General features: G+C 65.0%; 37 protein-coding genes and 2 pseudogenes. 13 read left to right on the top strand and 26 right to left on the bottom strand.

Features of this window, described 5'->3' with window-relative positions:
* Positions 1-163 (top strand): annotated as a pseudogene (gene glyA / locus AC2FNY_RS20010) (serine hydroxymethyltransferase); the annotation flags it as partial.
* Positions 164-227: 64 nt separating this feature from the next.
* On the opposite strand, the gene glnT reads toward glyA, so the two are convergent.
* The 6 genes from glnT to AC2FNY_RS19980 form a co-directional block, all read right to left on the bottom strand.
* Positions 228-1,556, bottom strand: a complete 1,329-nt coding sequence (glnT, locus tag AC2FNY_RS20005; RefSeq protein WP_234140844.1) for a type III glutamate--ammonia ligase — start codon at positions 1,554-1,556, stop codon at positions 228-230.
* Between the two features lie 73 nt (positions 1,557-1,629).
* Positions 1,630-2,982: an FMN-binding glutamate synthase family protein gene (locus AC2FNY_RS20000; RefSeq protein ID WP_234140843.1), complete on the bottom strand. Its 1,353-nt coding sequence runs from the start codon at positions 2,980-2,982 to the stop codon at positions 1,630-1,632.
* A 7-nt stretch (positions 2,983-2,989) separates the two neighbouring features.
* A complete protein-coding gene (locus AC2FNY_RS19995; RefSeq protein WP_234140842.1) occupies positions 2,990-3,667 on the bottom strand; it encodes a GXGXG domain-containing protein in 678 nt (225 codons plus the stop codon).
* Positions 3,667-4,596, bottom strand: a complete 930-nt coding sequence (locus AC2FNY_RS19990) for a class II glutamine amidotransferase (protein WP_234140841.1) — start codon at positions 4,594-4,596, stop codon at positions 3,667-3,669. The genes AC2FNY_RS19995 and AC2FNY_RS19990 overlap by 1 nt, the downstream gene beginning before the upstream one ends.
* 146 nt (positions 4,597-4,742) lie before the next feature.
* Positions 4,743-4,961, bottom strand: coding sequence for a hypothetical protein (locus AC2FNY_RS19985; protein WP_234140838.1), 219 nt, complete (start codon positions 4,959-4,961; stop codon positions 4,743-4,745).
* 12 nt (positions 4,962-4,973) lie between these two features.
* A complete protein-coding gene (locus AC2FNY_RS19980; protein ID WP_496803542.1) occupies positions 4,974-6,347 on the bottom strand; it encodes an ammonium transporter in 1,374 nt (457 codons plus the stop codon).
* A 244-nt stretch (positions 6,348-6,591) separates the two neighbouring features.
* Between AC2FNY_RS19980 and AC2FNY_RS19975 the strand changes: the two genes are divergently transcribed.
* Genes AC2FNY_RS19975 through dmmC form a run of 4 tightly spaced genes read left to right on the top strand, consistent with a single transcriptional unit; the run spans position 6,592 to position 10,485 of the window.
* Positions 6,592-7,737 (top strand): aminomethyl transferase family protein, encoded by a 1,146-nt coding sequence (locus AC2FNY_RS19975; protein WP_496803541.1) that lies wholly within the window; start codon positions 6,592-6,594, stop codon positions 7,735-7,737.
* 44 nt (positions 7,738-7,781) lie between these two features.
* Positions 7,782-8,423: a dimethylamine monooxygenase subunit DmmA gene (gene dmmA / locus AC2FNY_RS19970; protein ID WP_496803540.1), complete on the top strand. Its 642-nt coding sequence runs from the start codon at positions 7,782-7,784 to the stop codon at positions 8,421-8,423.
* Positions 8,420-9,406 carry a PDR/VanB family oxidoreductase gene (locus tag AC2FNY_RS19965; RefSeq protein WP_234170843.1) on the top strand — a complete coding sequence of 329 codons (987 nt, stop codon included), beginning with the start codon at positions 8,420-8,422 and terminating at the stop codon, positions 9,404-9,406. Before dmmA ends, AC2FNY_RS19965 begins: the two co-directional genes overlap by 4 nt.
* A gap of 11 nt (positions 9,407-9,417) precedes the next feature.
* Complete coding sequence (gene dmmC / locus AC2FNY_RS19960) at positions 9,418-10,485, top strand: dimethylamine monooxygenase subunit DmmC (RefSeq protein ID WP_234163978.1); 1,068 nt, start codon at positions 9,418-9,420, stop codon at positions 10,483-10,485.
* Between the two features lie 48 nt (positions 10,486-10,533).
* Here the strand turns inward: dmmC and AC2FNY_RS19955 are convergent, their stop codons facing one another.
* Positions 10,534-11,163 (bottom strand): helix-turn-helix domain-containing protein, encoded by a 630-nt coding sequence (locus tag AC2FNY_RS19955; RefSeq protein WP_193385774.1) that lies wholly within the window; start codon positions 11,161-11,163, stop codon positions 10,534-10,536.
* Between the two features lie 161 nt (positions 11,164-11,324).
* Here AC2FNY_RS19955 and AC2FNY_RS19950 point away from each other — a divergent pair, with 161 nt between their 5' ends.
* Positions 11,325-12,314, top strand: coding sequence for a helix-turn-helix domain-containing protein (locus tag AC2FNY_RS19950; RefSeq protein ID WP_234166768.1), 990 nt, complete (start codon positions 11,325-11,327; stop codon positions 12,312-12,314).
* Here AC2FNY_RS19950 and AC2FNY_RS19945 read toward each other — a convergent pair whose 3' ends face one another.
* The 7 genes from AC2FNY_RS19945 to AC2FNY_RS19915 all read right to left on the bottom strand — a co-directional run bounded on the left by AC2FNY_RS19945 (position 12,315) and on the right by AC2FNY_RS19915 (position 19,919).
* The gene (locus AC2FNY_RS19945; RefSeq protein ID WP_496803539.1) at positions 12,315-12,875 is read right to left on the bottom strand and encodes a sarcosine oxidase subunit gamma; all 561 of its coding nucleotides are present in this window, start codon (positions 12,873-12,875) and stop codon (positions 12,315-12,317) included.
* Complete coding sequence (locus AC2FNY_RS19940) at positions 12,868-15,819, bottom strand: sarcosine oxidase subunit alpha family protein (protein WP_496803538.1); 2,952 nt, start codon at positions 15,817-15,819, stop codon at positions 12,868-12,870. The genes AC2FNY_RS19945 and AC2FNY_RS19940 overlap by 8 nt, the downstream gene beginning before the upstream one ends.
* Positions 15,816-16,103 carry a sarcosine oxidase subunit delta gene (locus AC2FNY_RS19935; protein WP_496803537.1) on the bottom strand — a complete coding sequence of 96 codons (288 nt, stop codon included), beginning with the start codon at positions 16,101-16,103 and terminating at the stop codon, positions 15,816-15,818. Before AC2FNY_RS19935 ends, AC2FNY_RS19940 begins: the two co-directional genes overlap by 4 nt.
* Before the next feature lie 13 nt (positions 16,104-16,116).
* Positions 16,117-17,367: a sarcosine oxidase subunit beta family protein gene (locus AC2FNY_RS19930; RefSeq protein WP_496803536.1), complete on the bottom strand. Its 1,251-nt coding sequence runs from the start codon at positions 17,365-17,367 to the stop codon at positions 16,117-16,119.
* Positions 17,368-17,486: 119 nt separating this feature from the next.
* Positions 17,487-17,870, bottom strand: coding sequence for a carboxymuconolactone decarboxylase family protein (locus AC2FNY_RS19925; RefSeq protein ID WP_496803535.1), 384 nt, complete (start codon positions 17,868-17,870; stop codon positions 17,487-17,489).
* 64 nt (positions 17,871-17,934) lie between these two features.
* Positions 17,935-19,035 carry an aromatic ring-hydroxylating oxygenase subunit alpha gene (locus tag AC2FNY_RS19920; RefSeq protein WP_238906224.1) on the bottom strand — a complete coding sequence of 367 codons (1,101 nt, stop codon included), beginning with the start codon at positions 19,033-19,035 and terminating at the stop codon, positions 17,935-17,937.
* Positions 19,032-19,919, bottom strand: a complete 888-nt coding sequence (locus AC2FNY_RS19915) for a MurR/RpiR family transcriptional regulator (protein WP_234163971.1) — start codon at positions 19,917-19,919, stop codon at positions 19,032-19,034. Before AC2FNY_RS19915 ends, AC2FNY_RS19920 begins: the two co-directional genes overlap by 4 nt.
* 69 nt (positions 19,920-19,988) lie before the next feature.
* Here AC2FNY_RS19915 and AC2FNY_RS19910 point away from each other — a divergent pair, with 69 nt between their 5' ends.
* From AC2FNY_RS19910 to AC2FNY_RS19890, 5 genes are all read left to right on the top strand, one after another.
* The gene (locus AC2FNY_RS19910) at positions 19,989-22,442 is read left to right on the top strand and encodes an FAD-dependent oxidoreductase (RefSeq protein WP_496803534.1); all 2,454 of its coding nucleotides are present in this window, start codon (positions 19,989-19,991) and stop codon (positions 22,440-22,442) included.
* Positions 22,443-22,623: 181 nt separating this feature from the next.
* A complete protein-coding gene (locus AC2FNY_RS19905; protein WP_234178130.1) occupies positions 22,624-23,730 on the top strand; it encodes an enolase C-terminal domain-like protein in 1,107 nt (368 codons plus the stop codon).
* Positions 23,731-23,734: 4 nt separating this feature from the next.
* Positions 23,735-24,340, top strand: coding sequence for a dimethylsulfonioproprionate lyase DddQ (dddQ, locus tag AC2FNY_RS19900; protein ID WP_234140815.1), 606 nt, complete (start codon positions 23,735-23,737; stop codon positions 24,338-24,340).
* Positions 24,337-25,620, top strand: a complete 1,284-nt coding sequence (locus AC2FNY_RS19895) for an aspartate aminotransferase family protein (RefSeq protein ID WP_496803533.1) — start codon at positions 24,337-24,339, stop codon at positions 25,618-25,620. The genes dddQ and AC2FNY_RS19895 overlap by 4 nt, the downstream gene beginning before the upstream one ends.
* Positions 25,621-25,682: 62 nt before the next feature.
* On the top strand, positions 25,683-26,855 hold the full coding sequence (locus AC2FNY_RS19890; protein WP_496803532.1) for an adenylate/guanylate cyclase domain-containing protein: 1,173 nt from the start codon (positions 25,683-25,685) through the stop codon (positions 26,853-26,855).
* A 51-nt stretch (positions 26,856-26,906) separates the two neighbouring features.
* On the opposite strand, the gene AC2FNY_RS19885 is transcribed toward AC2FNY_RS19890, so the two are convergent.
* From AC2FNY_RS19885 to AC2FNY_RS19860, 6 genes are read right to left on the bottom strand one after another with little or no spacing between them, the layout of a single operon-like run.
* The gene (locus tag AC2FNY_RS19885) at positions 26,907-27,740 is read right to left on the bottom strand and encodes an HTD2 family dehydratase (RefSeq protein ID WP_496803531.1); all 834 of its coding nucleotides are present in this window, start codon (positions 27,738-27,740) and stop codon (positions 26,907-26,909) included.
* Positions 27,741-27,765: 25 nt separating this feature from the next.
* Positions 27,766-29,103 (bottom strand): MmgE/PrpD family protein, encoded by a 1,338-nt coding sequence (locus AC2FNY_RS19880; protein ID WP_496803530.1) that lies wholly within the window; start codon positions 29,101-29,103, stop codon positions 27,766-27,768.
* Positions 29,100-29,945, bottom strand: coding sequence for a fumarylacetoacetate hydrolase family protein (locus AC2FNY_RS19875; RefSeq protein ID WP_496803529.1), 846 nt, complete (start codon positions 29,943-29,945; stop codon positions 29,100-29,102). Before AC2FNY_RS19875 ends, AC2FNY_RS19880 begins: the two co-directional genes overlap by 4 nt.
* Positions 29,942-30,877 (bottom strand): ketopantoate reductase family protein, encoded by a 936-nt coding sequence (locus AC2FNY_RS19870; RefSeq protein WP_496803528.1) that lies wholly within the window; start codon positions 30,875-30,877, stop codon positions 29,942-29,944. Before AC2FNY_RS19870 ends, AC2FNY_RS19875 begins: the two co-directional genes overlap by 4 nt.
* Positions 30,874-32,382 carry a trimethylamine methyltransferase family protein gene (locus tag AC2FNY_RS19865; protein WP_496803527.1) on the bottom strand — a complete coding sequence of 503 codons (1,509 nt, stop codon included), beginning with the start codon at positions 32,380-32,382 and terminating at the stop codon, positions 30,874-30,876. Before AC2FNY_RS19865 ends, AC2FNY_RS19870 begins: the two co-directional genes overlap by 4 nt.
* The gene (locus AC2FNY_RS19860) at positions 32,379-33,431 is read right to left on the bottom strand and encodes an Ldh family oxidoreductase (RefSeq protein WP_496803526.1); all 1,053 of its coding nucleotides are present in this window, start codon (positions 33,429-33,431) and stop codon (positions 32,379-32,381) included. The genes AC2FNY_RS19865 and AC2FNY_RS19860 overlap by 4 nt, the downstream gene beginning before the upstream one ends.
* A 125-nt stretch (positions 33,432-33,556) precedes the next feature.
* Between AC2FNY_RS19860 and AC2FNY_RS19855 the strand changes: the two genes are divergently transcribed.
* A complete protein-coding gene (locus AC2FNY_RS19855; RefSeq protein ID WP_234166751.1) occupies positions 33,557-34,483 on the top strand; it encodes a LysR substrate-binding domain-containing protein in 927 nt (308 codons plus the stop codon).
* Here AC2FNY_RS19855 and AC2FNY_RS19850 read toward each other — a convergent pair.
* The 5 genes from AC2FNY_RS19850 to AC2FNY_RS19830 are packed head-to-tail and all read right to left on the bottom strand — an operon-like array spanning position 34,446 to position 40,011.
* Positions 34,446-36,128: an amidohydrolase gene (locus AC2FNY_RS19850; protein ID WP_496803525.1), complete on the bottom strand. Its 1,683-nt coding sequence runs from the start codon at positions 36,126-36,128 to the stop codon at positions 34,446-34,448. The two genes, AC2FNY_RS19855 and AC2FNY_RS19850, sit on opposite strands and share 38 nt — an antisense overlap.
* Before the next feature lie 57 nt (positions 36,129-36,185).
* On the bottom strand, positions 36,186-37,205 hold the full coding sequence (locus AC2FNY_RS19845; RefSeq protein ID WP_496803524.1) for an ABC transporter substrate-binding protein: 1,020 nt from the start codon (positions 37,203-37,205) through the stop codon (positions 36,186-36,188).
* Between the two features lie 21 nt (positions 37,206-37,226).
* Complete coding sequence (locus AC2FNY_RS19840; RefSeq protein WP_234140800.1) at positions 37,227-38,030, bottom strand: ABC transporter permease; 804 nt, start codon at positions 38,028-38,030, stop codon at positions 37,227-37,229.
* Positions 38,023-38,934, bottom strand: a complete 912-nt coding sequence (locus AC2FNY_RS19835) for an ABC transporter permease (protein WP_234145472.1) — start codon at positions 38,932-38,934, stop codon at positions 38,023-38,025. The genes AC2FNY_RS19840 and AC2FNY_RS19835 overlap by 8 nt, the downstream gene beginning before the upstream one ends.
* 3 nt (positions 38,935-38,937) lie before the next feature.
* Complete coding sequence (locus AC2FNY_RS19830; RefSeq protein ID WP_496803523.1) at positions 38,938-40,011, bottom strand: ABC transporter ATP-binding protein; 1,074 nt, start codon at positions 40,009-40,011, stop codon at positions 38,938-38,940.
* A 144-nt stretch (positions 40,012-40,155) separates the two neighbouring features.
* Here AC2FNY_RS19830 and AC2FNY_RS19825 point away from each other — a divergent pair, with 144 nt between their 5' ends.
* Positions 40,156-40,950 (top strand): helix-turn-helix domain-containing protein, encoded by a 795-nt coding sequence (locus tag AC2FNY_RS19825; RefSeq protein WP_234163938.1) that lies wholly within the window; start codon positions 40,156-40,158, stop codon positions 40,948-40,950.
* 34 nt (positions 40,951-40,984) lie between these two features.
* Here the strand turns inward: AC2FNY_RS19825 and AC2FNY_RS19820 are convergent.
* Positions 40,985-41,218 (bottom strand): annotated as a pseudogene (locus AC2FNY_RS19820) (S-(hydroxymethyl)glutathione dehydrogenase); the annotation flags it as partial.

Raw genomic sequence — 41,218 nt, 5'->3', positions numbered from 1 at the left:
CGGCTTCGGCGAGGCCGAATTCCGCCAGATCGCCGATTGGATCATCGAGGTGGTCGATGGCCTGGCCGCCAACGGCGAAGACGCCAACGGCGCCGTCGAGGACAAGGTCAAGGCCCAGGTCGCAGCCCTCTGCGCCAGATTCCCGATCTATCCAAACCTTTGACCCCGAACAGAAAAGGGCCGCTGCGAAAGCGCGGCGGCCCCACCCAAGGCACCCTTGATATCGCTCAGATATCGAGGGTGTTTTCCTTTTCCCAGCGGCTGAAATGGGTCACGAAGGAATTCCATTCCTGCATCTTCATCTTGATGTAAGAGGACGAGAACTCATCTCCCATGCTCTGCTTCAACTCCTTGTCGCGGTCAAATTCTCGGATCGCGTCCAGCATGTTGAGCGGCAGTTTCGGCGCGCCGCGCACCTTGTGGCCCTCGGCATACATGTCGATGTCCCAGCGCTTGCCCGGATCGGCCTTTGACCGGATGCCGCTGAGGCCGGCGGCGATGATCACGGCCTGCAACAGATAGGGGTTCACCGCGCCGTCGGGCAGGCGCAGTTCGAACCGGCCGGGGCCGGGGACGCGCACCATATGGGTGCGGTTGTTGCCGGTCCAAGTGACCGTGTTGGGCGCCCAGGTCGCGCCCGACATGGTGCGCGGCGCGTTGATCCGCTTGTAGCTGTTCACCGTCGGGTTGGTGATCGCCGCCAATGCGCTGGCATGTTTCATGATGCCGCCCAGGAAATGCTTGCCGCGCTCGGACAGGCCCACTTCGCCGGTCGGGCCGTCACCGTCACCGGCAAAGACATTGACCTTTGACGCCGCCCCCGGCGCATCCCAGACCGAGATATGCGCGTGGCAGCCATTGCCGGTCAGCCCCTCGATCGGCTTGGGCATGAAGGTGGCGCGGAACCCGTGTTTCTCGGCCACCGACTTGGTCATGAACTTGAAGAAACTGTGCTTGTCGGCTGTCGACAGGGCGTCGTCGAATTCCCAGTTCATCTCGAACTGGCCGTTGGCGTCCTCGTGGTCGTTCTGATAGGGACCCCAGCCCAGTTCCAGCATATAGTCGCAGATCTCGCGCACCACGTCATAGCGGCGCATCACCGCCTGCTGGTCGTAACAGGGTTTGGCGGCGGTATCGAACGGGTCGCTGATCTGGTCGCCCTCGGGGGTCAGCAGAAAGAACTCGGCCTCGATACCGGTCTTGACATGCATGCCCTCGTCCGCGGCCTCGGCAATCAGGCGGCGCAGCACGTTGCGCGGGGCCTGGGCGACGTCGGCGCCCTCCATCACGCAATTGCTGGCGACCCAGGCGACCTCGGGTTTCCAGGGCAGCTGGATCACCGAGGACGGATCGGGCACCGCCAGCATGTCGGGATGCGCCGGCGTCATGTCCAGCCAGGTGGCAAAGCCCGCAAATCCCGCGCCGTCCTCTTGCATGTCGGCGATGGCCTGGGCGGGTACCAGCTTGGCCCGCTGACCGCCGAACAGGTCGGTGAAGGAGATCATGAAATACTTGACGCCTTTGTCCTTGGCGAATTTGGCCAGATCAATGGTCATTCTTGTCGTCCCTGTTGTCGTCTGTTTTTGAATTGGAAAGGGCGCGGGATGGTCCCGCGCCCCGGTTTCACACTCAGAACCCTGCGCCGGTCTTGCCGGGCCACCATTCGGTGCCGGCAAGGGGGACGCGGGCCATGGCGGCCGCCTCCATGGTCAGCGCGCACAGATCCTCGGGTTCGAGATTGTGCAGGTTGTTATGGCCGCAGGCCCGCGCGATGGTCTGCGCCTCGAGCGTCATGACGTTGAGATAGTTGCGCAGACGCCGCCCGGCATCCACCGGGTCGAGCCGGGCCTGAAGCACCGGATCCTGGGTGGTGATCCCGGCGGGGTCCAGCCCCTCGTGCCAGTCGTCATAGGCACCGGTGGTGGTGCCCAGCTTCTGATACTCGGCCTCCCATTTCGGGTCGTTGTCCCCCAGCGCGATCAGGGCGGCGGTGCCGATGGCGACCGCGTCGGCCCCCAGCGCCATCGCCTTGGCCACATCGGCGCCGGTGCGGATGCCGCCCGAGACGATCAGCTGCACCTCGCGATGCACGCCCAGATCCTGAAGCGCCTGCACGGCGGGGCGGATACAGGCCAGCGTCGGCAGGCCCACATGTTCGATGAACACGTCCTGGGTGGCGGCGGTGCCGCCCTGCATGCCGTCCAGTACCACCACATCGGCCCCGGCCTTCACCGCCAGCGCGGTGTCGTAATAGGGGCGGGTGCCGCCGACCTTGACATAGATCGGCTTTTCCCAGGCGGTGATTTCGCGCAGCTCCAGGATCTTGATCTCCAGATCGTCGGGGCCGGTCCAGTCGGGGTGGCGGCAGGCCGAGCGCTGGTCGATCCCCTTGGGCAGGTTGCGCATCTCGGCGACGCGGTCGCTGATCTTCTGGCCCAGCAGCATGCCGCCGCCGCCGGGCTTGGCGCCCTGGCCGACCACGACCTCGATGGCGTCGGCCTTGCGCAGGTCGTCGGGGTTCATGCCATAGCGCGAGGGCAGGTACTGATAGACCAGCTTGGTGGAATGGCCGCGCTCCTCGGGGGTCATGCCGCCGTCACCGGTTGTGGTCGAGGTTCCGGCTTCGGACGCGCCACGCCCCAGCGCCTCCTTGGCGGGACCGGACAGCGCGCCAAAGGACATGCCCGCGATGGTGATCGGGATATCCAGCTCGATCGGCTTTTTCGCAAAGCGCGTGCCCAGCGTCACCTTGGTGTCGCAGCGCTCGCGATAGCCTTCGAGCGGGTAGCGGCTGATCGAGGCGCCGAGGAACAGCAGATCGTCGAAATGCGGCACCCGGCGTTTCGCCCCGCCGCCGCGGATATCATAGATGCCGGTGGCTGCCGCGCGGCGGATCTCGGCGTTGATCGGGTTGGAAAAGGTTGCCGACTGGATCGGCACTGTCCGCGGGGGAGCGTTTTCCTTGTTGTCTTTCACGGTCATGACTCCCTCAATACGCGTTGTCGACTTTGAAATTATAGAGCTGGCGCGCAGAGCCGTAGCGCTTGAACTCTTCGGGTTTGGCATCGCAGCCGCCACGCTCCAGCAGGTCGCGCAGCAACTCGATATGTTCGGGGCGCATCTCTTTTTCGATACAGTCGGCGCCCAGCGACTTGACCGAGCCGCGCACGAACAGACGTGCCTCGTAGATAGAGTCGCCCAGCGCGTCGCCCGCATCGCCGCAGACGACCAGGTTGCCCGACTGCGCCATGAAGGCGGACATGTGCCCGACATTGCCATGCACCACGATGTCGATGCCCTTCATCGAGATGCCGCAGCGCGAACTGGCATTGCCCTTGATCACCAGCGTGCCGCCATGACCGGTGGCCCCGGCATACTGGCTGGCATCGCCGTCGATCACCACGGTGCCCGACATCATGTTCTCGGCCACGCCGGGTCCGGCCGAGCCATGCACATGCACGGTGGCCTGTTTGTTCATGCCCGCGCAGTAATACCCGGTCGAACCCATCACCTTGACCTCGATGGGCGCGTCCAGCCCCACGGCGATGGCATGGCTGCCGCGCGGGTTCACGATGGTCCAGTCGGTCTGGTTGGTCTCGTCCGACTGGGCTTGCAATGTTGCGTTCAGGCCGCGCAGGCCGTCGGCTGCCAGGTCGTAGGTCTGCATTACGCGGCCTTTCCGGTTGGGGTTGCGGTGTCGCCATGGGTCCAGAAATAGACGGTGGCGGGTTCGGGTTCCCACACGCGGGCCTGTTCGATGCCGGGCAGGTTGACCAGCGCGCGGTATTCCGAGCCGAAGGCCACATATTGATCGGTCTCGGCCATCACCGCCGGTTTGCAGGCGATCGGGTCGCGGACCACGCCGAACCCGTCGCGGGTGCCCACGACGAAGTTGAAGAAGCCGTCCAGATCCTCCAGCGACTTTTCCAGCGCCTCGCCCAGGGTGGCGCCGGTCTGCATCTTCCAGGTCAGATAGGCGGCGGCGACTTCGGTGTCGTTCAGGGTCTCGATATGGATACCCTCGCGGCGCAGCTTGCGGCGCAGCGAATTGTGGTTGGAGAGCGAGCCGTTATGTACCAGGCACTGATCCGAGCCGGTGTTGAACGGGTGCGCGCCCAGCGTGGTGACCGCCGATTCCGTGGCCATGCGGGTATGGCCGATGCCATGGGTGCCGGTCATCGAGGCGATGTCGAATCGTGCGGCCACATCGCGGGGCAGGCCGACCTCTTTGTAAATCTCCAGCGAGTCGCCAAAGGACATGACACGCACGTCGGGTGCCACATCCTTGAGCTGGCGGCGCAGCGCCTCGGCGGTGCCATGGGGCACATGCAACACCGCGTGCGTGTCGCGGCGGCTGAGCGAGACCGGGCCACCGACCAGCGGCTGCACCTTCTCGGCCAGATCGGCAAAGTCCCGGTCGGGGTTTTCCGATTGCACCGTCACCTTCGAGGTGGTGGGCGAGGGATCGCCGTAAATCGCGATTCCGGCGCTGTCAGGGCCCCGGTCGGTCATGGTGATCAACATGTCAGTGAGCAGGGCGCCCAGCTGAGGTTCTAGCGATTTGTCCTTCAGGAACAGTCCAACAATTCCGCACATTTCGGCGACGCTCCACGATTGTGATTCTGCCTGTCTTTCCCAGGCTCTTTCAGCAGGCTAGCACCGGAATTTCGAAGCTGCAACTGCTGTGAAACAAATTTCACTGATAGGCAAGGCGCGCGTGAGCACGCCTTGCCTGGATCGCTCTAGTAGCGTTCGACGCTTTTCTGGATGCGCTCATGGTCCAGCGCCCGTTTCTTGGCGTTTTCCAGATGCGCGTTCTCTCGCACGAACTGGATGCGGTGCCAGCCGATCCAGAACAGCACCCCGATCACGGTCATCGCGACCTCCCAGCCCTGAAAGGGATAGATGGCGCCCACATTGGCCAGATCGACGGCCCAGCTTTCATATCCGATTGTCGACATATCCTGTTCTCCTTATTCCGCAGGCGACACTTTGGAGGCCAGATAGGCCTTGTCGGCTTCGATGATGGCTTCCTTGGCGTCCTCGTAGGCGTGGTGTTCGGCGTAATCGAGGCCCTCCAGTTCCACTTCCTCGGGGATACGCAGCACGCCGGCGGCGGCCTGCATCTTGGCCACCACAAAGGCGGGCAGGAAACCGAGGCCAAAGAACATGATCAGTGCGCCGATGAACTGGCCGACCGGGTTGATGGTGGCATAGCCCTCATAAGGCGAGGACGGCGCCCCCCACAGGACAAAGCCCGCGATGACAAGGCCGATGAACCCTGCATAGCCGTGTACGGCCACCGCGCCCACTGCGTCGTCCAGCTTGAACCGGCGCTCGACCCAGTAATGCAGGCGATAGACGATCACCACGCCGATGGCGGCGATGATCATGGCCTGGATCGGGTGGTAGAGGTCATTGCCGGCAGAGGCGGTGATCACCCCGGCCAGACCGCCCGAGAAGGTCCAGAATGCATCGCCCTTGGACACCACATAGGCCGCCATCAGACCGCCCGAGAGCGACATCAGGAAGTTGAAGGTGATGGCCGACAGCGAAGTCGGTGCCAGATAGATGTTGGTCGCCGTCCAGGTGGTGCCGGTGATCTGGCCGCCAATCGCCTCGGGCGAGATCGCGGGCACGTTGCACGCGGCATAGAAGCCCCAGAAGCCGGTATAGATCAGGAAGATCCCGATGGTCAGCATCCAGGGGTTATGCGGCGGGATGTCCCGCGGCGTGCCATCTTGGGCGAATTTGCCGATCCGCGGCCCCAGGACCATGATCACCCCCAGCGCATAGCCACCGGCAATGGCGTGAATCACGCCCGAGGCATAGGCGTCATGATAGCCCAGATACTGGACCATCCAGCCGCCATAGTGCCAGCCCCAGGCCGCGTCGATGATCCACCAGACCGAACCGATCAGCACCGCATGCACCCAAAGTGCCGAGGACCGGATGCGCTCGATCACCGCGCCCGAGACGATCGAGGCTGCCGTCCACGAGAACAGCAGGAAGGCCGCCCAGAACACGCCGGTGATTCGGTCCGCTGCGTTCGGCCCCATGGTCTCGGCCCAGGGCAGGTTGGCTGCGCCCGCCTCGGTGTCCAGCCCGCCGAAGAAGGGGAACATCGGGAAGGCCCAATAGATCCACCATCCGAAGAAGAAGAAGGTGACGGTGACCAGCGGGATCACCATCACGTTTTTCATTAACGTGTGCATATGGTTGCGTCGGCGGCTGGCGCCGACCTCGTACATGCAGAACCCGACGTGAATCAGGAACATGAACACGACCGTTACCCAGTAGTAGAACTCGGTAAATACCGTCGTCAGTGCGTTAAGATTTCCATCCATTTCTGTCTCCCCGGTTGGATAACTCTGACTGCTGCGAAAGTTTTTTTCCTAAAAGGGAAGCTCTTGATTAAGCTTTGTGTCAACAAATTTAACTGACGATAAAATTTTATGCAGGTGCAGAAAGTGCACTTGCTCAGAGATCGGGCAAATATTCCCGGTAGGAAATTTTTTTTACGTTTGTGTTGATTTTTGTCCGGACATGGGTCTGAATGATGCAAACCGAACAGATCAGGGAGTCACAGGGATGGCGATCATCTACAGAACCTCTGCGCTTGCGCAGCGGCATGCCGAAATCGGCGGCGAGTTGGAGGATTGGAACGGTATGGGAACCGCATGGTTCTATGACCATACCGACGAACGGGCCAAGGCCGATTACGAGGCGGTCCGCACCAAGGCCGGTCTGATGGACGTGTCGGGCCTGAAAAAGATCCACCTGAGCGGCCCGCATGCTGCCGCCGTGATCGACCGCGCCACCACCCGCAACGTGGACAAGCTGATGCCGGGCCGGGCGGTCTATGCCTGCATGCTGGACGATCGCGGCCTGTTCATCGACGATTGCGTGATCTACCGGCTGTCGGTGAACAACTGGATGCTGGTGCATGGCACCGGCACCGGCCATGAAAGCCTGGCGATGGCCGCCTATGGCAAGAATGTCTCGATGATCTTCGACGACGACCTGCACGACATGTCGCTCCAGGGTCCGGTCGCGGTGGATTTCCTGGCCAAACACGTGCCCGGCATCCGCGATCTGGCCTATTTCGGCATCATCCAGACCAAGCTCTTTGGCAAACCCGTGATGATCTCGCGCACCGGCTATACCGGTGAGCGGGGGTACGAGATCTTTTGCGAAGGCCGCCACGCCATTGAGCTCTGGGATGCGATACTCGAGGATGGCAAGGACATGGGCATCCGCCCGGTGCAGTTCTCGACCCTCGATTTGCTGCGCACCGAAAGCTATCTTCTGTTCTATCCCGGCGACAATTCCGAGACCTATCCCTTTGCCGACGAGAATTGCGGCGACTCGCTGTGGGAGCTGGGGCTGGAATTCACCGTCTCGCCCGGCAAGATCGGGTTCCGGGGCGCCGAGAACCATTATGCCCGCAAGGGCAGGGAGCGGTTCAAGATCTATGGCGTCAAGCTCGAGGGCACCACGCCCGCCGACATGGGGGCACCGCTGCTCAAGGATGGCGAGGTCGTGGGCGTCGTCACCTTTGGCATGAATTCGGACCTGAACGGCCATAACGTGGGCATCGCCCGGATGCCGGTTGACTGTGCGGTGCCGGGGACAAAGATGACGGTGCGCAACGAGGATGGCACCGAAATCGCCTGCGTGGCCGAAGAGATGCCCTTCTACGACAAGGACAAATCCATCCGCGCCGCCAAGGGCTGAGGATCACCGGGCAGGCGCCCCCGGAGGCGGGGCGCCTGTTCTTCTTGCGATCGGACCAAGAAGGAGTCAGCGACGGGATGTCCAAATTTCAGTTTCCACCAAGTATCGCCAGCCGCCCGGTCTATGGCACGCTGGAGCCGCGGCCCGGCAAGGCGCATTTGATGATCGCCGATGCCGAGGGCGCCGAGGCGCTGCTGGATCTGGCGGCAAGCGATGCCGCGCTGTTTGCCAATGCGCATATCATCTATATCCCCAAGAACACCGGCGAGGCCTATGTCGAGCGGCTGCGCGCCCTGGGTCCGGCGCAGTTCTATGTGGGGCCCAGCTATGCCGCCTCGGTCCAGCGGATCCGCCGGGTGCTGTCGGATGCCCATATGGGGCTTCAGGTCTATCTGGCCGGAACCGAGGGGCTGATGGGGCAGGCCCAGAACGAGGCGATGCAGGCGGGCATTCCCCATGGCGCGATCCAGACCGAGCATCGCGGCTCGGTCGCGCGGAGGATGCAATGCGTGCATTGCAAGGGCATCACCGAGGATGTGACCACCGACCCCTTCGTCTGTTCCCATTGCGGGCTGAACCTGTTCGTGCGCGATCACTATTCGCGCCGTCTGGCCGCCTTTCAGGGGGTGTGCATCGACGCCGAGGACCCCGGCAATGTCCCCGAACCCGTGGAGCTTTACAAATGAGTGCAGCCCCCCAGAAAGCCAAGGCAGGCGCCGAAAAGATCGAGGTCACCGTCAGCGCGGTCGTGCCGCTCAATCCGCTGGTCACCCGGTTCGAATTCACCCGCCGCGACGGCCAGCCGTTTCCGCCCTTTTCCGCCGGTGCCCATACCGTGGTCGAGATGCGCGATGGCGCGCGGACCCGGCTCAATCCCTATTCGCTGATGTCCGATCCGGGCGATAGCAGCATCTATGCGATCTCGGTGCGGCGCGATGATCAGGGCAGGGGTGGTTCGCTCTTCCTGCATAATCAGGTCAAGGTCGGCGACCCGATGACCATCACCTATCCGGTGAACCTGTTCCCGCTGGATCTGCGCGGGCGCAAGCATGTGTTCCTGGCCGGTGGCATCGGCATCACGCCGTTCCTGGCGATGATCGCGCATCTGGAACGGATGGGCGGCGCCTGGGAGCTGCATTACTCGTGCCGCTCCAGGGAGCTGGGCACCTATGTGGACGAACTGACCTACAAGCATCCCAACAAGGTGCATGTCTATTTCGACGATCAGGATCAGGCCATCGGGCTTGAGGACCTGCTGGATGGTCAGCCGCTGGGCACCCATGTCTATGTCTGCGGTCCCAAGGGCATGATCGACTGGGTCCACGCCACCGCCGCCGCGCATGGCTGGCCCGACGAGAACGTGCATTCCGAGGAATTCCTGGCCCCGCAGCCCGGCAAACCCTTTGAGGTGCGCCTGTGCAAGTCCGACATCACCATTCAGGTGGGCGAACATGAAAGCCTGCTTGAGGCGATGGAACGCTGCGGCGTCGACGCGCCCTTTCTGTGCCGGGGCGGCGCCTGTGGCCAGTGCGAAACCGATGTGGTCTCATCCGATGGCGACTTCGTGCATCGCGACCACTGGCTGGACGATGACGAACACGCCAGCGGGAAAAAGATCATGCCCTGCGTCAGCCGGTTCGTGGGCAAAAGCCTCGTGCTGGACCGGTAGAGGAGACCGCGATGACGATCCAATTCAACACCGAAACCTTTCGCGACGATTACTCGTTCCGCAATTCGGACTGGGCGATCAAGCGCTTTCCCTTCCCGTTCCACGAAGACAGCTACATGTATTCGGTGAACATGGAGCAGCACCGGGGCGGCCCGGCGGGCTCGGTCTATGAAAAGCGGTTCGACGTGGACGAGCACTACGTCTCGGAAATGGCCGACCGCGCCATCGTGCTGGCCGAGGATCCGCTGCGCTGCCAGTCGCTGCCGCATATGACGCTGGCGGGCTGGGACACGCTGGAACTGATCATGGTCAGCAAGTCCGAGGATTACCCTGACCTGTTCGAACTGCATCGCGACGGCGACCGCTGGCGCTGGATCAACAAGCCGATGGGGATCGACCACACCTTTACCTTCCTTGATGAAACCACGCTGCCCTGCGGGCCGCTGGAATACATCACCCGGCAGGCGCAGGGCGATTACGCGGTGCTCGATCAGCGCGGCGACATGCTCTACATGGATGCGGGCATGGTGACGACACAGGCGGACTGGAGCCTGGATTTCGACATCGGCATGGATTTCTTCGAATGGCACGCGCCGGTGCCGCTGGCCCATGAGATGGGCATCTTCAAGCGGGCGCTGAAATTCCTGCTCAACATCCAGCAGGGGGCGCCTGCGCGGCGGCTGAACTGGACCATGACGGTCAATCCGCTGCTCGATACCAGCCCCGAGAACTATCACAAATGGGGGGTGCAGAAGACCACGCTGACGCCCGAGAATATCGGCGCCAAGCAGCATCTCAGGGTCGAATTGCAGACCTTTTACCGGCTGCCGCGCTCGAACGCGCTGTTGTTCCCGATCCGCTGTTACCTGATCGCGTTTCAGGATCTGGTGACGGTGCCGAAATGGGGCCGCCGCCTGCACCGGGTGGTGCGCGACCTGCCCGAGGAGCTTGCCACCTACAAGGGGTTCATCGCCAATCGTCCTTTGATGCTGGAGTATCTCAGCCGGTATGACGACGGGCTGCCGACTTCGCCGGGGATCTGGCCCGATCTGGAAACGGAGCCGCCGTTGCAGACGTAACGCGCAAAACAAGGCCGGGATGCGCAAGCGCGTCCCGGTCCGGGCGGCTCAGCCCTTTTTCTGCTGCGGATAGCAGATCACCGACAGATAGCGCGTCGGCAATTCCACCAGACGCTCTGGCCCGTGCGGCGCGTCGGCGTCAAAGAACAGCGTGTCGCCCGGCTCCAGCGGATAGATCTCGCTGCCATGCAGGTAGTCGACCTTGCCTTCGAGCATGTAGATCATCTCGATCCCGTCATGCTGAAAGGTCTTGAACGTGTCCGACTCCGTGCTGAGCGTGATCAGATAGGGTTCGACGATGACACCGCTGGAATTTGACCCGATATGGCCAAGCAGGCTGTATTGATGCCCGGCGCGGGTGCCGGCGCGCTCGATCTCCAGACCCTGGCCCGCCTTGGTATGGATCGCCTCGCGCTTTTCCTCGTAGCCCTTGAAGAACGCGGTCAGCGGCACCGACAGCGCATTGGCCAAGGTTTGCAACGTGGTGAGCGAGGGCGAGGTGTTGCCGTTTTCGATCTTGGACAGCATCCCGATCGACAGGTCGGTCAGTTTCGACAACTCGGCCACGGTAATGCCCTGCTGCTTGCGAAAGGCGCGAACCTCGCGGCCGATGGCGACCTCGAGAACCTTCTCGCGTTCCTCGCGAACGCTATGGGGATCTTGCAAAAGCTGTGTCATGCGGAGATCCTTTGCAGCATTCATGGGGGTTCCTCAAGCTCTTCCTGTATTGCCCTGCGGTCAGTTCTGCTTCAACTCTAGCCGTTATTCACCACATTGCATAATTTTTTCTCTCCAATAAAATTCCCACCGTGGAATGACAAGCCAAAGGATCGCCCGGAATGACCACACGTATCGGGTTTCTGCTGTTTCCGGGCTTTCCCATGGCCTGCCTGACCTCGATCATCGAGCCGCTGCGCGCGGCCAACGAGATCTCGATGTCGGACAGTTTCGCCTGGCGGCTGGTGTCGGAACTGCCCCACAAGGTGGTGTCGAGTGCGGGCATCACCTTTGATCCGGACGCCAGTCTGGAGACCGTGGCGGCGCTTGACTATCTGGTGCTGCTGTCTGCCCCGGTGGCCCGGTTCGAGAACCCGCGCACCGCCTCGCTGCTGCGCCGGATCGAACGGCACGGCACCGTGTTGGGCGCGATCAGCGGCGGCGTCTTTCCGCTGGTGCGCAGCGGCGTGGTGCGCGACGAGCGCCTGTCGGTGCATTGGTGTTACGAGGCGGCGTTTGCCGCCGAATTCCCCGAGATCCGCCGCAGCAACGAGGTGATCGAGATCTCGCCGCGTCTGCTGACCGCCTCAGGGGCGGCGGCGGCCTTCGACCTGGCGCTGAGCATGATCGAGGCAGCGCTGGGCGCCAACGTGGCCAACGAGGTCGCCTGCTGGTTCCAGCACCCGATCATGCGCAAGGCGGGAGTGAAACAGGCGCTGCCGATCCATCAGGCCGCCGATGCCGAGGGCGAAATGTCGCCGCTGGTGGGACGCGCCGTTGAAATCTTTGCCGAGAACCTGGCCGCGCCCGCCAGTATCGCGATGATTGCCGAGCGGCTGAACATCACCCCCCGGCATCTGGAGCGTTGTTTCAAACAGGCCACCGGACAGAACCCGACAGGCTATTTCCGCCACCTGCGGATGCAGGCGGCGCGTCAGATCGTCATGTATACCAATGACAGTATCTCGGATGTTGCAGCGGCGGTGGGCTATGCCAACGCCAAGCCGCTGGTGCGGCATTACCGCGAGGCCTTTGGCCTGACCCCGCAGCAGGACCGCAAGCGGATCAACCTCTACCGGGTCGAGGGCAACCTGCCGGTGCCCTCGGTCTGATCAGAACGCCGCGCGCATCGCCACCACCAGCGCGTGATGCAGCGAGCCCGCCGCCGAGCGTGGCCCCAGCACCGTGATATGATCGGGTGCCCGGCACAGCAGGAAACAGCCCAGATGGTCGATCGCGCTGCGCACCGCCTCGCCCCCGGCAAAGGCGCGGGTATTGGCGGGGCAGAGCCGTTCGAACACATCCGCCAGATTGTCGCCGGTCAGGTCGAACCGGCACCAGGCATCGGTCTGTTCGGTGACGCTGGCCGCGCCATTGGCGCGGGCAGCCAGCTGCGCGGCCAGATCCTCGTGCGTGCTCAGCGGCGCCTCGACCATCCATTGATCGGGCCCCATCCAGAAGGCGCCGGGCGTGCCGGGGCAGAGCCGGGCCGGGGCCGGGGGCGCAGCGCCCAGAACCTCGGTCAACAGGGTTGTCGTCTCGGCCTCGCGGCCAAGCCGCGCCGCGACCGAGGCCAGCGCCGTTTCGGTCACTTCGGTCAGGGTCACCGGGCCATGGCTCTCGACCACCGGAGCGGCAGCGCCCAGCGGCGTTATCGGGTTCAGATCATGCACGCAGACGCTCTCCTTCTGGATCGACGAAATGGGCGCTTACCACCTCGACCTCGTGGTCGAGCCCGGTCAGCGGGCTGACAAGGCGAACGATCTCGCCCTTGCGGCTGTCGCCGGATTTCAGAAAGCCGATGCCGATATGACAGCCCAGGCTGGGCGAGTAGCAGGCCGAGGTGACATAGCCCTGGTCATGGGCGGCATCGACCGGGTCGCCCCGGGTCATCAGATGCGATCCGGCGGGCACCTTGTCCTGCGGATTCACCGGGCGGAACCCGACCAGTTTCAGCGCATCCGCTTCGTTCAACCCCTCGCGTTCGGACAGGGTCGAGCCGATCGAGTCCTTCTTCTTGGACACCATCCGCCCCATCCCGAGGTTGAGCGCGGTGGTGGTGCCGTTCAGCTCGTTGCCGGCGGCATGGCCTTTCTCGATCCGCATCACCCCCAGCGCCTCGGTGCCATAGGCAACCACGTCGAATTCTTCGCCCGCCTGCATCATCCGCCGGATCAGCGCGTCGCCATAGCGGGTGGGAACCGCGATCTCATAGGCCAGCTCGCCCGAGAACGAGATGCGGAACAGCCGCGCCCGCAGCCCGCCGCAAACGGTGATCTCGGCACAGGCCATGAAGGGAAAACCCTCGTTCGAGATGTCATGCGCCGGATCGACGATCTTTTGCAGCAGCTTGCGCGCATTGGGTCCGGCCACGGCAAATTGCGCCCAGGCCTCGGTGGTCGAGATCAGCTGCACATCCATGTCCGGGAACAGGCATTGGCGCACGAATTCCATGTGGCGATAGACCGCCACCGCATTGGCGGTGGTGGTGGTCACCACGAAATGATCCTCGGCCAGACGCGCGGCGGTGCCGTCATCCATGGCGATGCCATCCTCGCGCAGCATCAGCCCATAACGGGTGCGCCCCACCGCCAGCTTGGCAAAGCCGTTGCAATAGACCTTGTTTAGGAACTCGGCCGCATCGGCGCCCTGCACGTCGATCTTGCCCAGCGTGGTCACATCGCAGATGCCGACCGACTTGCGGGTCTGGGTGACCTCGCGGTCGACGCTCTGGCGCCAATGGGTTTCGCCGGGGCGGGGGAACCATTGCGCGCGCAGCCACATGCCGACCTCGACAAAGATCGCGCCCTGTTCCTCGGCCCAGACATGGCTGGGCGTCTTGCGGGTGGGGCGGAAATCCTTGTCGCGCGAGCGGCCCGCAAAGGCGCCCATCGCCGTGGGCGTGTAGGGCGGGCGGAACATGGTGATGCCGACCTCGGGGATCGACTTGCCCGCCACCTCGGCCATGATCGCCAGACCGGCCATGTTCGAGGTCTTGCCCTGATCGGTCGCCATGCCCAGCGTGGTATAGCGTTTCAGGTGCTCGACTGAGACGAAGTTCTCCTGATGGGCCAGTTTCACATCCTTGGCGGTGACGTCGTTCTGCTGATCGACCCAGGCGCGCTTGGCGCCCCTGACGTGCCAGAAGGGGGTGACGTTGACCGGCGCGTCCTCGGCCTGGGGCAGGGCGGCGGGTTTCGCCGTGATGCCCAGATCGGACAGTGCCTGCTGCGCCGCCGCTTGCCCCGAGGCCAGCGCGCCATGGGTGCTGAACACGCCCTGCGCCGCGCCCGCCGGGATCAGGCCCACCGGCAGGGTGCCGCCCGGCACAAAGGCCGCGATTGCCTGGTCCCAGACCGGGCGCCCGCGCTGGTGGCAGGTCAGGTGCACGTTCGGGTTCCAGCCGCCCGAGACGCCCAGCCCGCCGACGCTGAGCGTTCGGGTGGTGCCGGTGGCCAGCGTCACCTCGACCGTGGTCAGGCCCAGACGGCCTTGGGTATTGGTGACAGTCGCGCCGGGGATGGTCTCGTAATCGGTGGTTTCGGGCGCGCCCGTGCGGGTGTCGATCACCACGGCGCTGACCCCCTGCGCGCTCAGATCCCGCGCGGTGCGATGGCCGTCGTCATTGTTGGTGAACACCGCCACCGCGCGCGCGGGTGTTGCCGCCCAGCGGTTGGCATAGCTGCGCAGGGCCGAGGCCAGCATGATGCCGGGGCGGTCGTTGTTCTCGAACACGATCGGGCGTTCGGTTGCCCCGGCGGCCAGAATGGCGCGGCGCGAATAGACCCGCCACAGGATCTGACGCGGTTTGCCCGACAGCGGCTGGGGCAGGTGGTCGCTGACCCGCTCGACCACGCCATAGATACCGTGGTCAAAGGCGCCGATTACCGTGCTGCGCGTCATCAGCCGCACATTGGGCATGGTCTGCAACGCGGCGGCGGTTTCGGCGGCCCAGGCCGCGCCGGATTGGTCACCCAGCGCAAAGGTTTCGGCATTGAGCCGCCCGCCGGGCAGGAAATCCTCGTCCGCGACGATCACCTGCGCCCCCGATTGCGCGGCGGTCAGTGCCGCCGCCAGCCCGGCCGGGCCAGCGCCGATCACCAGAAGGTCGCAATGCAGAAACCCCTTGTCATAGCTGTCGGGGTCGGGCGCGTGGCTGAGCGTGCCCAGCCCTGCCGCCTTGCGGATGATCGGCTCGTACACCTTCTCCCAGAAGGCGGCGGGCCACATGAAGGTCTTGTAATAGAACCCGGCGGCAAAGAAATTGGACAGTCGGTCGTTGACCGCCATCACGTCCCATTTCAGCGAGGGCCAGCGATTCTGCGAATTGGCGCTCAGCCCGTCGAACAGCTCGGCGGTGGTGGCGCGGGTATTGGGTTCCTTGCGGGCGCCCTCGCGCAGCTCGACAATGGCATTGGGCTCCTCGGAGCCCGCGCTCATCGGTCCGCGTGGGCGGTGATACTTGAACGAGCGCCCCATCAGCCGGACATCGTTGGCCAATAGGGCCGAGGCGAGCGTATCCCCGGCAAAGCCCTGATACCGGCGCCCGTCAAAAGTGAAATTCAGCGGCTTGCTGCGGTCGATCAGACCGCCGTTCAGACGATTGGGGCCGGTCATCTGGAGCGTCCCTCCTTGCGGGCCACGTCGCGGGCCAGTTCGACGGATGTGATTTCATGCGTGGTGGTGTCGCGGGTCACCACCAGCCATGAGCGGTCGCCCTGTTCGTGAAACCACAGCTCGCGGTGCAGGCCCGCCGGGTTGTCGCGCAGATAGCCATAGTCGATGAACTGCTCCAGCGCGTCGGGGGCCTGCCAGTCGGGGCGGCGGATCAGGGCGGCGTCGCCCTTGTAAATGAACTCGCTGCTGTCGCGCGGGCCCAGAATGGGGTGGTCGATCAACATGTCCGGTGCCCTCTCAATGCAGGTTGGGCTGGTTGCCCATGCCCTTTTCGTCGATCATCCGCCCGCGCGCGAACCGGTCGAAGCGATAGGCGGTGGCGGTCTTGTGCGGGTTGTCGGTGGCCAGAAGATGCGCATAGGCAAAGCCCGAGGCGGGCGTCGCCTTGAACCCGCCGTAGCACCAGCCGCCGTTGAAATAGAGCCCGCCGATATGGGTGCGGTCGATGATCGGCGAGCCGTCCATCGACATGTCCATGATGCCGCCCCAGCTGCGCAGCAGACGGGCGCGGCCCAGCATCGGAAAGATCGCCATGCCGCCCTCGCAGACATCCTCGATCACCGGCAGGTTGCCGCGCTGGGCATAGGAGTTGTAGCCGTCGATATCGCCGCCGAATACCAGCCCGCCCTTGTCGGACTGGCTGCAATAGAAATGCCCCGCGCCAAAGGTGATCACCCCGGGCAACAGCGGTTTCAGACCCTCGGAGACAAAGGCCTGCAACACGTGGCTTTCGATCGGCAGGCGCATGCCCGCCTTTTCCATCAGCCGCGAGGAGGACCCGGCGACACAGGCCGCCACCTTGCCCGCGCCGATCACCCCGCGCGAGGTTTCGACCCCGGTGCAGGTGCCGTTCTCAATGCGGAAGCCGGTGACCTCGCAATTCTGGATGATGTCGACGCCGTGCCGGTCGGCGGCGCGGGCATAGCCCCAGGCCACCGCGTCGTGGCGCACGGTGCCGCCCCGGTGCTGCGCCAGCCCGCCCTTGATCGGGAACCGGGCATTGTCGACATTCAGGAACGGATAGCGTGCCTTGATCTGTTCGGTGCTGAGCAGGTCGGCATCGGCACCGTTCAGCATCATCGCATTGCCCCTGCGGATGAAAGCGTCGCGCTGGGCGTCGGAATGGATCAGGTTGAGGATGCCGCGTTGGCTGACCATCGCGTTATAGTTCAACTCCTGCTCCAGCCCCTCCCACAGTTTCAGCGAGAACTCGTAGAACGGCTCGTTGCCGTCCAGCAGATAGTTCGAGCGGATGATGGTGGTGTTGCGGCCCACATTGCCGCCACCGATCCAGCCCTTTTCCAGGACCGCGATCCGCGCCTGGCGGAACTCCTTGGCGAGGTAATAGGCAGTGGCCAGCCCATGGCCGCCGCCGCCGATGATGACATAATCATACTGCGCCTTGGGCGCGGCATCGCGCCAGGCCGGTCCCCAGCCGCGGTGACCGGTCAGCGCCTCTTTGATGACCCGTAGTCCTGAATAGCCCATCGAATCCGACTCCCTTTGCCCCATGCTGGCTGGAAACCGGCCCCGAGTCGCGGACATCTTCGGACCACTTGGGGTTCAAATCGGACATGCCCATCAAAAGGCGCGGGCCTGTGGCGAGGTCAGTCCTCGCTGTCGAGCACCCGCCGGGCGACGCGGAAACACTCCAGCGCCTGCGGTACGCCGCAATAGATGCCGATCACGTGGATGATGGCGCGGATCTCGTCGCGGCTGACCCCGTTGGTGCGCGCGCCACGGCAATGGATTTCCCATTCATGCATCTTGCCCAGCGCGCCGATCATGGCGAGGTTCATCATCGAGCGGGTCTTGGGCTCGATCACGTCGTCCCCCCAGCCAAAGCCCCAGCACCAGGCGGTCATCGCCTCCTGAAAGGGGCGGGTGAAGTCGTCGGCGGCGGCGAGGTTCCTTTCCACGTAATCGGCGCCCAGCGTGGCCTTGCGCTGTTCCAGCCCCTTGAGGAACAGGTCTTCGTCGAATGTGTTCATCTTGTCGCTCCGTTTCTGTGTTGCGGTGGCCGAAATCCGGCGCGGATTTCGGGCCGATGTCTTTTCAAGACATCGGCTCGGCCGCAACCGCCTCGCGCATCCAGGTCTGCAGGTGCAGGATGGAATGTTCCGAGTTTACGCCGCAAGCGGGATCGACCACCAGCGGCCCCGGCACATAGCCGCGGGAACGCAAACCGCGCTGGACCGACTCCACCAGCCGGATATCCTCCTCGACCGTGGTGGCGCGGTCCTGTTTCGCCATGCGGCGCACGGTTTCGTTCTCGGCGCCGCCGACCGAGTACCAGCCGCGCCAGACCACCACCCGGCCCGCATCCACCGCGCGCCAGTGATAGGTGTTCAACAGGTTGCCGGGATAGACCTGGAACGAGAACATCGGCCAGAGAAACCAGCTCGAATAGCGGTCGTTGTTGGGGAAACCGCTGTCGATGTCGTAAGTCATCTGGCTCAGATCGTTGCATTCGGTCGTGTGGCGCAGGCAATAGCCCTGCGGCTGGATGTCATAGGTCTCGGGCCGGATCACCCCGGTGGAAAAGGTCGGGTGGTTCAGGCTGCAATGGTAGCATTCGGAATAGTTCTCGACCGAGACCTTCCAGTTGCAATCTTCGGGGATCTCGACCCATTCCAGCGGTTTCAGATCGGACCAGTTGGGGACAAAGGCCTCAAGCTCGGCCCGCACGTTCGGGAACCAGTCGTCCATCGGCTGCGCTTCGGGGTCAAGGTTGACAAAGACGAAGCCGAGAAAGACCTCGGTCCGGACCTCGGTCAGGCAGATTTGCGCGGCGTCGAAACCGGGCACCGATTTCGCGTTGGGCGCGGCGCGCAGGCGACCGGTCAGCTCATAGGTCCAGGCGTGGTAGGGGCAGACGACGACACGGGTCGAGCCGGTGCCGCTGACCAGCTGATGCGCCCGGTGCTGGCAGACGTTGTAAAAGGTGCGGATCACCCCGTCGCGGCCCCTGATGCAGAACAGGCTTTCAGTGCCAAGCTCAAAGGCGAGATAGTCGCCAGGCTGTTCCAGCTGGCTGGCATGGCAGGCAAACTGCCATGTCCGGGCGAACAGCCCGGCCTGCTCGGCAGCATAGATCGCCGGATCGGTGTAATAGCGCGCCTCAAGCGAGCGCACCGGGGTGGCGTTGATTGTCATTCCGGCTCCTGCAGATAGAGGCCTAACTGGTGGCGGCGGCGGTGAAAGCTCTCGACCCGCGTCACGATCTCGTCATCGGCCACCGCGATGACAAAACTCAGCAACGTTTCCAGAAGCGCGATGGTCGAGGCCGAGGACGGAAAGAACTGTGGTGTGTCGACCGCCACGACAAAGCCATGTTGGGCGGCGCGGATGATCGGGCTGGCCGGGCTGTCGGACAGCGCGATGACGGTCAGCCCCTGGTCGCGGGCGATGCGCACCGCCTCGACCACTTCGGAGCGGTAGGGGCGGCTGGTCATCGCGATCAGCACGTCGCGCTGATCGGCCCAGGCCAGATCGTCCACCGCTGTCGAACCGGGGCGCGGGATCGCGTGGAAATCGGTCATGCCGGTCGAGGCGAGATAGGTGAAGGCGCGGGCATTGGCGTTGTTCACGCCCACGCCCAGAGTGAACACCTGCCGACTGTCCCAGATCGCCTCGGCCGCTGTCTTCAACCGCTCGGCGTCGATGCCGGCAAAGGTCTCCTCGATATTGCGGATCGCGGCGCCCACCATGTCGGCGTATAGCCCGCCCAATTCGCCCGAGCGGCCGATATCCTGCAACCAGCGCGCCCGGTCGGGAAAGCTGGCCGTGCCGCGCCGGATCGCGTCGCGGAAGGGCGCGCGGAAATCCTCGTAGCCATCAAAGCCCACCTGGCGCGCCATGCGGACAAAGGTGTTGGGCTTTACATTGGCGGCCTCGGCAATCTCGCGCACCGTCGAGACCCCCACGTCGGCGGGATTTTCCAGCACATAGCGCGCGGCCTTTTGTGCCTCTGGCGTCAGGGCGTCCCACTCCGCAGTGAGGCGGTTCAAAACTGAAGATGATACATTTGTTTCATTCATGATTGACGATGGTACAAATGTGGCATTAGCCTGTCGAGAGAAATCGCGACTCGTGAAGTGGAAAATTTCATGCCCCAGCAGAGCCTGCCCACCCATGCGCGTGTGGTCATCGTCGGCGGCGGCGTCATGGGGGTGGGCCTGGCCTATCACCTGGCGCATGAAGGGTGGGGCGGCGATACCGTCCTGCTGGAAAAGGCCGAACTGACCAGCGGCAGCACCTGGCACGCGGCCGGGCAGATCACCCATTCGACAAGCTCTTTCGGCCTCGGCAAATGCGTCGATTACAACATCGGCCTCTATTCCGGAAAGCTCGAGGCCGAGACTGGGCAGGCGGTCACCTGGCATGGCTGCGGTTCGTTCCGGCTGGCCTATACCGAGGATGAGATGGACTGGCTGCGCCATACGCTGTCAGTGGGCACCGCGCTGGGCTTCAACATCGAGCTTGTCGGGCCGGAGCGGATCGCCGAGCTGCACCCGTTCTACAATCTCGAGGGCGTGCTGGGCGCGCTGCACACACCCGATGACGGGCATGTGGACCCGACAAACGTGACCATGGCGATGGCGGCGGGCGCGCGGGCCAAGGGCGTGCGCATCTTCCGCCACACCCGCGCCACCAACATCACGCAAGCCGCGAATGGCGAATGGGTGGTCGAGACCGAAAAAGGCACGATCACCTGCGAACATGTGGTCAACGCGGGCGGCACCTATGCCCGGCAGATGGGCGAATGGTCGGGTCTGCAACTGCCGATGACCTCGATGACGCACCACTATTTCGTGACCGAACCGGTGCCCGAGTTCCAATCGCTGGACCGCGAGTTGCCGGTCATCCGCGATGATCGCAAGGTCTCGGGCTATATCCGGATGGAGCAGAAACGCGGCCTCATCGGCATCTATGAAAAGGCCAATCCCAATGCCGTCTGGATCGACGAATGCCCGTGGGACTATGAAAACTGGCTGTTCGATGCCGATTACGACCGGGTCATGCCCTGGCTCGAAGAGAGCCTCAACCGCATGCCGATCTTTGCCAATCTCGGTATCCAGCGCGAGGTGCATGGCGCCATTTCCCACCCGCCCGACGGCAACCCTTTGATCGGCCCGGCGCCGGGCGTACGCAACTACTGGTGCTGCTGCGGCACCCAGATCGGGATCGGCTGGGGGCCGGGCCTGACACGCGAACTGGCGCGCTGGATGGTGCATGGCGCCGCCGATATCTCGATGCGCGAGTTCGACCCGCGCCGGTTCGGCGCCTATGCCACCAAGGACTGGCAGGTCGTGAAGGCCAAGGAAGACTACTGCCTGCGCCACGAGATCCCGTTTCCCCATTTCAACCGCCTTGCCGGGCGTCCGGTGAAACCCTCGCCGCTTTATGACCGGCTCAAGGCCAAGGGTGCGGTATTTGAGGAAGTCTATGGCCACGAACGCCCACGCTGGTTCGCGCGCGGGATCGAACAGCGCGATTACTATGGGTTTGGCCGCACCCCGGTGCATGAGATGGTCGCGACCGAATGCGCCGCCGTGCGTACCGCCGCTGGGATCATGGATATCTCGGCCTTTACCAAGGTCGAGGTCTCGGGCCCGGACGCAAGCGTGCTGCTCGACCGTCTCACCGCCAACCGCCTGCCGCAACAGGTGGGCGGCATCGCGCTGACCCATATGCTGAACCGGCGCGGCCGGATCGAGCTGGAAACCACCGTGGTGAAGCTGGGCCAGGACCGTTACTACCTTGTCTGCGCCGCCTTCTTCGAACAGCGCCTGCTGGATCACCTGGCCGCGCATCGCGGCACGGCGGAGATCACGATCCGCACCCTCTCTACCGACTGGGCCGCGCTGGCCCTGAACGGCCCGCGCGCGCGTGATATGCTTGCCGCCTGCACCGATGCCGACCTGTCGAACGCGCACTTCAAATGGCTGACCGCGCAGCAGATCACCGTTGCGGGCCACAGCCTTTGGGCCCTGCGCATGTCCTATGCGGGCGAACTGGGCTGGGAGTTGCACATCCCCCGCGACCATGCGCTTGCGGTCTATGACGCACTTTGGGCGGCGGGCGAGGGCCATGGCCTGACCGACTATGGCAGTTTCGCGATGAATGCGCTGCGCATGGAAAAGGCGTTCAAGGGCGCGGGCGAGTTGACCAACGAAGTGACATTGGCCGAGGCCGACGTGCTGCGCTTTGCCCGCACCGACAAGGAGTATCTGGGTCGGGACAAGACGCTGAACACCGGCAACCTGCCCTGGGTCTGCGCCTATCTCGAAATCGAACCCGACGGCCGCTTCGACGGCAATGGCGGCGAGGCGGTCCGGCTCCACGGCAAGGTGATAGGCTCCACCGCCTCGGTCGCCTATGGGCATACGGTCGGCAAGATCCTCGCCTTCGCCTATGTCAAACCGCAGGTGAACCTGCCCGGAACCGAGGTCGAGGTGATCATTGCCGGACAGCCACGCAAGGGCCGCATCCTCGGCGCGCCCGCCTATGACCCGGACAATGCCCGCCCCCGTGCCTATCTTCAGGCGGAGCCAGTGTAATGATCCGGTCCGGTCCTTCATTCCGCTGCAAATACTCCCGCCGGAGGCATCCGACCCCACCCCCCGGCACCACGCCTGAGCACAAGACGGATCGCCTCCACGCACTGCCAATGGGCGCCGATCCCGGCAAGCCTCTTCTCCAGCAGTGGGCAGCGCTGGGCAAACCTGTGGCGGTAAACGCATGACACGCATCACCCGCATATCGCTCTGGCATGTGCCGCTGACCAGCCACACCGCCTACTACATGGCCGATGGCAAGACCTGCGACACGGTCGAGACCGTGGTGATCGCGGTTCAGACCGATACCGGGATAACCGGCTGGGGCGAGGTCTGTCCGATCCCGCATTACCTGCCTGCTTATGCGCGCGGTGTCGCCCCCGCATTGCAAGAGCTGGTCCCGGTGATCCTGGGCGCCAATCCCGTCGGCCCCGAGGCGCTGATGGCGCGAGCCGACCGGCACCTGCCCGGCCACCCCTATGCCAAGTCGGCGCTCGATATCGCGCTGTGGGACATCACCGGGCAGGTGGCGGGACTGCCGCTTTATGCGTTGCTGGGCGGGCAGCGCGCGGCGGACATGCCGCTTTATCATTCGATCACCTGTATCGCACCCGACGAGATGGCCCGTATCGCGGGCGAGGCGCAGGCGCAGGGGATCACCCAGTTCCAGGTCAAGCTGGGCGCCTCGGGCGACTGGCAGACCGATGTTGAGCGGCTGGCAAAGGTACGCTCGGCGGTCGGGCCGGGGCCGCTGGTCTATGGCGACTGGAATTGCGGCGCGACCTCGCTGGAGGCGATCCGGGTGGGCCGGGCCGTCTCGCATCTCGACATCATGCTGGAACAGCCCTGCGCGACGCTGGAGGATTGCGCCCGCGTTCAGCGCGCCACCGGCCTGCCGATGAAGATGGATGAACTGGCCCATGACACCGCCTCGCTGCTGGCGGCGCACAGGCTGGGCATCATGGATGCGGTGGCGCTGAAGCTGTCGAAATTCGGCGGGCTTTCGGCCACCCGCCGGGCGCGGGATCTGTGCCTGCATCTGGGCGCCCGGATGTGCATCGAGGACACCTGGGGCAGTGATATCACCACCGCCGCGCTGCTGCATCTGGGCGCTGCGAGCGACCCGGGGCGGGTGCTGAATGTCTGCGATCTGTCGGGCTATGTCGCTCCGCGACTTGCCCCGGATGCGCCGGTGCGCGCAAATGGTTGCATCGCCCCGCCCAAAGGCGCGGGCCTTGGCATCACCGTCGACCGGGGCGCATTGGGCGTACCCGACCTGATACTGGATTGACCGCATGACCCAAACCGATCCCGCCTTTCAGAACCTTCTGGCCGAGTTTCAGGCGCTTCATGCGCGCGAACCCGCCCTGGCCGGTTTCGCGACCCTTCCCGACAGTCTGACGCCACAACCGATCACGCCCGTCCGCATCCCGCCCGCCGCGCTGATGGAGAGCGATCCGGACCTGACGACCACCGCCTATGCGGCGATCCGCGATGCCTTCATCGCCGCAGGCGCGGTGGCCCAGTGGCGACTGACCTATCAGGGCTCGCGGCTGGGGGCCGATTTCATGGACCGGTTCGGCTGCTACTGCCTGATCGGCGAGGGCGGGCCCTTTGCCTGCGACGGCCTTGCGGCCTATGTGGTCTACATGCCGGCGGGGCTTTACTATCCGTTCCACCAGCACCCGGCCGAAGAGATCTATTTCATCCTGGCAGGTGAGGCCGAGTTCCTGATGGAGGGGCATCCGCCCCGCCGTCTGGGGCCGGGCGATCATGTGTTCCACCCCTCGGGGCGCGCTCATGCCACGCGCACCCATGATCGCCCCTTCATGGCGTTGGTTCTGTGGCGCGGCGATCTGGAAACCGCGCCGGTGCTGACCTATCCGGAGGGAGAGATATGATCCGACTGAACAGCCAGGCCGATTGGATCGAGCGCGCCCGCGCGGTGCTGCCCGCTGCGGGGTTCGGCAATTTCGACCCCGCTGCCATCATCGCGCGCGGGCAGGGCGCGCGGGTCTGGGATCAGGACGGGCGCGAATACGTGGACTATCTGATCGGATCGGGACCGATGCTGCTGGGCCATGGCGATCCCGAGGTGATGGAGGCGGTGCTGGAGCAACTGCCGCTGGGCATGACCTTTTTCGCCAACAACACCAAGGGGATAGAGCTGGCCGAGGCGATCGTTCAGGCGGTGCCCTGTTGCGAACAGGTGCGCTTTGTCACCTCGGGCGGCGAGGCGGACATGTACGCGATCCGGCTGGCGCGCGCCTATACCGGCAAGTCCCGGATCGTGAAATTCGAGGGCGGCTATCACGGCATGTCGGCCGAGGCACAAATGAGCCTTGCCCCCGCCCGCGCGGTCAATTTCCCGACCCCGGTGCCCGACAGCGCCGGTATCCCGCAGGGGGTGGCCGATCAGGTGCTGGTGGCCCCGTTCAACGATCTCGAGGCGGTGGCCTCGCTACTGGCCGAGCATGACGACATCGCCGCGATCATCGCCGAGCCGCTGCAACGGATCATCGCGCCCGCGCCCGGTTTCCTTCAGGGCCTGCGCGCGCTTTGCGATCGCCATGGGGTGCTCTTGATCTTTGACGAGATCGTCACCGGCTTTCGCCTCGCCTATGGCGGCGCGCAGGAACAGTATGGCGTGACCCCCGATATCGTCACCCTGGGCAAGGTGATCGGTGGCGGCTTCCCGCTTGCGGCGCTGGGTGCCTCGGCCCGGATCATGGCGCATTTCGACAAGGGGGCGGTGGGGGCCGAACGCTGGCTGATGCAGCTGGGCACCCTGTCAGGCAATCCGGTGGCGGCGGCGGCGGGGCTCAAGACGCTCGAGGTCCTGCGCCGTCCGGACCAGTACGCGCGCCTGCGCGATCTGGGTGCACGGTTGATGGCGATGCACGAGCGGGCACTGACCGCACAGGGCATCGCGCACCGCTTGTCGGGCGACGCCACTCTGTTCGACGTCTATTTCACCGAGGCCGCCTGCACCGATTACCGCACGGCCCGCCATGCCGAGCCCGAGCGGGCGCAGGTCTGGAACGCGGTGCTGCGGGCCGAGGGCGTGTTCAAGTCTCCGGGCAAGCTCTATCCCTCGCTGGCGCTGGGCGAGGAGGAGCTGGAGCGGACCGAAGCGGCGCTAATCCGTGCGGCGGTGGCGGTCGCGGCGGTCAAGGGATAGGCGAGGGGTATCGCCGGGCCATGGGGACTTGTGCCACGGGCGCAAAGACCTAAGCTGGAGCGATGGATCCTGTTGCGGACCTCAATCACTGGATGATGACCCGGGGTCGCTGTTCTGACGATCCTGTCGAGGTGGTGTCGCGATATTGCGCGACACTTGTGGATGCCGGCGTGCCGCTCTGGCGGGTCAATATCGGCCAGCGGTTTGCCAACCCCCTGCTGATCGCGTGGGGCATCGTCTGGACGCCCGATGGCACCGAAACCTATGATGTCACCCATGCGCGCATGCTGACAGACGACTATATCGGCAGCGCCTTTGAATACATCCTGACCCATCAGAAACCGCTGCACAAAAGCCTTCGCGGTCTTGATCGCGACAAGGACCATGTTTCCTATCTCGAATTCGCCGAGGCGGGAGGCACCGATTATTACGCGACGCTGCTTGAATATGGGGACGGATCGCTGCACGGCTGCACCTTTGCCACCCGCGACAGCGGCGGGTTCAGCCCGGAACACCTGGCAATGATCGAGGCGTCGAAACCGGGCCTGTCCTCGGCGCTGGAGCCGATGACGATGCGCAAGTCCACCCAAAGCCTGCTGCGCACCTATCTTGGCGACGGGCCATCGCGGGAGGTCTGGAACGGGACCGTCAGGCGCGGCGCGCGCAAGACGCTCGACGCGGTGGTCATGTTCACCGATCTGCGCGGCTTTACCGCCTTTTCCGAAACCGCGGGCGAGGACGCGGTCTTTGACGCGCTGGACGGGTATTTCGAACTTGTGGTCCAGTCGGTGGAAACCATGGGCGGCGATGTGCTCAAGTTCATGGGGGACGGTATTTTGTCGGTCTTCGTGATTTCCACGCCGCAAGAGCGGAACGGAAAGTGCCGGCAAGCAACCCGCGCGGCGCGTGGGATCCTTGAAGGGCTGTCGGCCCTGAACGATACGCGCAGGGAAGCCAACCGGTCACCGCTGGACATTGGCATCGGGATCAATGTGGGCCGGGTCAGCTATGGCAATATCGGCAGTCCCGGCAGGCTCGACTTTACCGTTCTGGGACCGGCGGTGAATGCGGCAAGCCGGATCGAGGGGTTGACCAAGACACTCGGCAATCGGGTGCTGGCCACGGCTGCGGTGGCACAGGCGTCACCTGGGATGTTCACGCCGCGCGGCAGTCACCGGATCCGCGGTCTCAGCCAGGAAATCGAGGTCTTTGGCATGATCGAACCGACCGGCTGAAACACCAAAAGGCGCGTCTGGTCCGACCCCGGTTCGGGATCGACCCAGCCCTCAGAACTCGGCAGTGGCGCGCATGGCCAGCGCGCCGTCCGCGCGCCGGGCCCAGAGTGTGAGGCTGTCGCCTTCGGCCCGGCCCTGGATGTCAAAGGGGGCAAGGCCGGCAATCGGCGCCAGCCCCCGGAACGAGAAGGCGCGCAGGGGCCGGCCCGCCTGTGCGCAGGCCAGATCGGCCAATAGGGTGGCGGTCAGTGGGCCGTGAAACACCAGCCCGTCATAACCTTCGACCGTGCGGGCATAGTCGACATCGTAATGGATCCGGTGGCCGTTGAAGGTGAGCGCCGAATAGCGGAACAGCATCACCTCGGTCGGCGCGATCCGGCGCGAGAACTCGGCATCATCGGGCGCGGGGGCGGGGGCGGGCGCCGGGGCATCCGGTGCCGAATCCTCGCGATAGACGATGTCATGTTCTTCGGTCAGGGCGGGAACGCCATCCTGGAACAGTTCGTGCTGGACGGTGACAAAGCAGAGCTTGCCGCTGCGCCCCTCCTTCTCGGTGATCGAGGCGATGGTCGAGCGTTTGCTGGCGGCCCGGCCCAGGATAAGCGGGCGGTCAAAGTGGAACCGGCCGCCCGCCCACATCCGGCGCGGCAGCGAAACGGGCGGCAGGAAGCCGCCCTTTTTCGGATGCGCGTCACGGCCCAGTTCGCTGGCGCGACGCGCCTCGAGGAAATAGAGCCAATGCCAGAGCGGCGGCAGCGCGTCGCCTTCGGTCAGGTCCGGCTCGCGGTCGAGCGTGGCCTGAAGAAAGCGCGCGGGTTGGGCGCGCAGCGTGTCCTCGGTGCTCTCCTGCCGGCCCAGCCAGTCTTGCAGATTGCTCTCGGTCATCGCCGGGGTCCTTTCCGTCAACGTCTCAAGCCGCCTCCTGCCGCAGAAAGGTGGCGATATCGGCGGCCTGCGGCCAGCGCAGCATGGCCCGATACTGCGACACAGGGCGCCCGGTGATCTCGTGCCATTTCGCCGCAAGCCGGTCGGGCGGCATCGGGTTCTGCGGTGCGCCCAGCGGATAGGCGCAACTGGCGCTCAGTTCAAGGCCGTCGGAAAGTGTGACGTGCAGGCGGTCGGGCTGCTCGGGATCAAAGTTCAGCGACGGGTCGCGCGCCGGTTCGGGCACCAGCACGGTCAGCGCGATCAGGCGGCGGATCTCGGGCTCGGTCCAGAACTCCGCCGCGCCATCGGCCAGCGTCAACCCGCCCGAAACCAGCATCCGCGCAACAGAGGCGGGGGCGGAAAAAAGCGCCTCCGCCTGGTTGCGGGGTTGGTGAAAGGGCAGGATCGCATGGTGGAAATCGGGCAGGCTGGCCCGGATCGCGACGATACCGGCGGTCTCGCCGTTCAGGCGGTCGCGGATCTCGGCCGCCGCTGTCATCAGCCGGTGGGTATAGCCGCAGGACGGCCAGGGTTTGAAGGCCAGCCCGTATTGCAACAATCCCCAGGGTGCGCCCAGCCGGTCGGGGATCGCGGCCAGCCGCGCCGGATCATGCGGCGCCAACAGCCCGGCAAAGCCGCGCCTGTCATCCAGTACATGCGGTTGCGCGGTGGCGCCCGCCCGGGCCAGCAGCGCCGCCTCGACCCCGGTGCGCGCGGCGAACCCGGCCTGAAGCGGCTTGGCGGTGCTGCCGAATTGCGCGGTATAGCCCACCGCCTGCGAGACAGAGAGGGCCAGCGCATGCTCTGCCTGATCCTCCCTCAGCCCCAGCAGCCGCGCCACCGCCGCCGCCGCGCCGATGGCGCCCAGCGTGGCGGTGGCGTGAAAACCGCGTTTGTAATGGTCGAGTGTCAGCGCCTGACCCAGCCGCATGATCACCTCGATCCCGACCGCATAGGCCGCCAGCAACTCGGCGCCCGTGACAGGTCGCAGATGTGCCGCCGCCAGCAGCGCGGGGAACAGGACAACGGTGGGATGGGTGTTGCCCGGCTCCTCCCAATCGTCCATGTCCCAGGCATGGCCCGCCACGGCATTGACCAGTGCCGCCGTCGGGGCGGGCAGGGTCAGCGCGGTGCCGAGAACCGGCACCGGGCCGCTGCCCAGTGGTGCCAGCGCGGCGCGGCTGCGGCTTGCCGCCGGGCTGTCGACCCCGGCCAGGATACAGGCGATGCAATCGAGAATGGCGGGGGCCGCGACCGCCTCGACCGCCGGGTCGGGCCGGGAGGTGATCGCAAAGCGGGCCAGATGACGCGCGGTGTTCACGACGCGCCCACGGTGTTTTCCAGCGTACCGACACCGCCGACCGTGACCGCCACCCGGTCGCCCGGGCGCAGGAAAGCGGGGGGTGTGCGGCTGCCGCCGGTGCCGTCTGGCGAGCCGGTGGCGATGATGTCGCCTGCCTCCAGCGGCTGGATATGCGAGATATAGGCGATCAGCTCGGCCAGACCAAAGATCATACCGGCACCGCTATCGGACTGCATCAGGGTTCCATTCACCCGCGTTTGCAATGACATCCCGGCGATATCTCCCGCCTCGTCGGCGGTGGTGATCCACGGCCCCCAGCTGCCCGAGGCGTGGAAATTCTTGCCTGCATGGACCGAATGCTTCATCCAGCCCCGGACCGAGCCTTCGTTCATCGCCGAATAACCCAGCACATGGCCCATTGCGGCCTCTGGCGCGATATGGCGGCCGGGCCGACCGATCACCGCAACGATTTCGCCTTCGAAATCAAAGCTTTCGGCGGCGGAACCTTGCGGCATTTCCAGCGGGGCGCCATGGCCCACCAGCGTTTGCGGATGGCGCGAGAACAGAACCACATGGCCCGGATCGGGCGGCGGCACCCCATCGACCGGATAGGGTTTGCGATAGTTCATACCGGCGCAGATGATCTTGCCCGGTTCGGGGATCGGCGGCAGCCAGACCAGACTGTCCAGCGGCAGCGCCGCGCCGCATTGGCCCGGCAGATCGGCCACCGGGCGGGTGCGCAGATAGTTGCGCAGGGTGGGGCAGGCGGCGCGCAGCGCGGGTAGGGCGGGATGCGCGCCTGCCTCGGTGATCACCCCATAGCCGGGCGCGCCGTCAACAAGGAACGAGGCAAGTCTCATGTCCGCTCTCCCCCAAATGTCGCCTCGCGTGCGCGGATCACCGCGCAGAGTGTATCGTTATAGGGGGTCGCGATCCCCAGCGCCGCGCCCAGCGGCGGGATGGCGCCATTGATCGCTTCAAGCTCGGAGCGCCGTCCCGCCTCGTGATCCTGCAACATCGAGGGTTTGGCCGTTCCCACCCTCTCGGCAAAGGAGGTGACATAGGCAACCGGGTCGTCAAAGGAGAACGCCACCCCGCGCGCGCGGCCGATCGCATAGGCCTCGGCCATGCAGCCCAGTGCCACCGCCCAGCGTTCGGGATCGGCGCGCAGGTCGGCAACGGTACAGCCAAAGGCGGTGCAGGGGGCCGAGAGCGTGACGTTGCACAACAGCTTTTCCCAGATCAGCCGGTCGATATCGGCAAAGGTCTCGACTTCGAACCCGCCCGAGCGCCAGATCCCGGCTACCTGTTCCAGGCGCGGATCGTCGCCGCCGGTCATCGCGCCCAGCCGGATCAGCTTCATCGCGGTGTGGCGCGCGTGTCCCGGCCCGACCATGGCGGCGCCGAACCCCTCGGCCACGCCCAGCAGCACCCGGTCGGCGGGCAGGTGGCGGGCGATGCGTTCGCCCGCGCCCAGCCCGTTCTGGATCGTCAGTACCAAGGCATGTTCCGGCATGGTCGCGGCAATGGCCCGCGCCGCCGGTTCGACGCCCGCCGCCTTGGTCGCCAGGATATAGAGGTCGCAGGGACCGGCCCGGGACAGGTCCTCCATCGCCTCGACTTGACGGGACAGGAGCGTTCCCGATGGCCCGTCCACGCGCAGGCCCCCGGCATTGATCGCCGCCACGTGGTCGGTCCACATGTCCACGGCCCGCACCTGATGCCCGGCCTCGGCCAGGCGGGCGGCATAGATCGACCCCATGGCGCCGCAGCCGACGATTGCGATTTTCATGAGGAAGGCTCCTTTTCAACGGGTAGTCCGAACTGATGGGCCAGATCGGCGCGCAGGTCGGGAGACAGGTGCTTGGGCCAATGGCGACCCAGCAGAGTTATGGCCCGGGCCGAGGCACGCGCGCCCATATCGGCGCGCGTGCCCAAGGCCCAGTCGCCAAGTTGCGCGCGGTCTGCGATCTCGGGGTAGAGGAAGTCGCTGCGCATCCGGGCATAGGTCTCGGGCCGGCCCAGGAAATGACCCTCGCCGCGCACCACCTCGGCAATCGCCTCCAACGCCAGCGTCCGGGACGTGATTTCAGGCGGGATATTGGCGCGCAGGATCGCGCCCAGCATGTCATTGTCGGCCACCATGGCGCCGAAATGCACCGCCATCAGCCCGGCCTGGCTGCCCGCCGCCTGGGTGATCAGGTTGGCCCCGGCCTGAAGCGCGGTGTTGATGGTCAGCGCCTTTTCGTAACCGGACTGGAAATCGGGCAGCTTGCTGTCGGTGGCGCCCGCGATCACCGAACAAGGCAGGTCCCAGAACCGCAGCACCTGCACCGCCAGCCCGGTGGCCATCGCCTGTTCGCCCGCACCGCCCGCCAGCCCGCCGCTGCGCAGGTCGGTGATCATCGGGCGCGGGCCCGCGATGCGCGGCGCGTTCGGGTCGAGCGCATGGACAAAGGCCAGCCCCGCCAGCGTCTCGGCCAGCGTCTGCGCCACCGATCCCGCCAGCGTTACCGGGCTCGATGCCCCCAACTGGCCGAACACGTTGCAATGCACCGGGATGCCCGCGCGCACCGCCTCGGCCATCACCTCGGCGCTTTCGGCGTGAAACCTGAGCGGGGGCACCGCGTGGTTGATGTTGAGCGACAGGAAGGGCCGAGCGCGGAACGCGGCCTCGCCCCCCGCGATCCGGTGGCAGAGCGCGGCAAGCGGCGCCACATGGCCCGGCTCGGTTGCCTGCACCATCACGTGTTTGGCAGTACCCGCCAGCGCGGCGGCGGCGGTGGCCAGGTCAAAGCTCAGCGGATCGGCCACGTCCCCCGCCACCAGCGAGCGGGCGAAGAAATGCACATGCTCCAGCGCATCGGCCAGCCGGGCGGCATCATAGAGATCGGCAAGTCTGGAGGGGCGGTAGTCGCCGCTCTCTGCGTCCATCACATTGGGCGCGGCGCCGCCGGTGCCGGCATAGGCGCGGGTGCCACCGACGCTCAGGTCATGGGCCGGATCCTGACCGGCCAGCAGCACCCGGCGCGGCATTTCGGCCAGCGTTGCCTCGATCAGGGCGCGCGGATACAGGAGGCGGCCCTGATCCAGACGCCCTCCTGCCGCAAGGATGGCATTGCAGACGACCGGTGGCGCCTCGGCCATGCCGATCGTGGTGAGGATGGTGATCGCCGCCTCGGCCAGCTGTACGACCGCCTCGGGTGGGACCGGGTGCCAATTGCCACCATTGGCGGCGGTCTCGGGTCGTTCACCGGGACTGGCCTCGGGGGTGGTCTTGCGCTTGCGTCTGCTCATGTCGCGGATACTCCCAGCCGGTCGGCCAATGTCTCGATCTGTCTCCAGGTGTCGCGCGGGGCCGACACCACCCCGCCCGAGGCCGCGCGATGGGCGCGTTCGCGCTCGCCCGGGATCTCGACCCCGGAACTGCCCGGCGCGGGCGGGCAGCGGCGCAGCTCGTCCAGCACCTCTTCGGCGGCGGCGGCCATGGCGGGGGCATCGCGGAACCGCTCTGCCGACAGCGCGATCAGCAGCCAGTTGCATTCGGTGGTCGAGGGGCCCAGCAGCGCCTCGCCCACCAGTTCGCCCAGCAGGGCAAGGCCAAAACCCTTGTGCCCGCCCGCCGGCAGGATGGCGCCGCCGGCAAAGTAATCCTCGGGGTTGCGGGTGGGGTGGCCCTGGGCGTCGATCACGCAGCCCTCGGGCAGCAGCGCCCCGGCCGACCGCGCCGCATAGATCCAGCCGCCCGCGATCTTGGAGGTTGCGAAATCCAGCACCACCGGCCCCCGGTCGCCACCGGGAATGCCGATGCACCAGGGGTTGGTGGGCAGCATGGCGCGGGCGCCGCCATGGGGCGCCACCTGCCGCCAGGTCTGGCGATTGCCGCCGCCCAGGCAAATGGTCAGGCACCCGGCCTCGGCCGCCGCTTCGGCAAAGGCACCGTGCCGCCCGGTATGGCCCACGTGACGGATCGACAGCGCCGACAGACCCCGCGCGCGCGCCTCGTCGCAGCAGGTATCATAGGCCAGCCGCAGGGCTGGGATACCGATGCCGCCCCCCGCCTCGACCCGAGTCGGGCCGCCTGCGTCGTCGCGCACCACCCGTGGGCGGCCCGAGGGCGTCAGATAGCCGCTTTCGACCTGGGCGGCATATTCCAGCACCCGCATCACCCCGTGGCTCTCGACCCCCGACAGGCTGGCATCGACCAGATGCGCGGCCACTTCACCGGCGATGTCTGGGTCAAACCCCAGGGCCTGGAAAATCGCGTCGAGCAGGGATTGCACCTCTGTCGCGGGCAGGCGAGTGCGACCGCTGGCAAGGGTCAACTTGCTGTTGGGGTCCTGCATTGCTTGCGTCCTTGACGAGGTATCCACGGGCACGGCTCATCCGTCCTGCGGTGAAGCCTAACGGGATGCAGTTGGCGAAAAAATATGTTAAAGGGGAAGCTTGATGTTTCCTTGGATGAACGATGATGGCGCGACCCAGCTTGCCCCTGCACCAGATACAGGCCTTTGACGCGGCGGCGCGGCATCTGAGCTTTACCCGTGCCGCGCGCGAGCTCAACGTGCTGGGTCCGGCGGTGGGCCGGCAGGTGGCACAGCTTGAGGCCGATCTGGGCGTGATCCTGTTCCTGCGGACCAAGCCGCGCCTGACCCTGACAGACGAGGGCGCACAGCTGGCCCGCGCAGTGGCGGCGGGGTTCGAGGCGCTGCATCAGGGGTTGGCCGAACTGCGCGACCGGTCGGGGCAGGCGGCGCTGGTGGTCAATGCGGCGATGGGCTTTACCAGCTATTACCTGCTGCCCCGGACGGGCGCGTTCCAGTCGCGGCACCCCGATATCGCGCTCCAGATCGTGACCCGCGACCAGAACCCCGATTACGACCCCGCAACCTGCGACCTGCTGGTGACCTTTGGCACGGCGGGGCTGGAAGGTATGGTGTCGCGACGGGTGATCCCGGAGCGGCTGGTGGCGGTTTGTACGCCCGCCGTGCTTGGCGGGCGCGGTCCGCTCAGCCGGGACGAGCTGGCGGCAGAGCGGCTCTTACATCTGAGCGCGGAGTCTCATTTCGACGATTGGAAACGGTTTTTCGAGGGCAGCGGCGTGACCCCGCCCAGCCCGCCTCGGCACGACCGGTTTCACAGCTTCATGGTGCATAACCGGGCGCTGCAGAACGGCATGGGGATCGGGCTTAGCTGGCGGCCTTTCATGGATGACCAGCTGGAAAGCGGGGCGCTGGTACTGGCCTGTTCTCACGAATGCTGCACCACGCGCGGCTATTACTGCAACATCACTCCGCGCGGGGTCGGCAAACCGGGCGCCGAAACCTTCATGATCTGGCTGTGCGAGGCGGACCGGGTGCCTAGCCTGGACGCTGATAGGTCACCGCACCATCCATGATCGTCACCATCGCGGCGGCCTGGGTGATCTCGTCGGGGGCCAGCGCGGTCAGGTCGTGGCTCAGCACCGCGATATCGGCCACCATGCCCGCTTGCAGCCTGCCCTTGCTGTCCTCGTTGAACTCGACCCAGGCATTGTCGCGGGTATAGCTGGCCAGCGTATCCATCAGCGACTGGCTCTGGTCCGGCCAGTCCGGGCCGAGGTCGAGCGGCGCGATGGCGGCACGGATGCTGGGCATCACATCGACCGGGATCACCGGCCAGTCGGTCGAGAACACCACCCGTGCCCCCGTCTCGCGGATGGTCTGCCAGGCATAGGCCCCCGCGATCTGGTCGGGATGCAGGTATTGCCCCACCGCGCCGGGCGGGAAGATATGGCCGCGCGGCGCGTGGCCCGGTTGCAGCGAGGCGACGATATCCAGTTCCGCCAGCCGGGGGATGTCGTCGGGATGGATCACCTCGATATGTTCGATCCGGTGGCGGCTGTCGCGCGGGCCATTGGCACGCCGGGCCGCTTCGAGCGCGTCAATCGTGCGCCGCACCCCGGCATCGCCGATCGCATGCACCGCGATCTGGAAGCCCAGCCGGTCAGCCTCGACACAACAGGCGGTGAAATGCTCCTGGATAAACACCTCGTCGCCCGTATTGCCATTGGCGCCCAGCTCGCCCGGATAGGGCCGCAGCATCAGCGCGGTGCCGCTTTCGACCACGCCGTCGATGAACATCTTCAGGTGGTTGCAGCGCACCTTGTCGCCGCGATAGGCGGCGCGCATGGCGGGCGCTTCGGCCGTCATCCGCTCTAGCGGGTCGGTGCCCTTCATGTGGAACGGCACTTCGCAGCGGCAAAGCAACCGCCCCTCGGCCTCGAGCTCGGTCAGCAGTTCGAGCTGATAGCGGTTGCCGTCCATCAGGTGCAGCCCGGTGATGCCCTGCGCGGCGCAATGGGCCAGGCCGCGGGCGATCACGTCCTTGTCGCGGGCGCGTTGTTCGGGGGTGGCGGGCGGCTCGGGGTCCTTGCCGGTGGTCAGGCCCAGCATCTCGCGCCCGCCATGGCGGGTCAGGCCCAGGATCGGGCCATAGGCACCTGGTTCCAGCAACTCGCCATTGGCCAGACCGTCCTCGCCCATCACGATGAGCGAGCCTGCGTCGACCTCGCCACCCTGGAGCAGGCCGGTCGCCTCGAGCGCGGCGGTATTGGCCCAGACGGTGTGGTGATCGGGGGCGAACATGGCCAGCGGGCGGTCGGCCAGAATACTGTCCAGATCATGGCGTGTCAGGGTGTGGCCGGTGCCGAGGATGCCGTAATCGGCCATCACGCAAAAGACGAGTGCGTCATCGGGATTGGCCTGTGCATAGGGCTGAATGGCCGCGCGCATCGCGTCCAGACCCTTGACCCCGTAAAGGCTGAGACAATCCAGCTCGACCGACCCGCCAAAGAGATGCACATGGCTGTCGATAAAGCCCGGCAGCACGGTGCCACCCCGCGCGTCGATCAGCCGGGTCTCGGGTCCGGCCAGCGCAAGGATCTCGGCATCGCTGCCGACGGCGGCGATCACGCCACCCTGGATCGCCAGCGCCTGTGCTTGCGGCTGGGCCTCGTCAAAGGTGATCAGCGATCCGTTGTGAATGATGATGTCGGCGGGCATGGGCGGGCTCCGGTGAAGAAAGGCGGCCCCCTTCGGGAAAAGGGGGCCGCAGGTTGGTTATTTCTGAAGCTCGGTCCAGATCGCCGTATAGAGCTTGGTCGCCTCGGGCGGGCAGGTCTTGGACACGAAGGCCGCGCCTTTCAGCTCCTCGGGCACGACCACTTCGGGGGCCGTTTTCATGTCCTCGGGCATATAGGCCTCGGACCCCTTGATGCCGTTGGCATAGCGGGCAAAGGCCGACAGCATGGCCGCGTTTTCCGGATCCATGATGAAGTTGAGGAAGATCTTGGCCTCTTCCACGTTCTTGGCATCGCTCAGGATCGCGGCATTGTCCATCCAGACCGGGAAACCCTCTTGCGGATAGCCAAAGGCGATATCGGGGTTCTGGTTGCGGGCCCGGAACGAGGCGCCGTTCCAGTTCACGCCAGCGGCTAGGTCGCCCTTGGCGTATTTCTCGATATTGCCGTAATCCATCGACAGCCAGTGCGGCTTGGCCGCCTGCAGGATGTCGCGCGCCTTCTTCAGGATTTCCTTGTCGGCGGTGCACTGCTCGCCGCCCGCATAGCGAATGGCCAGGCCCATGACATCGTTCATCTCGGGCACCACGTTGATCTTGCCCTTCAGCTCTTCGGGCGGATCAAAGATCAGCGCGGCGGTGTTGATGTCGCCACCATAGACCGAGGTGTTGACGGTAATGCCAACCGTGCCCCATTGCCACGGAACCGTATAGTTGCGGCCCGGATCGAATTCCACATCGACCCATTGCGGGTCCATATGCTTGAAATTCTCCATCTGGTTGGGCTTGCTTTCCATCAGCAGCCCCTCGCCCACGAAGATCGGGATATAGGTGCCCGAGGGCACCACGATGTCGAACCCGTGCCCGCCCGCCTTGATCTTGGCCAGCGCGGTGTCGTTGCTGTCGTAATCGGTGATCGTGACCTTGATGCCGGTCTCGGCCTCGAATTTCTCGATCATTTCGGGCGAGGTGTAGTTGCCCCAGTTGAAGATGTTCAACTCGCCCTCCGCCAGCGCGGGGCCGGCCAGAACGAGGGTCAGTGCCGTCAGTGCCTTTTTCATCAGTACTCTCCCTTTGGTGTTTTACTTTCTGAATTTGCTCAGCAGCGTGTAGGCGATCACCATGGTGATCGAGATGCCCAGAAGGGCGGTGGAAATCGCATTGATCTCGGGCGTCACCACGCGGCGCAGCTGGCCCAGCATATAGGTGGGCAGCGTATCCTGACCGGCGGATTTCACGAATTCGGTGATCACCACGTCATCCAGCGAGATGACAAAGGCCAGCATCGCGCCCGCAAGGATACCCGGCCACAGCTGCGGCAGGGTCACCCGGCGGAACACCTGGAACGGGGGCGCATAGAGATCGGCGGCGGCCTGTTCCAGGCTCAGATCCATGCCCTGAAGCCGCGCCCGGATCGGCAGATAGGCAAAGGGGATGCAAAAGGCAGAATGCGCGAGGATCAGATAGGCCAGCCCGGTATAGCCGGTGGCGACCTTGATCATCGCGAAAAAGATCAACAGCGCCACGGCGGTCACGATCTCGGGCACCATCAGCGGCTGGTTGATCAGGGCAAACACCGCCGTCTGCCCCCGGAACCGCCGCGTGCGGGTGGTGGCCAGCGCCGCCAGCACCGCAACCGTGGTCGAAATGCCCGAGGCCCAGAGCGCGACAACCAGCGAGCGCAGCGTCGCCTCCTGTACCTGCTCGTTCTCCCAGGCCGAGGCGTACCAGCGCCACGAGAAGCCCTCCCAGATGGCGATCGAGGTGCCGGCGTTGAAGGAATAGACCACCAACAGGATGATCGGCATGTAGAGCATCGCGAAACAGGCAAAGGCGATGGTGGTGAAGCCGGTCTGCTTGCGGATGTCAAAGACGCGCTCAGCCATGGTGGGCCTCGTCATTGCCGGCGGCGCGCACATAGGCCAGCAGCGCCACCATCACGATCGCCAGCAGCGTGATCGACAGCGCCGCGCCCAGCGGCCAGTTGCGGCCTTGCCCGAATTGCAGCTCGATCAGGTTGCCGATCATCAACTGGTTGCCGCCGCCCATCACGCGCGGCGTCACATAGGCGCCCAGCGAAGGCACAAAGACAAGGATCGACCCCGCGATCACCCCGGGCTTGACCAGCGGCAGGATCACCCGGCGCAACACCTGGAGCCGGGTCGCATAGAGGTCATAGCCCGCCTCGACCAGCCGGAAATCGAACCGTTCCATCGAGGCATAGATGGGCAGGACCATCAGCGGCAGATAGACATAGACCATGCCCAGCAGGATCGAGAATTCGGTGAACAGCATCTGGATCGGCGCGTCGATGATGCCCAGCGCGATCAGGACCGTGTTGACCGTGCCTTCGTTGCGGATCAGCTCCAGAATGGCAAAGGTGCGGATCAACAGGTTGGTCCAGAATGGAATGATGATCAGCAGCATCCACAGGTCGCGCTGCTTTTTCGGGCGCGTGGCAATGAAATAGGCGGTGGGAAAGCCGAAGGCGAGACAGGCCAGCGTGGTCAGCGCCGACAGTTTCACCGATCGCCAGAAGATGCTCAGATGCGCGTCCGACCATCCCAGCGTGTCATCGAAAATGTCGCGCTGCATGAAGACGTTGAACCAGGCATCGAACGAGAGCTGCCATTCGACGCCGCCATAGTCCCCCGGACTGAGAAACGAGTAGACCAGCGTGATCAGCAAGGGTCCGCTGGCGGCCAGAAGCAGGATGACCAGCGCCGGCATCAACAACAGCCAGCGGTTTCGGGCCGCGCGGCGTGCCGTGATATCCGGTATCTCCGCCATCGCTCAGTCCCTCAGCACCTGGGCAACCTCGGCGGGAAAGCACACCCCCACCGGATCGCCGGTGGAATATACCGCCGTGCTGTCGGGGCTGTTCTGCTGGCGCAGCACAAAGGTTGTCCCGTCTTCGAGGGTCACGTGAAAATGGGTGTCGGTGCCGAAATAGACCGCATCGCTCAGCACCCCGGCAAGCAGCCCCTCGGCGGGTGTGCCGAGGCGGGCATGTTCGGGGCGCACCGCGATGGTGACACGGCCGTTGACCCCTTGGGCGGCACGGGCGGCAATGGTGCGCCCCGAGCCCAGTCTCAGCGTTGCCGCACCGTCCCTGTTCTCGACCACATCGGCTGACAGGAAATTGGTATCACCGATGAAATCGGCGACAAACCGGTCGGCGGGATGGTCGTAGATCTCGCGCGGGGAACCGATCTGGCGGATGGCGCCATCGGACATCACCGCGAGCCGGTCCGACATGGTCAGCGCCTCTTCCTGGTCATGGGTGACAAAGATGAAGGTGATGCCGGTCTCGGTCTGAAGGCGCTTGAGTTCAAGCTGCATGTTCTTGCGCAGCTTGAAATCCAGCGCGCTCAGCGGCTCGTCCAGAAGCAGCACGCGGGGCTTGGGCGCCAGCGCCCGGGCCAGCGCCACGCGCTGTTGTTGACCGCCCGAGATCTGGCCGGTCTGCCGGTCGGCGAGATGCGACATCTGCACCAGTTCCATCATCTCGCCCACGGTCTGGCTGATCTCGGTCTTGGGCCTGCCCAGCATCTCTAACCCGAACCCGATATTCTCGGCCACCGTCATGTGCGGAAACAGCGCATAGCTCTGGAACACGGTGTTGATCTGGCGCTTGTAGGGCGGCAGGTCCAGCAGGCTCTGCCCGAACATCTCAAGCGTGCCCGAGGTCGGATGCTCGAACCCCGCGATCAGCCGCAGGATCGTCGTCTTGCCGCAGCCCGACGGGCCAAGCAGCGTGAAAAACTCGTTGTCGGCTATGTCGATCTCGACACCGCCCAGGGCCTCGACCGGCGGATTGCCCGGATACACCTTGCGCAAGGCCCGTGCGCTGATCGCATTGGTCAATTACGGCTCCCCCCAATCGTCAGCGCGGTTCGCGTCGTGTTTTCTTGCTGCGCTCAATTGATGATTGCGCCATTGGCGGCCGGGGGATATACCCCTCTTGGGTTAGTTTTCTGCGAAAGATCAGTCACTGCGTGGGTAATTTATTTGATCGGTCTGTCAGATAGAGACATCCATAGATTGCGCAGCGCAATGAGTGGTGTCGGTACGCCCGGCTTTTTTCCCGCCTTTCGGCGATTGTTGCGCGCGCGGATATCGTTTGCGACTTTCATCATGATCCGCTTCGACCCGGGCAAGGCGCCTGTGATGCTGGATGCCTGGTTCGTTTCCAAGCGTTTGCCCAGCGCGGCTTTGACGGAGTACCTGAGCAATACATTTCCTTTTGATCCGTTCTATCAGTTTCTGGACCTGCCACCTGGGGGGGGCCTCTATCGGCTGCCAGAGATTGCACCGGACCGCTTCTTTTCCAGCGAATACTATCTGGAGTACTACCGAAAGACTGGCCTTTGCGACGAGGTTGGCTTGCTGGCGCCCCTGCCATCAGGCGCGCGGGCGCATCTGTCCGTCAGCCGGTTCGAGCGGAGCGGGCCGTATCGGCGTCGCGAAATCCAGTGCCTAAAGCATCATGCGCCGGTTCTACTGGAACTGTTGGCCCAACATGTGGCAGCGATCAGCCCCACGGTTACCCTGGTTCCACCCGTCAATGCACCTTCGCTGGCCGATCTGATCCGGGTCTATGCGGCCGAGACACTTGCAGCCCAACTAACCCGCAGAGAGGCGCAAATCGCGGCTTTGGTTTTGCAAGGGCATTCCAATGGCTCTGCTGCGCTGATGCTGAACAATTCGCGCGAGACCTGCAAGGTGCATCGCCGCAACCTGTATCGCAAGCTGGCAATCTCATCGCAGCGTGACCTGTTCGGGTTGCTCAAGCATCTTTTGTGATCCCCGGCGCCCGTTTCCGGGCGCCGGGTTGGTTTCAGAATACCACGACCGAGCGGATGCTTTCGCCCGCGTGCATCAGGTCGAAGCCCTTGTTGATCTCGTCCAGGCTCAGCGTGTGGGTGATCATCGGGTCGATCTCGATCTTGCCGTCCATGTACCAGTCGACGATCTTGGGCACATCCGTGCGGCCCTTGGCGCCGCCGAAGGCGGTGCCCTTCCACACCCGGCCCGTGACCAGCTGGAACGGCCGGGTCGAGATCTCGGCCCC

The organism is Ruegeria sp. BHSC223 (genome assembly GCF_059613025.1).
Note: the sequence above shows the minus strand (reverse complement) of the source record. Positions and strands in the feature narration are given on the sequence as shown.

Bases quoted from the DNA above. Each gene is read 5' to 3' on its own strand.
- AC2FNY_RS19985 (WP_234140838.1), bottom strand. From the start codon at position 4,961: ATGTCGACAATCGGATATGAAAGCTGGGCCGTCGATCTGGCCAATGTG.
- AC2FNY_RS19910 (WP_496803534.1), top strand. From the start codon at position 19,989: ATGCCCCAGCAGAGCCTGCCCACCCATGCGCGTGTGGTCATCGTCGGC.
- AC2FNY_RS19935 (WP_496803537.1), bottom strand. From the start codon at position 16,103: ATGTTGATCGACCACCCCATTCTGGGCCCGCGCGACAGCAGCGAGTTC.
- dddQ (WP_234140815.1), top strand. From the start codon at position 23,735: ATGACCCAAACCGATCCCGCCTTTCAGAACCTTCTGGCCGAGTTTCAG.
- AC2FNY_RS19865 (WP_496803527.1), bottom strand. From the start codon at position 32,382: ATGAGCAGACGCAAGCGCAAGACCACCCCCGAGGCCAGTCCCGGTGAA.
- glnT (WP_234140844.1), bottom strand. From the start codon at position 1,556: ATGACCATTGATCTGGCCAAATTCGCCAAGGACAAAGGCGTCAAGTAT.
- AC2FNY_RS19845 (WP_496803524.1), bottom strand. From the start codon at position 37,205: ATGAAAAAGGCACTGACGGCACTGACCCTCGTTCTGGCCGGCCCCGCG.
- AC2FNY_RS19890 (WP_496803532.1), top strand. From the start codon at position 25,683: ATGGATCCTGTTGCGGACCTCAATCACTGGATGATGACCCGGGGTCGC.
- AC2FNY_RS19855 (WP_234166751.1), top strand. From the start codon at position 33,557: ATGGCGCGACCCAGCTTGCCCCTGCACCAGATACAGGCCTTTGACGCG.
- AC2FNY_RS19930 (WP_496803536.1), bottom strand. From the start codon at position 17,367: ATGGGCTATTCAGGACTACGGGTCATCAAAGAGGCGCTGACCGGTCAC.
- AC2FNY_RS19870 (WP_496803528.1), bottom strand. From the start codon at position 30,877: ATGAAAATCGCAATCGTCGGCTGCGGCGCCATGGGGTCGATCTATGCC.
- AC2FNY_RS19920 (WP_238906224.1), bottom strand. From the start codon at position 19,035: ATGACAATCAACGCCACCCCGGTGCGCTCGCTTGAGGCGCGCTATTAC.
- AC2FNY_RS19885 (WP_496803531.1), bottom strand. From the start codon at position 27,740: ATGACCGAGAGCAATCTGCAAGACTGGCTGGGCCGGCAGGAGAGCACC.
- AC2FNY_RS19940 (WP_496803538.1), bottom strand. From the start codon at position 15,819: ATGACCGGCCCCAATCGTCTGAACGGCGGTCTGATCGACCGCAGCAAG.
- AC2FNY_RS19955 (WP_193385774.1), bottom strand. From the start codon at position 11,163: ATGACACAGCTTTTGCAAGATCCCCATAGCGTTCGCGAGGAACGCGAG.
- AC2FNY_RS19925 (WP_496803535.1), bottom strand. From the start codon at position 17,870: ATGAACACATTCGACGAAGACCTGTTCCTCAAGGGGCTGGAACAGCGC.
- AC2FNY_RS19850 (WP_496803525.1), bottom strand. From the start codon at position 36,128: ATGCCCGCCGACATCATCATTCACAACGGATCGCTGATCACCTTTGAC.
- AC2FNY_RS19975 (WP_496803541.1), top strand. From the start codon at position 6,592: ATGGCGATCATCTACAGAACCTCTGCGCTTGCGCAGCGGCATGCCGAA.
- AC2FNY_RS19980 (WP_496803542.1), bottom strand. From the start codon at position 6,347: ATGGATGGAAATCTTAACGCACTGACGACGGTATTTACCGAGTTCTAC.
- AC2FNY_RS19875 (WP_496803529.1), bottom strand. From the start codon at position 29,945: ATGAGACTTGCCTCGTTCCTTGTTGACGGCGCGCCCGGCTATGGGGTG.
- AC2FNY_RS19950 (WP_234166768.1), top strand. From the start codon at position 11,325: ATGACCACACGTATCGGGTTTCTGCTGTTTCCGGGCTTTCCCATGGCC.
- AC2FNY_RS19995 (WP_234140842.1), bottom strand. From the start codon at position 3,667: ATGCAGACCTACGACCTGGCAGCCGACGGCCTGCGCGGCCTGAACGCA.
- AC2FNY_RS19860 (WP_496803526.1), bottom strand. From the start codon at position 33,431: ATGCAGGACCCCAACAGCAAGTTGACCCTTGCCAGCGGTCGCACTCGC.
- AC2FNY_RS19990 (WP_234140841.1), bottom strand. From the start codon at position 4,596: ATGTGCGGAATTGTTGGACTGTTCCTGAAGGACAAATCGCTAGAACCT.
- AC2FNY_RS19835 (WP_234145472.1), bottom strand. From the start codon at position 38,934: ATGGCGGAGATACCGGATATCACGGCACGCCGCGCGGCCCGAAACCGC.
- AC2FNY_RS19840 (WP_234140800.1), bottom strand. From the start codon at position 38,030: ATGGCTGAGCGCGTCTTTGACATCCGCAAGCAGACCGGCTTCACCACC.
- AC2FNY_RS19905 (WP_234178130.1), top strand. From the start codon at position 22,624: ATGACACGCATCACCCGCATATCGCTCTGGCATGTGCCGCTGACCAGC.
- AC2FNY_RS20000 (WP_234140843.1), bottom strand. From the start codon at position 2,982: ATGACCGTGAAAGACAACAAGGAAAACGCTCCCCCGCGGACAGTGCCG.
- AC2FNY_RS19965 (WP_234170843.1), top strand. From the start codon at position 8,420: ATGAGTGCAGCCCCCCAGAAAGCCAAGGCAGGCGCCGAAAAGATCGAG.
- dmmC (WP_234163978.1), top strand. From the start codon at position 9,418: ATGACGATCCAATTCAACACCGAAACCTTTCGCGACGATTACTCGTTC.
- AC2FNY_RS19915 (WP_234163971.1), bottom strand. From the start codon at position 19,919: ATGAATGAAACAAATGTATCATCTTCAGTTTTGAACCGCCTCACTGCG.
- AC2FNY_RS19895 (WP_496803533.1), top strand. From the start codon at position 24,337: ATGATCCGACTGAACAGCCAGGCCGATTGGATCGAGCGCGCCCGCGCG.